This window comes from Acinetobacter pittii ATCC 19004 = CIP 70.29 (assembly GCF_000369045.1).
GTDB classification, from domain to species: Bacteria; Pseudomonadota; Gammaproteobacteria; order Pseudomonadales; family Moraxellaceae; genus Acinetobacter; species Acinetobacter pittii.
The window spans coordinates 1-55,391 of sequence record NZ_KB849796.1 but is presented as its reverse complement, the minus strand read 5'-3'; the positions used below and the strand labels follow the sequence as shown (position 1 = coordinate 55,391).

Annotated in this window: 64 protein-coding genes, 5 tRNA genes and 2 pseudogenes (1 of these 71 running past the window's edge); 54 read left to right on the top strand and 17 right to left on the bottom strand. The window is 39.6% G+C overall.

Going from position 1 to position 55,391, the window contains the following annotated elements:
* On the bottom strand, positions 1-914 hold the 5' portion of the coding sequence (gene metC / locus F928_RS16755) for a PLP-dependent transferase (protein ID WP_005078334.1). It extends 277 nt beyond the left edge of the window; only the first 914 of its 1,191 coding nucleotides appear in the window; the start codon lies at positions 912-914; the stop codon falls past the left edge of the window.
* Positions 915-1,082: 168 nt separating this feature from the next.
* Between metC and F928_RS16750 the strand changes: the two genes are divergently transcribed.
* From F928_RS16750 to F928_RS16605, 30 genes and pseudogenes are all read left to right on the top strand, one after another.
* Positions 1,083-1,811 (top strand): type 1 glutamine amidotransferase, encoded by a 729-nt coding sequence (locus F928_RS16750; RefSeq protein ID WP_002116949.1) that lies wholly within the window; start codon positions 1,083-1,085, stop codon positions 1,809-1,811.
* Positions 1,812-2,064: 253 nt separating this feature from the next.
* Positions 2,065-2,376: a 30S ribosomal protein S10 gene (rpsJ, locus tag F928_RS16745; RefSeq protein WP_000070912.1), complete on the top strand. Its 312-nt coding sequence runs from the start codon at positions 2,065-2,067 to the stop codon at positions 2,374-2,376.
* A 58-nt stretch (positions 2,377-2,434) separates the two neighbouring features.
* Positions 2,435-3,073 (top strand): 50S ribosomal protein L3, encoded by a 639-nt coding sequence (gene rplC / locus F928_RS16740; RefSeq protein WP_002117051.1) that lies wholly within the window; start codon positions 2,435-2,437, stop codon positions 3,071-3,073.
* 11 nt (positions 3,074-3,084) lie between these two features.
* Positions 3,085-3,687 carry a 50S ribosomal protein L4 gene (rplD, locus tag F928_RS16735; RefSeq protein ID WP_002049755.1) on the top strand — a complete coding sequence of 201 codons (603 nt, stop codon included), beginning with the start codon at positions 3,085-3,087 and terminating at the stop codon, positions 3,685-3,687.
* The gene (rplW, locus tag F928_RS16730; protein ID WP_002049693.1) at positions 3,684-4,004 is read left to right on the top strand and encodes a 50S ribosomal protein L23; all 321 of its coding nucleotides are present in this window, start codon (positions 3,684-3,686) and stop codon (positions 4,002-4,004) included. The genes rplD and rplW overlap by 4 nt, the downstream gene beginning before the upstream one ends.
* A gap of 11 nt (positions 4,005-4,015) precedes the next feature.
* Positions 4,016-4,840, top strand: coding sequence for a 50S ribosomal protein L2 (gene rplB, locus F928_RS16725; protein ID WP_002049686.1), 825 nt, complete (start codon positions 4,016-4,018; stop codon positions 4,838-4,840).
* A 13-nt stretch (positions 4,841-4,853) separates the two neighbouring features.
* Positions 4,854-5,129, top strand: a complete 276-nt coding sequence (rpsS, locus tag F928_RS16720; RefSeq protein WP_001138119.1) for a 30S ribosomal protein S19 — start codon at positions 4,854-4,856, stop codon at positions 5,127-5,129.
* Positions 5,130-5,140: 11 nt separating this feature from the next.
* A complete protein-coding gene (gene rplV / locus F928_RS16715; RefSeq protein WP_001982638.1) occupies positions 5,141-5,470 on the top strand; it encodes a 50S ribosomal protein L22 in 330 nt (109 codons plus the stop codon).
* Position 5,471: 1 nt separating this feature from the next.
* Positions 5,472-6,288, top strand: a pseudogene (rpsC, locus tag F928_RS16710) (30S ribosomal protein S3).
* Positions 6,228-6,641, top strand: coding sequence for a 50S ribosomal protein L16 (rplP, locus tag F928_RS16705; RefSeq protein ID WP_002049688.1), 414 nt, complete (start codon positions 6,228-6,230; stop codon positions 6,639-6,641). Before rpsC ends, rplP begins: the two are co-directional and overlap by 61 nt.
* The gene (gene rpmC / locus F928_RS16700) at positions 6,641-6,838 is read left to right on the top strand and encodes a 50S ribosomal protein L29 (protein ID WP_000849928.1); all 198 of its coding nucleotides are present in this window, start codon (positions 6,641-6,643) and stop codon (positions 6,836-6,838) included. Before rplP ends, rpmC begins: the two co-directional genes overlap by 1 nt.
* Positions 6,835-7,092: a 30S ribosomal protein S17 gene (rpsQ, locus tag F928_RS16695; protein WP_002116661.1), complete on the top strand. Its 258-nt coding sequence runs from the start codon at positions 6,835-6,837 to the stop codon at positions 7,090-7,092. The genes rpmC and rpsQ overlap by 4 nt, the downstream gene beginning before the upstream one ends.
* A 92-nt stretch (positions 7,093-7,184) precedes the next feature.
* Positions 7,185-7,553 carry a 50S ribosomal protein L14 gene (gene rplN, locus F928_RS16690; RefSeq protein WP_001982634.1) on the top strand — a complete coding sequence of 123 codons (369 nt, stop codon included), beginning with the start codon at positions 7,185-7,187 and terminating at the stop codon, positions 7,551-7,553.
* Positions 7,554-7,562: 9 nt separating this feature from the next.
* A complete protein-coding gene (gene rplX / locus F928_RS16685; protein ID WP_002116820.1) occupies positions 7,563-7,880 on the top strand; it encodes a 50S ribosomal protein L24 in 318 nt (105 codons plus the stop codon).
* A 15-nt stretch (positions 7,881-7,895) separates the two neighbouring features.
* A complete protein-coding gene (rplE, locus tag F928_RS16680; RefSeq protein ID WP_002116961.1) occupies positions 7,896-8,432 on the top strand; it encodes a 50S ribosomal protein L5 in 537 nt (178 codons plus the stop codon).
* A gap of 9 nt (positions 8,433-8,441) precedes the next feature.
* Positions 8,442-8,747 carry a 30S ribosomal protein S14 gene (gene rpsN, locus F928_RS16675; protein ID WP_002049689.1) on the top strand — a complete coding sequence of 102 codons (306 nt, stop codon included), beginning with the start codon at positions 8,442-8,444 and terminating at the stop codon, positions 8,745-8,747.
* A gap of 11 nt (positions 8,748-8,758) precedes the next feature.
* Complete coding sequence (rpsH, locus tag F928_RS16670) at positions 8,759-9,154, top strand: 30S ribosomal protein S8 (RefSeq protein WP_002049732.1); 396 nt, start codon at positions 8,759-8,761, stop codon at positions 9,152-9,154.
* A gap of 13 nt (positions 9,155-9,167) precedes the next feature.
* Positions 9,168-9,701, top strand: a complete 534-nt coding sequence (rplF, locus tag F928_RS16665; RefSeq protein WP_002116801.1) for a 50S ribosomal protein L6 — start codon at positions 9,168-9,170, stop codon at positions 9,699-9,701.
* A 14-nt stretch (positions 9,702-9,715) separates the two neighbouring features.
* Positions 9,716-10,066, top strand: a complete 351-nt coding sequence (gene rplR, locus F928_RS16660) for a 50S ribosomal protein L18 (RefSeq protein WP_002049741.1) — start codon at positions 9,716-9,718, stop codon at positions 10,064-10,066.
* Positions 10,067-10,068: 2 nt separating this feature from the next.
* The gene (gene rpsE, locus F928_RS16655; RefSeq protein ID WP_001141025.1) at positions 10,069-10,566 is read left to right on the top strand and encodes a 30S ribosomal protein S5; all 498 of its coding nucleotides are present in this window, start codon (positions 10,069-10,071) and stop codon (positions 10,564-10,566) included.
* A gap of 6 nt (positions 10,567-10,572) precedes the next feature.
* The gene (gene rpmD, locus F928_RS16650) at positions 10,573-10,749 is read left to right on the top strand and encodes a 50S ribosomal protein L30 (protein ID WP_000849088.1); all 177 of its coding nucleotides are present in this window, start codon (positions 10,573-10,575) and stop codon (positions 10,747-10,749) included.
* Positions 10,750-10,752: 3 nt separating this feature from the next.
* A complete protein-coding gene (gene rplO / locus F928_RS16645; protein ID WP_002116985.1) occupies positions 10,753-11,193 on the top strand; it encodes a 50S ribosomal protein L15 in 441 nt (146 codons plus the stop codon).
* Between the two features lie 45 nt (positions 11,194-11,238).
* Entirely contained in the window at positions 11,239-12,558 is a 1,320-nt protein-coding gene (secY, locus tag F928_RS16640; RefSeq protein WP_014207743.1) for a preprotein translocase subunit SecY, read from the top strand.
* 20 nt (positions 12,559-12,578) lie between these two features.
* Positions 12,579-12,695 carry a 50S ribosomal protein L36 gene (gene rpmJ, locus F928_RS16635; protein WP_000867907.1) on the top strand — a complete coding sequence of 39 codons (117 nt, stop codon included), beginning with the start codon at positions 12,579-12,581 and terminating at the stop codon, positions 12,693-12,695.
* A gap of 106 nt (positions 12,696-12,801) precedes the next feature.
* Positions 12,802-13,158, top strand: a complete 357-nt coding sequence (gene rpsM, locus F928_RS16630) for a 30S ribosomal protein S13 (RefSeq protein ID WP_000090816.1) — start codon at positions 12,802-12,804, stop codon at positions 13,156-13,158.
* 19 nt (positions 13,159-13,177) lie between these two features.
* Positions 13,178-13,564 carry a 30S ribosomal protein S11 gene (gene rpsK / locus F928_RS16625; RefSeq protein ID WP_001040166.1) on the top strand — a complete coding sequence of 129 codons (387 nt, stop codon included), beginning with the start codon at positions 13,178-13,180 and terminating at the stop codon, positions 13,562-13,564.
* A gap of 12 nt (positions 13,565-13,576) precedes the next feature.
* The gene (gene rpsD / locus F928_RS16620; RefSeq protein WP_000135204.1) at positions 13,577-14,203 is read left to right on the top strand and encodes a 30S ribosomal protein S4; all 627 of its coding nucleotides are present in this window, start codon (positions 13,577-13,579) and stop codon (positions 14,201-14,203) included.
* Between the two features lie 17 nt (positions 14,204-14,220).
* The gene (gene rpoA, locus F928_RS16615; protein WP_002116730.1) at positions 14,221-15,228 is read left to right on the top strand and encodes a DNA-directed RNA polymerase subunit alpha; all 1,008 of its coding nucleotides are present in this window, start codon (positions 14,221-14,223) and stop codon (positions 15,226-15,228) included.
* An 18-nt stretch (positions 15,229-15,246) separates the two neighbouring features.
* Positions 15,247-15,624 (top strand): 50S ribosomal protein L17, encoded by a 378-nt coding sequence (rplQ, locus tag F928_RS16610; protein WP_002049717.1) that lies wholly within the window; start codon positions 15,247-15,249, stop codon positions 15,622-15,624.
* A 181-nt stretch (positions 15,625-15,805) separates the two neighbouring features.
* A complete protein-coding gene (locus tag F928_RS16605) occupies positions 15,806-17,296 on the top strand; it encodes a flavin-containing monooxygenase (RefSeq protein WP_002116796.1) in 1,491 nt (496 codons plus the stop codon).
* A gap of 50 nt (positions 17,297-17,346) precedes the next feature.
* Here the strand turns inward: F928_RS16605 and F928_RS16600 are convergent, their stop codons facing one another.
* On the bottom strand, positions 17,347-18,519 hold the full coding sequence (locus F928_RS16600; protein ID WP_002116790.1) for an acyl-CoA dehydrogenase family protein: 1,173 nt from the start codon (positions 18,517-18,519) through the stop codon (positions 17,347-17,349).
* 188 nt (positions 18,520-18,707) lie between these two features.
* Here F928_RS16600 and F928_RS16595 point away from each other — a divergent pair, with 188 nt between their 5' ends.
* The 5 genes from F928_RS16595 to F928_RS16575 all read left to right on the top strand — a co-directional run bounded on the left by F928_RS16595 (position 18,708) and on the right by F928_RS16575 (position 24,270).
* Positions 18,708-18,965, top strand: a complete 258-nt coding sequence (locus F928_RS16595; RefSeq protein WP_002117064.1) for an FAD assembly factor SdhE — start codon at positions 18,708-18,710, stop codon at positions 18,963-18,965.
* A gap of 6 nt (positions 18,966-18,971) precedes the next feature.
* Positions 18,972-19,361, top strand: coding sequence for a hypothetical protein (locus F928_RS16590; protein ID WP_005078321.1), 390 nt, complete (start codon positions 18,972-18,974; stop codon positions 19,359-19,361).
* 770 nt (positions 19,362-20,131) lie between these two features.
* Positions 20,132-21,220 (top strand): hypothetical protein, encoded by a 1,089-nt coding sequence (locus F928_RS16585; RefSeq protein ID WP_002116869.1) that lies wholly within the window; start codon positions 20,132-20,134, stop codon positions 21,218-21,220.
* An 84-nt stretch (positions 21,221-21,304) separates the two neighbouring features.
* Positions 21,305-21,880, top strand: coding sequence for a rhombosortase (rrtA, locus tag F928_RS16580; RefSeq protein WP_005078319.1), 576 nt, complete (start codon positions 21,305-21,307; stop codon positions 21,878-21,880).
* Between the two features lie 179 nt (positions 21,881-22,059).
* A complete protein-coding gene (locus tag F928_RS16575) occupies positions 22,060-24,270 on the top strand; it encodes a TRAP transporter large permease subunit (protein ID WP_002116854.1) in 2,211 nt (736 codons plus the stop codon).
* Between the two features lie 168 nt (positions 24,271-24,438).
* Here the strand turns inward: F928_RS16575 and F928_RS16570 are convergent, their stop codons facing one another.
* The 4 genes from F928_RS16570 to rnr form a co-directional block, all read right to left on the bottom strand.
* A complete protein-coding gene (locus F928_RS16570; RefSeq protein ID WP_002117093.1) occupies positions 24,439-24,870 on the bottom strand; it encodes a hypothetical protein in 432 nt (143 codons plus the stop codon).
* An 11-nt stretch (positions 24,871-24,881) separates the two neighbouring features.
* A complete protein-coding gene (locus F928_RS16565) occupies positions 24,882-25,091 on the bottom strand; it encodes a YheV family putative zinc ribbon protein (RefSeq protein ID WP_002117042.1) in 210 nt (69 codons plus the stop codon).
* A gap of 40 nt (positions 25,092-25,131) precedes the next feature.
* Complete coding sequence (prlC, locus tag F928_RS16560) at positions 25,132-27,186, bottom strand: M3 family metallopeptidase (protein WP_016802635.1); 2,055 nt, start codon at positions 27,184-27,186, stop codon at positions 25,132-25,134.
* A 135-nt stretch (positions 27,187-27,321) separates the two neighbouring features.
* On the bottom strand, positions 27,322-29,739 hold the full coding sequence (gene rnr, locus F928_RS16555; protein WP_005078314.1) for a ribonuclease R: 2,418 nt from the start codon (positions 29,737-29,739) through the stop codon (positions 27,322-27,324).
* Between the two features lie 261 nt (positions 29,740-30,000).
* Here rnr and F928_RS16550 point away from each other — a divergent pair.
* The 5 genes from F928_RS16550 (at position 30,001) to F928_RS16530 (ending at position 31,109) form a co-directional block, all read left to right on the top strand.
* Positions 30,001-30,091, top strand: a tRNA-Ser gene (locus F928_RS16550).
* 10 nt (positions 30,092-30,101) lie between these two features.
* A tRNA-Arg gene (locus F928_RS16545) sits at positions 30,102-30,178 on the top strand.
* A 39-nt stretch (positions 30,179-30,217) separates the two neighbouring features.
* A tRNA-Arg gene (locus F928_RS16540) sits at positions 30,218-30,294 on the top strand.
* 39 nt (positions 30,295-30,333) lie between these two features.
* Positions 30,334-30,410: transfer RNA gene (locus F928_RS16535), tRNA-Arg, on the top strand.
* 105 nt (positions 30,411-30,515) lie between these two features.
* On the top strand, positions 30,516-31,109 hold the full coding sequence (locus F928_RS16530; RefSeq protein ID WP_005078312.1) for an HAD-IB family hydrolase: 594 nt from the start codon (positions 30,516-30,518) through the stop codon (positions 31,107-31,109).
* 64 nt (positions 31,110-31,173) lie between these two features.
* Here F928_RS16530 and F928_RS16525 read toward each other — a convergent pair whose 3' ends face one another.
* Complete coding sequence (locus tag F928_RS16525; RefSeq protein WP_005078309.1) at positions 31,174-33,348, bottom strand: beta strand repeat-containing protein; 2,175 nt, start codon at positions 33,346-33,348, stop codon at positions 31,174-31,176.
* 118 nt (positions 33,349-33,466) lie between these two features.
* On the opposite strand from F928_RS16525, the gene F928_RS16520 reads away from it, so the two are divergent.
* The 3 genes from F928_RS16520 (at position 33,467) to F928_RS16515 (ending at position 35,331) form a co-directional block, all read left to right on the top strand.
* Positions 33,467-34,675 (top strand): IS256-like element ISAba26 family transposase, encoded by a 1,209-nt coding sequence (locus F928_RS16520; RefSeq protein WP_000343018.1) that lies wholly within the window; start codon positions 33,467-33,469, stop codon positions 34,673-34,675.
* A 371-nt stretch (positions 34,676-35,046) separates the two neighbouring features.
* Entirely contained in the window at positions 35,047-35,166 is a 120-nt protein-coding gene (locus F928_RS22170; RefSeq protein ID WP_227504977.1) for a hypothetical protein, read from the top strand.
* Between the two features lie 88 nt (positions 35,167-35,254).
* Positions 35,255-35,331 (top strand) — tRNA-Arg (locus F928_RS16515).
* Between the two features lie 115 nt (positions 35,332-35,446).
* Here the strand turns inward: F928_RS16515 and F928_RS16510 are convergent.
* Positions 35,447-36,139 (bottom strand): nitroreductase family protein, encoded by a 693-nt coding sequence (locus F928_RS16510; RefSeq protein WP_005078306.1) that lies wholly within the window; start codon positions 36,137-36,139, stop codon positions 35,447-35,449.
* A 223-nt stretch (positions 36,140-36,362) separates the two neighbouring features.
* Between F928_RS16510 and F928_RS16505 the strand changes: the two genes are divergently transcribed.
* Both F928_RS16505 and ycgM read left to right on the top strand, forming a co-directional pair.
* On the top strand, positions 36,363-36,860 hold the full coding sequence (locus F928_RS16505; protein WP_005078304.1) for a YcxB family protein: 498 nt from the start codon (positions 36,363-36,365) through the stop codon (positions 36,858-36,860).
* 39 nt (positions 36,861-36,899) lie between these two features.
* Positions 36,900-37,541: a fumarylacetoacetate hydrolase family protein gene (gene ycgM, locus F928_RS16500; protein ID WP_005078301.1), complete on the top strand. Its 642-nt coding sequence runs from the start codon at positions 36,900-36,902 to the stop codon at positions 37,539-37,541.
* Between the two features lie 104 nt (positions 37,542-37,645).
* On the opposite strand, the gene F928_RS16495 is transcribed toward ycgM, so the two are convergent.
* Positions 37,646-38,893 (bottom strand): YihY family inner membrane protein, encoded by a 1,248-nt coding sequence (locus F928_RS16495; RefSeq protein ID WP_002119535.1) that lies wholly within the window; start codon positions 38,891-38,893, stop codon positions 37,646-37,648.
* Between the two features lie 360 nt (positions 38,894-39,253).
* Between F928_RS16495 and wrbA the strand changes: the two genes are divergently transcribed.
* On the top strand, positions 39,254-39,856 hold the full coding sequence (gene wrbA, locus F928_RS16490; protein ID WP_005078299.1) for an NAD(P)H:quinone oxidoreductase: 603 nt from the start codon (positions 39,254-39,256) through the stop codon (positions 39,854-39,856).
* A gap of 51 nt (positions 39,857-39,907) precedes the next feature.
* Here wrbA and xpt read toward each other — a convergent pair whose 3' ends face one another.
* The 3 genes from xpt to F928_RS16475 form a co-directional block, all read right to left on the bottom strand.
* Positions 39,908-40,483, bottom strand: a complete 576-nt coding sequence (gene xpt / locus F928_RS16485) for a xanthine phosphoribosyltransferase (RefSeq protein WP_002119547.1) — start codon at positions 40,481-40,483, stop codon at positions 39,908-39,910.
* Positions 40,484-40,555: 72 nt separating this feature from the next.
* Entirely contained in the window at positions 40,556-41,269 is a 714-nt protein-coding gene (locus F928_RS16480; protein ID WP_002119525.1) for a DUF3108 domain-containing protein, read from the bottom strand.
* Positions 41,270-41,427: 158 nt separating this feature from the next.
* Positions 41,428-42,099: a hypothetical protein gene (locus tag F928_RS16475; RefSeq protein ID WP_002119526.1), complete on the bottom strand. Its 672-nt coding sequence runs from the start codon at positions 42,097-42,099 to the stop codon at positions 41,428-41,430.
* Positions 42,100-42,331: 232 nt separating this feature from the next.
* Between F928_RS16475 and F928_RS16470 the strand changes: the two genes are divergently transcribed.
* The gene (locus F928_RS16470) at positions 42,332-43,216 is read left to right on the top strand and encodes an energy transducer TonB (protein WP_002119545.1); all 885 of its coding nucleotides are present in this window, start codon (positions 42,332-42,334) and stop codon (positions 43,214-43,216) included.
* A 52-nt stretch (positions 43,217-43,268) separates the two neighbouring features.
* Here F928_RS16470 and ybeY read toward each other — a convergent pair whose 3' ends face one another.
* Genes ybeY through miaB form a run of 3 tightly spaced genes read right to left on the bottom strand, consistent with a single transcriptional unit; the run spans position 43,269 to position 46,332 of the window.
* A complete protein-coding gene (gene ybeY, locus F928_RS16465; protein WP_005078295.1) occupies positions 43,269-43,745 on the bottom strand; it encodes an rRNA maturation RNase YbeY in 477 nt (158 codons plus the stop codon).
* Between the two features lie 9 nt (positions 43,746-43,754).
* A complete protein-coding gene (gene phoL / locus F928_RS16460) occupies positions 43,755-44,843 on the bottom strand; it encodes a PhoH family protein (RefSeq protein WP_002119513.1) in 1,089 nt (362 codons plus the stop codon).
* A gap of 37 nt (positions 44,844-44,880) precedes the next feature.
* Complete coding sequence (gene miaB / locus F928_RS16455) at positions 44,881-46,332, bottom strand: tRNA (N6-isopentenyl adenosine(37)-C2)-methylthiotransferase MiaB (protein ID WP_002119558.1); 1,452 nt, start codon at positions 46,330-46,332, stop codon at positions 44,881-44,883.
* A gap of 287 nt (positions 46,333-46,619) precedes the next feature.
* On the opposite strand from miaB, the gene slt reads away from it, so the two are divergent.
* The 4 genes from slt (at position 46,620) to F928_RS16435 (ending at position 50,899) form a co-directional block, all read left to right on the top strand.
* Complete coding sequence (slt, locus tag F928_RS16450) at positions 46,620-48,563, top strand: lytic transglycosylase domain-containing protein (protein ID WP_005067327.1); 1,944 nt, start codon at positions 46,620-46,622, stop codon at positions 48,561-48,563.
* 57 nt (positions 48,564-48,620) lie between these two features.
* A complete protein-coding gene (locus F928_RS16445) occupies positions 48,621-49,283 on the top strand; it encodes a ribonuclease T2 family protein (RefSeq protein ID WP_005804634.1) in 663 nt (220 codons plus the stop codon).
* A gap of 211 nt (positions 49,284-49,494) precedes the next feature.
* Positions 49,495-50,481, top strand: coding sequence for a malate dehydrogenase (gene mdh, locus F928_RS16440; protein WP_002119517.1), 987 nt, complete (start codon positions 49,495-49,497; stop codon positions 50,479-50,481).
* Positions 50,482-50,653: 172 nt separating this feature from the next.
* The gene (locus F928_RS16435; protein WP_002119522.1) at positions 50,654-50,899 is read left to right on the top strand and encodes a DUF2789 family protein; all 246 of its coding nucleotides are present in this window, start codon (positions 50,654-50,656) and stop codon (positions 50,897-50,899) included.
* A gap of 65 nt (positions 50,900-50,964) precedes the next feature.
* Here the strand turns inward: F928_RS16435 and F928_RS16430 are convergent, their stop codons facing one another.
* Both F928_RS16430 and F928_RS16425 read right to left on the bottom strand, forming a co-directional pair.
* Positions 50,965-51,492, bottom strand: a complete 528-nt coding sequence (locus tag F928_RS16430; RefSeq protein ID WP_002119538.1) for a hypothetical protein — start codon at positions 51,490-51,492, stop codon at positions 50,965-50,967.
* A 67-nt stretch (positions 51,493-51,559) separates the two neighbouring features.
* Positions 51,560-52,165 (bottom strand): 2OG-Fe(II) oxygenase, encoded by a 606-nt coding sequence (locus F928_RS16425; RefSeq protein WP_002119561.1) that lies wholly within the window; start codon positions 52,163-52,165, stop codon positions 51,560-51,562.
* Positions 52,166-52,282: 117 nt separating this feature from the next.
* Between F928_RS16425 and F928_RS16420 the strand changes: the two genes are divergently transcribed.
* The 3 genes and pseudogenes from F928_RS16420 (at position 52,283) to F928_RS16410 (ending at position 55,119) form a co-directional block, all read left to right on the top strand.
* Positions 52,283-53,140 (top strand): 23S rRNA (adenine(2030)-N(6))-methyltransferase RlmJ, encoded by an 858-nt coding sequence (locus F928_RS16420; protein WP_002119552.1) that lies wholly within the window; start codon positions 52,283-52,285, stop codon positions 53,138-53,140.
* A 41-nt stretch (positions 53,141-53,181) separates the two neighbouring features.
* A complete protein-coding gene (pssA, locus tag F928_RS16415; RefSeq protein WP_002119541.1) occupies positions 53,182-54,015 on the top strand; it encodes a CDP-diacylglycerol--serine O-phosphatidyltransferase in 834 nt (277 codons plus the stop codon).
* A 17-nt stretch (positions 54,016-54,032) separates the two neighbouring features.
* Positions 54,033-55,119, top strand: a pseudogene (locus tag F928_RS16410) (DUF6670 family protein).
* The last annotated feature ends 272 nt before the right edge of the window (positions 55,120-55,391 follow it).

Here is a 55,391-nt window from a genome sequence, read left to right as displayed (position 1 = left end):
ATTTCTTGCCAATATTGATGGCCTGGTGAGGATTCATCACTTGGGTGTAGAACTTGTGCAAATTGAGGCTGGTTCTTTAGCCATTTAAGTAGAGTGTGAGCATTGGTTGACTGTTGTTCATAGCGTAAAGACATATGAGCAAGGCTGCGTTGAACTTGAGCCGCATCATCTCCAGAGATTGCGATGCCTAAAATGGCGTGTGTGCGGAATAGGCGGTGATGAAGTTTCTCATCACGAGTTACAATGCTGCCCATTAGGATGTCACCACCACCACTTGGATATTTTGTTAATGCGTGAACGGTTAAATCGACTGATAGATGTTCATCAGAAAAATTAAAAGCATTAAACGCAAGCCCAGCTCCCCAAGTGTTATCTAGAGCTGTCAATACACCATGCTTTTTAGCTTTCTTGACTAGATTTTTAAGATCAGGGAATTCTAAAGTAACTGAACCTGCAGCTTCTAACCATAATAGTTTACTTCTTTCGGTAGGTTGAAAACTTGCAGCGTCAATGGGGTTATATACTTTAACAATAATGCCATATTGACTTTGTAGATAAGTTAAATGTTCTAGATTTGGCCCGTAAATATTGTCTGGAACCCATACTTCATCATTAGTGCTTAAAAATGCTGAGTTCACAATATTAATTGCGGATAGGCCACTCGGTGCAAGCAAACAATGCAAACCACCTTCAATTTGCGCAATATTGTCGCCTAAGGTGAATGTAGTAGGGGTGCCATGTGTTCCATAGCTATAGTCATACTTATCAGTCCAGTGACGATCAAAAAGGTGCGAAGTTGATTTGAAAATGATAGTCGATGCGCGAAATAAGGGAGGTTGCACCGTTTCAATGAATTGCGGAGCCTTTCTTGGGGCATGAATGAGACGAGTCTGGAAATCGTTATGCTTTTTCATAGTGCATTATGTTTTAAATGATAAAGTTAGATTAAGAGAAATTTAAATTCTTCGCTAGATTTATAAAGTTTTGTAAGACGTTTCGTTACAGTAGACCTATAAAACAAAAACTTGGCTTTATTTTTGCAAAGACCACTACAACATTCTAACAACAATAGGTTTAAGCGCATGAAGTCGCATTTAAGAGTTCATTATTTTCAACATATCGCGGGTGAGGGTTTTGGGAGTTGTTATTCATTTTTAAAAGCTCACCACGCGACTATTAGTTCTACGGAGTTTTTTGCACTTCCGGTTGATCGGTCACTTGAAATAGAAGCTTTACCACAAATTGATGAGGTTGACTTATTATTAGTCATGGGTGGCACCATGAGTGTAAATGATGAGGCGAATTATCCATGGCTTAAGATAGAGAAAAGATGGTTGCGTCGTTATTTAGCAGCAGGAAAGCCTGCTATAGGTCTCTGTTTGGGTGGGCAGCTAATTGCTAATGCACTAGGCGCTGCAGTCAGTCGAAACCGCTATCAGGAACTTGGCTGGTCGACAGTTCAAAGGGTAGCAAATTTACCTCAAGACAGCTTTCCATTGCCTGAAAAGATAAAGGTGATGCAGTGGCATAGCGAGACATTTGAAATACCCAAAGGTGCTATACACTTAGCCGAGAATATAGCTTGTCGTAATCAGATGTATCAAATTGGAAAAAATGTGCTTGGTTTTCAATTTCATCCAGAAATGACGCCAGCAACGTTAGAACTCTTGCTTGAAAATGAAGAAGAGCTATCTATTTTTAATGGGGAATATGTTCAGCCTGTGAGTGAACTGCAATATTCAGAAGCACAAAAATTTGAACAAGGTAATCAACTCTTAAATAAAGCGATTGAATTTGTCATAAATGCCTAGAGTGAGTTGAGAATACTAGGTTAAAGTGCGTTTTGAACAAAAAATAGAAAAAGAGAATTGCATAAGACTTAAACAATCGTTATAATGGGCGACCCTCAAAAGGAGGGGCATTTACTGCGAAGAAAGTAGTAAATGTGCATTACAGTCGTGGCATCGATCATGACCTTAGTGATTTTCACTGCCTTTGACACTTACCAATAGGTGAGATGCGTCAAGGGTGATTCTTTATATGTTTGGCTTGGAGTTTACTGGTATGTCTAACCAGAGAATTCGTATCCGTTTGAAGTCTTTTGATCATCGTCTGATTGATCAATCTGCTCAAGAGATCGTAGAAACCGCTAAGCGTACTGGCGCACAAGTTTGTGGTCCAATTCCGATGCCTACTCGCATCGAACGCTTCAACGTTCTTACTTCACCGCACGTTAACAAAGATGCGCGTGACCAGTACGAAATCCGCACCTACAAACGTTTGATCGATATCGTTCAACCTACAGATAAAACTGTTGATGCATTGATGAAATTAGATCTTGCGGCTGGTGTTGATGTTCAGATCGCTTTGGGTTAAGGCTTTCGGTTGATTAACTTCTAAGTTAATTAGGCCGCTTTTTTAGAGGTTTATGCACATGGCTATTGGTTTAGTCGGTCGCAAATGTGGTATGACTCGCATCTTTACAGATGCAGGTGTTTCTGTACCTGTTACAGTCATCGAAGTCGATCCAAACCGCATTACGCAAATCAAAACACTTGAAACTGATGGTTATCAAGCTGTTCAAGTAACTACTGGTGAACGTCGCGAATCTCGCGTAACTAACGCTCAGAAAGGTCACTTCGCGAAAGCTGGTGTTGCTGCTGGTCGTTTAGTTAAAGAGTTCCGTGTTACTGAAGCTGAGCTTGAAGGCCGTGAAGTTGGCGGTACTATTGGCGTTGATTTGTTCACAGTTGGTCAAGTAGTTGACGTAACTGGTCAATCAAAAGGTAAAGGTTTCCAAGGTGGTGTTAAACGTTGGAACTTCCGTACCCAAGACGCTACTCACGGTAACTCAGTTTCTCACCGTGTATTAGGTTCTACAGGTCAAAACCAGACTCCTGGGCGCGTGTTCAAAGGCAAGAAAATGGCTGGTCACTTAGGTGATGAACGCGTAACAGTACAAGGTCTTGAAATCGTATCTATTGACGCTGAACGTTCTGTTTTAGTTGTTAAAGGTGCAATTCCTGGTGCAACTGGCGGTGACGTGATTGTACGTCCTACCATCAAGGCCTGAGGGGAAATACCGTGAATTTGAAAACTGTTTCCGGCTCTGCTGTTGAATTGTCTGAAGTTGCTTTCGGACGTGAATTTAACGAAGCTCTTGTACACCAAGTTGTTACTGCTTACTTAGCAGGTGGTCGTCAAGGTACTCGTGCTCAAAAATCACGTGCAGACGTTTCTGGCGGTGGTAAAAAGCCATTCCGTCAAAAAGGTACTGGTCGTGCTCGTGCGGGTTCTATTCGTAGCCCTATCTGGGTTGGCGGGGGTAAAACTTTTGCTGCTCGTCCACAAGATTGGTCTCAAAAAGTAAACCGTAAGATGTACCGCGGTGCAATGCAATGTATCTTAGCTGAACTTGTTCGCCAAGATCGTCTTGTATTAGTTGAAGAGTTTGCAGTTGCAGCTCCAAAAACTAAAGAATTGCTTGCAAAGCTTAACGACTTAAATGCTGCTCGTGCATTAATCGTTACTGACGCTGTAGATGAGAACTTATATCTTGCAGCACGCAACCTTCCGCATGTAGATGTGGTAGATGCAACTGCAATCGATCCTGTAAGCTTGATCGCGTTTGATAAAGTTGTGATGTCTGTAGCTGCTGCTAAGAAAATTGAGGTAGAACTCGGATGAACAACGAACGTATCTATCAAGTCCTAAAAGGACCAGTCTTCTCAGAAAAGGCACAAGTATTAGGTGATACTGTTGGTGTTCAAGTATTTAAAGTAGACATCAATGCTACTAAACTTGAAATCAAAAAAGCAGTTGAAAAACTTTTTGGTGTAGAAGTTGTTAAAGTTAACACAACTATTACTAAAGGTAAGACTAAGCGCTTTGGTCGTACATTGGGACGCCGTTCTGATGTTAAAAAAGCATACGTCACCCTGAAAGCTGGCCAAGATGTTGAAATGGCTGACTTGGGCGATACCGCTGAAAGCGCAGCGGAATAAGGACGAAAATTATGCCGATTCAAAAATGTAAGCCAACGTCTCCAGGACGTCGCTTTGTAGAGAAAGTGGTTCATGACCATCTTCACAAAGGCGCTCCTTACGCACCGTTGGTTGAAGCTAAAAAACGTACTGGTGGTCGTAATAACAACGGTCACATTACTACTCGTCACGTTGGTGGTGGTCATAAACAACACTACCGTATCGTTGACTTCAAACGTAACAAAGACAGCATCCCAGCTGTTGTAGAGCGTATTGAATACGATCCAAACCGTACAGCACATATTGCTTTGTTGAAATATGCTGATGGTGAGCGTCGTTATATCATCGCACCTAAAGGCTTACGTGCTGGCGATAAAGTACAATCTGGTAACGATGCTCCAATTCGTCCAGGTAACTGCTTGCCACTTCGTAATATGCCGATCGGTTCTACACTTCATAACGTTGAACTTAAAATTGGTAAGGGTGCGCAATTAGCGCGTTCAGCTGGTGCTTCTGTTCAGTTGTTGGGTCGTGATGGTTCTTACGCAATTATTCGTCTTCGTTCAGGCGAAATGCGTAAAGTACATGTTGAATGCCGTGCTGTAATTGGTGAAGTTTCTAACCAAGAAAACAACCTTCGTTCATTGGGTAAAGCTGGTGCTTCGCGCTGGCGTGGTGTTCGTCCTACCGTACGTGGTATGGCGATGAACCCGATTGATCACCCGCACGGTGGTGGTGAAGGGCGTAACAAAGGTATTCAACCTGTAAGCCCATGGGGTCAAAAAGCTAAAGGGTACAAGACACGTACCAATAAGCGTACGACTAAGATGATTATTCGCGACCGTCGCGTCAAGTAAAGGAATCTGACTAATGCCTCGTTCTCTGAAAAAAGGCCCATTCGTCGATGCGCACTTGTTCGCTAAGGTTGAAGCGGCTGTTGCTAGTAACTCTCGCAAGCCGATTAAAACTTGGTCTCGTCGTTCGATGATCCTTCCAGATTTTGTTGGTTTAACAATTTCTGTTCATAATGGTCGTAACCACGTTCCAGTAATTGTTACTGAGCATATGGTTGGTCATAAACTCGGTGAATTCGCGCCAACTCGTACCTATCGTGGTCACGGTGTTGACAAGAAATCTAAACGTTAATAGGTGTCATGATGGAAGTAACTGCTAAATTACGCGGTGCCGCTATCTCGGCACAGAAAGCACGTTTGGTTGCAGATCTTATTCGCGGCAAATCTGTTGCGCATGCTTTAAATATCTTAAACTTCAGCAATAAAAAAGCTGCTGTTTTAGTAAAAAAAGCATTGGAATCTGCGATTGCAAACGCTGAACACAATAACAGTTTAGATGTTGACGATCTTAAAGTATCTACGATTTACGTTGACGAAGGCATGAGCCTTAAACGTATTATGCCACGTGCTAAAGGCCGTGCAGATCGTATTACTAAGCGTACTTGTCACATCACCGTTAAGGTAGGGGTTTGATATGGGTCAGAAGGTTCATCCAATCGGTATCCGCCTAGGTGTTGTGAAACGTCATAACGCTAACTGGTATGCGAATCCGAAACAATACGCTGAATACTTGCTTAAAGATCTTCAAGTTCGTGAGTTTTTAACTAAAAAACTTAAGAATGCGATGGTAAGCAACATTCTTATCGAACGTCCATCAGGCGCTGCTAAAGTAACTATTAGCACAGCTCGTCCTGGTATCGTAATCGGTAAAAAAGGCGAAGATATTGAGAAATTACAGCGCGAACTTACCAGCATTATGGGTGTTCCAGCGCAAGTAAGTATCAACGAAATTGATCGCCCAGACTTAGATGCGCGTTTAGTTGCTGAAGCAATCGCTTCTCAATTAGAAAAGCGTGTAATGTTCCGTCGTGCTATGAAGCGTGCGGTTCAAAACACTATGCGTGCTGGTGCTAAAGGTATCAAAGTTGAAGTGTCTGGCCGTTTAGGTGGTGCAGAGATTGCTCGTACAGAATGGTATCGTGAAGGTCGTGTACCTTTACATACGCTACGTGCAGACATTGACTATGCAACTATGCGTGCAGAAACAACTTACGGTACGATTGGTGTTAAAGTTTGGATTTTCCGTGGCGAGATTTTAGGTGGCATGAAACAAGTCATGAACCCTGCTCCTGCTGAAGATCGTCCAGCTAAACGTGGTCGTGGTCGTGGTGAAGGTCAAGAGCGTCGTGGTCGTCGCGGTGACCGTGCTGCTGACAAGGGAGAATAATCCATGTTGCAACCTAAACGTACCAAATTCCGTAAGGTGCACAAAGGCCGTAATACTGGTCTAGCGCATCGTGGTAGTACAGTATCATTTGGTTCGATTGCAATCAAAGCAACTGAACGTGGTCGTATGACTGCTCGTCAGATTGAAGCTGCACGTCGTACTATTAGCCGCCGTATTAAGCGTGGTGGTAAAATCTTTATTCGCGTATTCCCGGATAAACCAATTACTCAAAAGCCTCTTGAAGTGCGTATGGGTAAAGGTAAGGGTAGCGTGGAGTACTGGGTTTGCCAGATCCAACCAGGTAAGATCCTGTACGAAATTGAAGGTGTGAACGAAGAATTAGCGCGTGAAGCATTTGCTTTAGCTGCTGCTAAACTTCCGTTTAAAACCACTATCGTGACTCGGACGGTAATGTAATGAAAACTAAAGATCTACGTGAAAAATCGGTAGAAGAGTTGAAAGCTTTGCTTGATGAGCAACAGCTTAATCAATTCCGTCTTCGTATGGCGAAAGCAACTGGTCAGTTGGGTAAATCGCATGAAGTGCAAGTTGCTCGTAAGACAATTGCTCGTATTAAGACACTCCTTACCGAAAAACAGGGGAACGGACAATGAGTGAAAAAACAGTCCGCACGTTAACCGGCAAAGTAGTAAGCGACAAAATGGACAAGTCTATTGTTGTTCTTATCGAACGCCGCGTTCAACACCCGTTGTATGGCAAATCAATTCGCCGTTCAACTAAGTTACACGCTCATGATGAGAACAATGTTGCTAAACTTGGCGATGTTGTGACCATTAAAGAAAGCCGCCCAATTTCTAAAACTAAAGCTTGGACTTTAGTGGAAGTAGTTGAAGCAGCTGCTGAGTAATTCGACGTTCTTGTTGCATCATCGGTCAATTTCGAGTACTCTTTGAGCCTTTCGAAATTGTGACCGGTGATGCTCGGTTTTGGAGTAGGGCAATGATTCAAACCGAAACTATGCTCGACGTAGCAGACAACAGTGGTGCTCGCCGCGTACAATGTATTAAAGTACTTGGTGGTTCACATCGTCGTTATGCTTCTGTTGGCGACATTATTAAAGTTACTGTAAAAGAAGCAATCCCACGCGCACGTGTTAAAAAAGGTGACGTGATGAATGCGGTTGTAGTTCGTACTAAATTCGGCATTCGTCGTCCAGATGGTTCTGTGATCCGTTTTGATGATAATGCTGCAGTTATCCTGAACAACAACAAAGCTCCGATTGCTACTCGTATCTTCGGACCAGTGACTCGTGAACTTCGTACTGAACAGTTCATGAAAATCATTTCATTGGCTCCTGAAGTTCTATAAGAGGCAATCATGGCTAAGATTAAAAAAGGCGATCAAGTTATCGTGATCGCAGGTAAAGAAAAAGGCAAACAGGGTACTGTATTGTCTGTTTCTGAAGACCGCGTTAAGGTTGAAGGCCTTAACTTAGTGAAGAAGCATCAAAAGCCGAATCGTGTAACTGGCGCTGAAGGCGGTATCGTTACTCAAGAAGCTTCGCTTCATATTTCAAACGTGGCAATTTTAAATGCTACAACCCAGAAGGCTGACCGTGTTGGTTACCAAGTGATTGATGGCGTGAAAACTCGCGTTTATAAATCAAATGGTGAATCAGTGGCGGTAGCGAAGTAATAGGTTGAAAAGGCAATGGCCAGACTTAAAGCACGTTACAACGAAGAACTTAAAGCGAAGTTACAAGAAGAACTTAGCATTAAGAACGTGATGGAAATTCCACGCATCACAAAAATTACCCTAAACATGGGTGTAGGCGCAGCTGCAACTGATAAGAAATTATTAGATGGCGCTGTAGTCGACATGCAATTAATTGCTGGTCAAAAACCAGTAATTACACTTGCTCGTAAATCTATCGCTGGTTTCAAAATCCGTGATGGTTGGCCGATTGGTTGTAAAGTTACTTTACGTGGCGACCAAATGTACGAATTCTTGGACCGTTTGATCTCAATCGCAATCCCTCGTATCCGTGACTTCCGTGGTTTCTCTTCGAAATCATTTGATGGTCGTGGTAACTACTCAATGGGTTTGAAAGAGCAAATCGTTTTCCCTGAAATCGATTTCGATAAGATTGATCGTATTCGTGGTATGGATATTACTATTACTACGACTGCTCGCACCGATGACGAAGGCCGTGCGCTTATGCGTGCATTCGGCTTCCCGTTCAAATAAGAGGTCGATATGGCTAAGAAAGGTATGATTAATCGCGAATTGAAACGCGAAAAAACAGTTGCTAAATACGCTGCAAAACGTGCTGAATTAAAAGCTACGATTGCAAACGTAAATGCAAGTGAAGAAGAGCGTTTCGAAGCGATGTTAAAGTTACAAGCATTGCCACGTAATGCATCTCCGGTACGTCTTCGTAACCGTTGTGGTTTAACTGGTCGTCCTCATGGTTACTTCCGTAAGTTCGGTTTAAGCCGTAACAAATTACGTGACACAGTAATGCAGGGTGATGTACCAGGCGTTGTTAAGGCAAGCTGGTAAGGAGCGACTAAATGAGTATGCAAGATACCGTTGCCGACATGCTAACACGTGTTCGTAACGCACAAATGGCTAAGAAACAAACTGTTTCTATGCCTTCTTCTAAGTTGAAAGTTGCAATTGCAAACGTACTTCAACAAGAAGGTTATATTTCAAATGTAGAAGTTGCTCAAGAAGAGACAAAATCTACTTTGACAATTACTTTAAAATATTTCGAAGGCAAACCAGTTATCGAAATGGTTAAACGCGTAAGCCGTCCAGGTCTTCGCCAATACCGTGGTAAAGATAAACTTCCAAGCGTTAAGCAAGGTTTAGGTATTGCAATTGTTTCTACAAGCAAAGGCATCATGACTGATCGCGCTGCACGTGCTGCGGGCGTTGGTGGTGAAGTTATTGCTTTTGTTTCTTAATAGGTGATTCCTCATGTCTCGTGTGGCTAAAGCCCCAGTAACTGTACCTAATGGTGTAGCAGTTACTCAGAACGGCCGGCAGGTCGAAGTGAAAGGCAGCAAAGGTACATTGTCTTTCAACCTGCATGCGCTGGTCGAGCTAAAACAGGAAGAAGGTAAACTTCAACTTGCTCCAGTTAAAGAATCGAAAGATGCTTGGATGCAAGCTGGTACTGCTCGCGCTGTATTGAATAACCTTGTAAAAGGGGTTAGTGAAGGCTTCGAACGTAAGTTGCAGCTAGTTGGTGTTGGTTATAAAGCTGCGGTTAAAGGTACTGTTGTAAACCTTAACCTTGGTTTTTCACACCCAATTGACTACGCTTTACCTGAAGGTGTAACAGCGGAAACTCCAACTGCTACTGAAATCATTTTGAAATCAGCAAACAAGCAGTTGTTAGGTCAAGTAGCGGCAGAAATCCGTGCATATCGTTCTCCTGAACCATATAAAGGTAAAGGTGTTCGTTATTCGGATGAAGTCATTCTTCGTAAAGAAGCTAAGAAGAAATAAGGCGCGAGGTTCTTATGAACGAAAAGAAACAATCCCGTTTGCGTCGTGCGAAAAGCACACGCTTGCACATTCGTGCATTGGGTGCGACTCGTTTGTGTGTAAACCGCACTCCGCGTCACATCTATGCTCAAGTTATTTCAGCAGATGGTGGCAAAGTTTTAGCACAAGCTTCAACTTTGGATGCATCTTTACGTAGCGGTACTACAGGTAATGTAGACGCGGCTACTAAAGTAGGCGCTTTAATCGCAGAGCGTGCGAAAGCAGCTGGTGTAACTAAAGTTGCATTTGACCGTTCTGGTTTTAAATATCATGGTCGTATCAAAGCCTTGGCTGATGCTGCTCGTGAAAACGGCTTGGAGTTCTAATCATGGCTAAAGTTGAACAAAACGAAGGTCTTGTTGAAAAGCTGGTTGCCGTTGATCGTGTAGCCAAAGTTGTTAAGGGTGGTCGTATCTTCTCTTTCACAGCATTAACTGTGGTGGGTGATGGTAATGGTCGTGTTGGTTTTGGTCGTGGTAAAGCTCGTGAAGTTCCAGCTGCTATTTCTAAAGCACTTGAAGCTGCACGTCGCAACATGATTACTGTAGACCTTGCAGGTACTACTTTACAACACCCTGTGAATGCTCGTCATGGTGCAAGCCGTGTATATATGCAACCTGCTTCTGAAGGTACTGGCGTAATCGCTGGTGGCGCTATGCGTGCCGTTCTAGAAGCTGCAGGTGTACATAACGTACTTGCTAAATGTTATGGTTCTACTAATGCTGCAAACGTAGTAAACGCAACTTTCAAAGGTTTGCGTGATATGACTTCTCCTGAGAAAGTCGCTGCGAAACGTGGTAAATCAGTAGAAGAAATTCAAGGGTAATCAATCATGAAAACGATTAAAGTTACCCAGACTAAATCTTCTTCACATCGCTTGAAAAATCACAAGCTTTGCTTACAAGGTTTAGGTCTGCGTCGTATTGGTCATACTGTAGAAGTGCAAGATACGCCTTCTAACCGCGGTATGATCAACAAAGTCTACTATATGGTTAGTGTAGAGGAATAAGCCATGACTCTGCGTTTAAATGAACTTGCGCCTGCAGAAGGTGCAAAACGTGAACACCGTCGTTTAGGCCGTGGTATCGGTTCTGGCGTTGGTAAGACTGGTGGCCGTGGTGTCAAAGGTCAAAAATCACGTAAAAGTGGTGGCGTTCGTCCAGGCTTTGAAGGCGGTCAAACTGCGATTTATCGTCGTTTACCTAAATTCGGTTTCACTAGCCAAATCGCTTTAAAAACTGCTGAAGTACGTTTATCTGAGTTAAGCAAAGTTGAAGGCGACATCGTTAGCCTAGAAACTTTGAAAGCTGCGAATGTTGTTCGTCGTGACCAAATTCGTGCTCGTATCGTACTTTCTGGTGAAATCACTCGTGCATTCACTGTTCAAGGTGTTGCATTGACTAAAGGCGCTAAAGCTGCGATTGAAGCAGCTGGCGGTAAAGTCGAGGAGTAATCTCGAGTGTCTATGTCTCCTAGTTCTTCAGGTCATGTCAACATGATGAAAGGTCAGCCATTTCATGTGAAATACCGTGAAATTATTCGCCGGATGAGTTTTCTAATCGGTGCATTGCTGGTCTTTCGACTAGGAGCGCATATTCCAGTACCAGGCATTAATAATGCTGCGTTAGAAAATTTATTTCATGCGAACCAAGGAACTATTCTTGGGCTATTCAATATGTTTTCTGGCGGTGCTTTAGAGCGAATGTCTATTCTTGCTTTAGGGATTATGCCGTACATTTCTGCGTCAATTATTGTGCAGTTAATGTCTACTGTAATTCCATCACTTGAAGCCTTGAAAAAGGAAGGTGAGCAAGGTAAGCGTAAAATTAATCAGTATACACGTCAGGGCACATTGTTGCTTGCAGTGGTTCAAGCAGTTGGTATGTGCGCAGGTTTGATTGGTCAGGGTATTACTCTGTCAGTTGGTCTTGCGTTTTACATCCCAGCAGTAACTTCACTTGTCGCTGGAACTATGTTCTTAATGTGGCTAGGTGAGCAAATCACTGAAAGAGGTATTGGTAACGGTATCTCAATGATTATTTTTGCAGGTATTGTCGCTGGTTTGCCTAAACTAATTATGCAATCAGTTTCTTCTGTAGATAATGGTCAGACAAGTTTAATTGGTCTTGTAATCTTTGGTCTTTTGTCTTTAGGTGTATTGGCAGCTATTGTGTTTATTGAAAAAGCACAACGTCGCATTCCAGTAAACTATGCGCAAAAGCAACAAGGGCGTCGTATATTTACAGCACAGCAGACGCATTTGCCATTAAAAATTAATATGGCGGGTGTTATTCCTGCGATTTTTGCAAGTTCTTTACTCTTGTTCCCGGCAAGTCTTGGTCAATGGGTGGGAAGTGCAGATCCAAATGCTGGTTTTATTAAAAGCAGCTTACAAGATTTAGCTTTAGTATTGTCGCCTGGACAGCCTTTGTATTTGGTGCTCTTTGGTGCGTTAATTATCTTTTTCTGTTACTTTTATACGGCTTTAGTATTTAGCCCTAAGGAAGTATCAGAAAATCTAAAACGCAGCGGAGCTTATGTGCCTGGTATTCGCCCAGGTGAGCAAACTGCTCGTTACTTAGATCATATTCTTAATCGTTTGACGTTTATTGGTGCGATTTATATTACGGTCATTTGTTTAATGCCAATGATTCTACAAAGCTCTTTTGGGATTCCATTCTATTTGGGTGGTACCTCATTATTGATCGTAGTTGTCGTGGTTATGGACTTTATGGCTCAGCTACAAGCGCATTTAACATCTCATCAATATGACAATCAAACATTAATGAGAAAAACGACTGCTCATCCTAAGGGATAAGCGCACTTAGAGGTTTCATCATGAAAGTACAAGCTTCTGTAAAGAAAATTTGTGGTAGCTGTAAAGTTATCCGTCGTAATGGGGTTATTCGCGTAATTTGTAGCGCAGAACCTCGTCATAAGCAGCGTCAAGGTTAATCTAATCAAGACCTGTTGATTTCAGTAGGCGAATTGGGTTAATATCCGCCCCTCAAGATTTTTGTGGGGCGGTTGATTATCTCTACTGCCTTTTTGGAGAAAGTGAATGGCTCGTATTGCCGGTGTAAACATTCCGGATAACAAGCATGCTGTTATCTCCCTCACTTACATCTTTGGTATCGGTCGCCACACTGCTAAGAATATCTTAGCTACAGTTGGTATTACTGAAACTACTAAGATCCGTGAGTTGGACGATGCTCAGCTTGATGCGATTCGTGCAGAAGTTGCTAAGGTTCCTACCGAAGGTGACTTACGTCGCGAAATTTCCATGAACATTAAACGTTTAATGGATTTGGGTTGCTACCGCGGCCTTCGCCATCGTCGCAGCTTGCCTGTCCGTGGTCAACGCACCAAAACTAACGCACGTACCCGTAAAGGTCCGCGCAAACCGATTAAAAAGTAAGATTTCTGGAAGCTAAAAGATGGCTAAAGATACTCGCACACGCAAGAAGGTCACTCGTACCGTCTCTGAAGGTGTTGCACACATTCACGCGTCTTTTAATAACACCATTGTTACGATTACTGATCGTCAAGGTAATGCATTGGCTTGGGCCACCTCAGGTGGACAAGGCTTCCGTGGTTCACGTAAATCAACTCCGTTTGCTGCTCAGGTAGCTGCTGAAGTTGCTGGTAAAGCAGCTTTAGATTACGGTTTGAAAAATCTGGACGTCCTTGTAAAAGGTCCTGGTCCAGGTCGTGAGTCTGCGGTTCGTGCATTAGGCGCAGTGGGTTATAAGATTAACAGCATTACCGATGTGACTCCAATTCCTCACAACGGTTGCCGTCCACCTAAAAAACGTCGCGTGTAAGGAGAAACATTCATGGCTCGTTATATTGGTCCAAAATGCAAACTCTCTCGCCGCGAAGGGACAGACCTGCAACTTAAATCTGGCGTTAAACCATTTGACGTCAAAACTAAAAAAGCTAACAAAGCACCTGGTCAACATGGTCAGGCACGCGGTGGTAAGCAATCTGAGTATTCACTACAATTACGTGAAAAACAAAAAGTCCGTCGTATTTACGGTGTGTTAGAACGTCAATTTAGTAACTACTATAAAGAAGCAGCTCGTGTTAAAGGCGCAACAGGTGAGAACTTGTTGAAATTGCTTGAAAGCCGTCTTGATAACGTTGTTTATCGCATGGGTTTTGGTTCTACACGTGCAGAAGCTCGTCAGTTAGTAAGTCACCGTAGCATTACTTTGAATGGTCGTCGTGTAAACATCGCATCTATTCAAGTTAAAGCTGGTGATGTAATTGCGGTTCACGAAGGTGCTAAACAACAATTGCGTATTAAAAACGCGATTGAGTTAGCTGCACAACGTGGTATTCCAGCTTGGATCGAAGTTGATCATTCTAAGCTTGAAGGTACGTTTAAAGCTGCACCAGATCGTTCTGATTTACCTGCTGAAATCAACGAAAGCTTGATTGTAGAATTGTATTCTAAATAATCCTTGAGGTAGCAATAATGACGCGTACTGCAAACGAGTTTCTAACTCCGCAAGCGATCAAGGTCGAAGCGGTAAGCGGGACCTCGGCAAAAGTGATTCTAGAACCTTTAGAGCGTGGTTTTGGCCACACTCTAGGTAATGCTTTACGTCGCATTCTATTGTCTTCTTTACCTGGCGCTGCTGTGGTTGAAGTAGAAATAGAAGGTGTCGAGCACGAGTACAGTACTTTAGAAGGCTTGCAGCAGGACATCGTCGAGCTCTTGCTGAACCTAAAAGGATTGTCTATTAAGCTGTTCGATCAAAATGAAGCATATTTAACATTAGAAAAACAAGGTCCTGGCGATATTACTGCTGCTGACCTTCGTTTACCTCATAATGTTGAAGTGGTTAACCCAGAACATTTAATCGGTACTTTAAGTGCTTCAGGCTCATTAAAAATGCGCTTGAAAGTTGCTCAAGGTCGTGGTTATGAAACATCTGATTCTCGTTTCCCTGAAGGTGAAACACGTCCTGTTGGTCGTTTGCAATTAGATGCTTCTTATAGCCCGATTAAGCGTGTTTCTTACACCGTTGAAAATGCGCGTGTAGAACAACGTACCGATTTAGATAAACTGGTAATCGACCTTGAAACAAATGGAACGGTTGATCCTGAAGAAGCTATCCGCAAAGCGGCAACAATCTTGCAACAACAAATTGCAATTTTTGTTGATCTTCAGAAAGACCAAACTCCAGTTGCTCAAGAGCCTCGTGAAGAAGTTGACCCAATCTTGCTTCGCCCAGTAGATGATCTAGAGCTTACTGTTCGTTCTGCTAACTGTTTGAAAGCAGAAAATATTTACTACATTGGTGATCTTGTTCAACGTACTGAAGTTGAGTTATTAAAAACTCCTAACCTTGGTAAAAAATCGTTAACAGAGATCAAAGATGTTTTGGCATCGAAAGGCTTACAACTCGGTATGCGTCTTGAAAACTGGCCACCAGCTAGTCTTCGTATGGACGACCGTTTTGCCTATCGTAGCCGTTAATTAAGTAGGACTATCACCATGCGTCATCGTAATAGTGGTGTGAAATTAGGCCGTACAAGCAGCCATCGTAAAGCGATGTTCCAAAACTTGGCTAATTCTTTATTTGAACACGAGTTGATCAAAACAACTGTGCCTAAAGCTAAAGAATTACGTCGTGTTGCTGAGCCTTTAATCACTCTAGCAAAAAACGATACTGTAGCAAATCGTCGTTTAGCATTTGCTCGTACTCGTAATGCTGCAACTGTTGGTAAATTATTTACCGTACTCGGCCCTCGTTACAAAGAACGTAACGGCGGTTATCTACGTGTTCTTAAAGCGGGCTTCCGTGCTGGTGATGCAGCACCGATGGCTTACGTTGAGCTTGTAGATCGTGAAGTAAACACTTCAGCTGAATAATTGATTTTATTCAAAAAAGACCGGTTTTATACCGGTCTTTTTTATTTCTATTCACAAAATAAATTATAAAAATGTCCTCAAGTGACATAAAAAAGCAGATAAACGGTCAAACTTGACATTGTGTATTGTCAAAATTGTGTTTTAATAAACTTATATTCTCAACAATGGGTATAAAAATAAAATGGAAAAGCAAGTTGATATTTTAATCATTGGCGCAGGTATTTCAGGAATCGGAATTGCTGCCCATTTGTCAAAAAATTCACCACAACGACAATTCGAGATTTTAGAACGTCGTGAGTCTTTTGGTGGAACATGGGATCTTTTCCGTTATCCTGGTATCCGTTCAGATTCAGATATGTCTACCTTTGGTTTTAACTTTAAACCATGGTGTAAAGCGAATGTATTAGCTGATGGTGCTTCTATTAAAGGATATTTAGGTGAAGTAATTAATGAATTTAAATTAAAAGAAAAAATTCATTTTGGTCATCGCGTACTTTCTGCTAATTATGATTCGGCTTCAAAAAAATGGCAGGTTGTAGTCGAAGATAGCAATAAAAAACAGCAGACTTGGATTGCTAACTTTGTGGTCGGTTGTACAGGTTACTATAATTATGATCAGGGTTATGCGCCTTCTTTCCCAAATCAAGAAGCATTTAAAGGGCAACTCATTCACCCACAGCATTGGCCTGAAAACTTAGATTACACAGGTAAAAAGGTGGTTATTATTGGTAGTGGTGCAACAGCGATTACTTTAGTACCAGCAATGGCTAAAGGTGGGGCAGGTCATGTGACCATGTTGCAGCGTTCACCAACATATATTGCTAGCGTTCCTTCTATCGATTTTATCTATGAAAAAACGCGTAAATTTATGTCTGAAGAGGCAGCTTATAAATTTACTCGAGCTCGCAACATTGGTATGCAGCGCGCTATTTATGCGCTGTCTCAGAAACATCCTAAAACTGTACGTCGTTTACTTTTAAAAGCAATTGAAGTGCAGCTTAAAGGTAAGGTTGATATGAAGCATTTTACACCTTCATACAATCCTTGGGATCAGCGTTTATGTGTAGTGCCAGATGGGGACTTGTTTAAGATTTTACGTGAAGGCAAAGCGAGCGTAGAAACTGATCAAATCGAGAAATTTACTGAAAAAGGTATTTTACTTAAATCTGGCAAACATCTTGATGCTGATATCGTTGTTTCTGCAACAGGATTACAAGTTCAGATTATGGGCGGAGTTCAGGCGACTCTTGATGGGAAACCAATCAACTCATCTGAACATATGCTTTATAACGGCATAATGCTAAGTGATGTACCGAATATGGCTATGATTATTGGCTATGTAAATGCTTCATGGACACTCAAAGTAGATATCGCTGCCGAATATATTTGTCGCTTATTAAACTATATGGACAAAAATAGTTATGATGAAGTGATTCCATCAGGTGATAAGACTGTGATGGAAGAAGATACTGTAATGGGTAAACTATCTTCAGGTTATATTAATCGTGCAGCACATGAACTTCCTAAACAAGGTAAGCGTGCTCCATGGCAGGTGACTAATAACTATTTAGAAGATAGAAAGTCTTTGAAAAATGCAAAATTTGAAGATGGCATTCTTCATTTTCATAAGCGTTCTGAAGCGAATGAGCGTAAACCAAAATTAGTATCTTAAGTCCTGTTAAATAAAAAAAGGGGCGTAATGCCCCTTTTTTTGTGAAGGTATTAAAGTGTTCTTGAAATTAATTCTTTCATGATTTCATTTGTACCTGCATAAATTCGATTTGCTCGATGATCAATGTATGCACGTGCAATTGGATATTCAAGCATATAGCCATAACCACCATGTAACTGAAGACATTCATCTACAATCTTTGAGAACATATCAGAAATTTTATATTTAGCAGCAGCTGCAGCTTCGACACTCAATTTTTCTTCAAGTTGTAATTCCATACAACGATCTAAATAAGTACGACAGAAATCGATTTCTGTTCTAAGTTCCGCAAGTTTGAAGCGCGTATTTTGAAATGCGCCAATAGGTTTACCAAATGCCTTGCGATCTTTTGTATATTGGACGGTATGTGCAAATGCTGCTTCAGCACCTGCCTGACAAATAATAGCAACTAACATTCGTTCCCATGCTAATTCTTTCATGAGCATGATAAAGCCCATACCTTCCATGCCTAAAAGGTTTTCTTTAGGAACGCGAACGTTATCAAAGAATAATTCGCAGGTATCTTGGCCTTTCATACCAATTTTGTTTAGTGGTTTACCTTTACTAAAACCAGCTCTGTCTGCTTCTACAATAATTAAGGATAAGTTCGCCGAACCTTTCTCACTATTACCAGTCTTACAAACAACTACGGCCATGTCGCATAAGTAGCCATTTGTAATAAAAATTTTAGAACCATTAATGACATATTCATCACCCTCAAGTACGGCGGTGGTTCTTACCGCTTGTAAATCTGAGCCAGTGCCTGGTTCCGTCATTGCAATAGCAGTAACAACTTCTCCAGTTGCCATTTTGGGTAACCATTTTTGTTTTTGCTCTTCATTACCAAAATTATTAACGTAATTAGCAACAATATCGGAATGTAGAGAAAAACCTGTACTTGAGTCCATCGCATACGCTTGTTCTTCAATAAGAATCATACTGTATAGGCGATCTACCCCAGAGCCACCATATTCCTCTGGCATTGTGGTGCAAAGAAGACCTAGTTCTCCAGCTTTATTCCAAAGATCTCGGTCAACATGTTGCTGTTTTTCATATTTCTCTATATTGGGAACGACTTCCTTTTCATAGAATTTACGCACTGTCTCACGGAAGGCTTCGTGTTCTTCATTGAATAATTGTCTTGGTAACATATTTGGAATAGGACGGATGGCACCAGATTGCATTTGTATTTCTTCCTTGGTTCAGGTGTGATGTTATGCCCTAAACATACGTAAGCATTTCATGCCTAACAATGTGATGAATGCTCAATTATGCGGATAAGATGATAAATTTGGTCAATTTGATATTTTTAGCGATCTTTAGGATGTGATCAGGTAAACTAGGCGCACTATCAACACAGATGGGGACGTAAATGTCTGACGAAATGACCTTGGAAGAACGTAAAGTAATTTATCGAGCACGCCGCGGCTTAAAAGAAATTGACGTCTATTTTGACCCGTATGTAAAAAACTATTATTTAAAAGCTGATCCAGCAGAAAAAGCATTATTTGCAGAGTTAGTCGATCAAGAAGATCCGGATTTATTAGATTGGTTCATGGAAGTTTCTGAACCTCCACGTACTGAGTTACGTGAATTTATTTATAAACTAAAACAGTATGTGCATGGCTAAACTGTTTTGATAAAAGAATTAAATTTTGAGCTGAAATATAGCCTTGTCTCGGTAATATTTCAGCTTTTTGTTGGTTTGGGTTTAGCAATCCTGCTTTATCAATTATTAACACCGATATGGTGGCTATGTGCTGTCATTCTTCTATTTATTGGTTTTATTTTCTTTCTAAAGCAAGCCCAAATATCTCAAATTGAATATTTAGATCAAAAATTATGGTCGGTTGCATATTTTTCGAAAAAAGAAATTTACCGCGCGGAAATTACTAAAATAATTGATTATCAGTTATTTGTAGTTATTTATCTTGAAGAAACTCCTACGAACATAGCTATTGTTTGGTTCGATCAGCTTCCTATTCAGCAGTGGAAAAGATTAAAAGTTTTAGAAAAGCTCTATTAATTGTTAGACAATTCTACAATTGTATATTTATTTAAAAATTATAAAAAACAAAAACTTAATAATTTTTTTATTCATTAAACGTCGGATTGTCTAATTAAAATATAGAAAAAAGCCAAGGAAATATGATTGTCTGACAATTTTGCCTATAGGTAGCTATTTGATCGGTTAAAGTACAAACACCAACGTAAAGTGTGTCGGAGGTCTCAAAATGGAGATGCCAACATGGTCGTTCTTGGTCATTGCCATCATTCTGGCAGTGGTGATAGGAAGAGCAGGAACTTTACTCAGGGAACATCTTAACAAAGTTAGTTTTAACAAGGTTAAGAGACAGAGGATGCAAGGTCGTCGATCAGTCAATTATTAAAATTGGTTAATCGATTAATTTCATCAAGTGTCCAGTTTATAACTGGGTGCGATTGTAGTAAGGAGGTCTCTCATGGAGATTTCAATGTGGATGTTTCTGTTAATTGCAGTTGTTATGGCTGTAGTAGTAGGAAGAGCAGGAACTTTACTTAAGGATTATATAGAACAAAAATAATATAAGCCGTTAAAAGCTTATCCCAGTTAATAAGTAGCATGTGCTGAACCGTCGCAATGCTACTTTTTTTTGCCTAAAATTTCTGTTTCCTCAAAAAACTGTCAATTTTATCTGCTGTGAAGTGTGTCAAAGTATAAGCGCTACAATTAGAGTAATTACTCTTTTATTCAAGATATGCATCTGCTAATGTACATCTGAAAAGGAAAAAACAAATTACATAGAGGACAGGAAGATGTCTAAAGTCCAAAAAATAAGCCAAGGTTTGGCGGTGAGTTTTCTTGCAGCTTCAGTTTTATCAGGTTGTTCATACGTCGTGAAAACCGGAGCAAATGTTGCTCTAGGTTTTACGGAAAAGCACGTCGTTCCACCTATTTTGGCAATGCAAGATGCTGAAATGGTATGTAATACCGGTAGTGCGTTAACACCTGCAATCATGTCTACTAAAGGGATGGGTGCAGATCCGACACGTGTTGCAGTATTAATGTATGCAGCATCAGGTGTATGTGCGGAAAATCAAGCTTTAGAACAAGAACTGCGTTATTTACGTGCTTCAAAAGCAGGTCAAGTGACAGAAGCCCAAGATGCACGTATTGCACAGAAGCGTTGGGCAGCAATTGCAGCTGAACGTCAGTATACAGGCTATAAGTTATTTGCTGATCGTTGGGAATCTAAATATAAATATCACTTAGGTGACTCTTGCCCAACGATGCGTAATGATACTGATCAAACCGTTTATTTACTTGGCATGATCAGTGGTCTTCAGGCTGTGACCAACGATATTAACTCAGGCGGCGCAGTCAATGTTCCTAAAGATATTGCTGCTATTGTAGAGCGTGGCATGGTTTGTCTTGATAATGAAAAATTCTGGGGCGCACCTAATGCAACGCGTGCTGTTATCTGGACTTTATTGCCAGGTGCTGATGAAGGGAAACCTGATCCATACCAAACTTTAAAACATTCAATTCAGATTGGTGAGAAAAAAGGTGTTCGCTTATCTCATGCCTTATATGCCGTAGCTGCCCAAGCAAGTGGTGATGATGCAAAAATCCGTGATGCATTAAGATCTTATGCGGCGTCTCAAGCTGATGACAAACCTGTCAATCCTAACTTTAAGTTAATTGATAGTATGGCTGGCCTTATTGTACGTGGTATCTCTGACCGTTACTGGACTGAACATACTGGTGTACGTACCGGAGATGATGGTATGTCTCATTTCTGGGATGATAAGAATGAAGGTGCAGCAGAGCTAGATGAGTTGTTTGATGGGGGAGCCGCTTCTGAAGTTCCTGCTGATTCATCTGCTCCACCAGCAGCGCAGTAAAGAATATTTGAAAGACTAACTTCTTGCGACTCTATTGTTAAGTTCTACAATAATCGTAAGGAGTTTAATTTCAAGGAGTGTGCCATGAAGGATCATGTACTGAATAGTAAAGTGCTTTTGGTCGCAGTGTGCATTTCCATATCTGCTTGTCTACAGGTGTTTCCTGATACTTTTATTTATTGGCGCGAAAGTTTACTTGGCGAATTCTGGCGTTTATGGACTGCACATTGGGTACACGTTGGATGGGTTCATTTCCTTTTAAATATGATGGCATTCGCCTGTTTACCCTTTATCTTTCCACATACAAAAGCATGGCATCTTCTAAGTCTACTTTTGCTATTGCCACCTTTTATTAGTTTGGTGTTCTACTTTTATTTACCTTATATCGAAGCTTATGCAGGCCTGTCTGGTGTCTTACATGGGCTATATACAGCGGTTGCTTTAGTCTATCTGCAATATCGTAAAGAACGAAATTTTGCTTTGCTGGTTTTAGGGTTAATTATTGCCAAACTTATATGGGAAAACACTTTTGGGCAAACAGGGACCGCTCAGTTAATAGGGAGTCCAGTTTTAACTGAAGCTCATCTATATGGAGCAATTGGTGGAGCAATCTTTGGAGGATGCTATTGGCTTTTCCAGAGATTAAAAAAGAAACATTGACAATACAAACTGTTAAAAAAGAGATTTTAGTCATTCTTTATTAACAAAGTTTGATGCAAATTTGATCGTTGAATAAAGGGATTGGTAGAAGGGGGATGGATTTAACCCCTGACCAAGAAAAATTGCATGACTCAATTCTTTAATTTTTAGGGACTTGAGAGAACAAAATTGGAATATTTATGCAAGAACATCAAGAAAAAAGATCTGGATTAGGTCTGCTGGGTTATATCTGGAACGAATGGATCTCAACATTCGTCATCCTCATTCTGCTATTAATGACGCTAATTATTGGTACCGGGGAAATGATCCACGGACAATTATTACGTATCGGGGAACGTCTTTATGGCGACCCTGCTACAGGTATGCAATATTCTTTTTTGCGTGCTGAGCCTGAAAAGCCAACTTGTGATCGACATCCAAATATCGAGGCTCAAGTAAAAGAACAAATGAAAGCGAATGCGTCTGATGATTTCGCGAGTTTCTTTGGTGCAGCATCGGAAAGTGATGTCCGTGCATCACTACTCGCAGCGCAGCAACAATGTGATGAAAAATATCAGTTCTATGATAAAGCAATCGCTTATATGGATGCACATCCAAGTATCCGTACGTATCGAACAATAGAAACCTCTTTTTTTGGTCTCTTTAAATTTGGTACTGAAAATAGGGCAATGCTTTTAGTTGTGATGGTTGTTTTGGCCGCGATAACTGCGACATTGAAGACACATCATATCGGTTTACGTAGCCCAGCAACGAAAATTGATTTTCGTGTATATTCAATTGCGATGTTATTTGCTAATGGTCTTTTAACATCATCAACGATTAGTCAATATCGTTCGGTAACGGGTTCGGGGGTGCCTGTAGCAATTGAAATGCAAGTGATTTACTGGTTATGGATTACGTTATTTGCGATTTTGACATTAATCAGTTTATTTCAGTTGATTAAATCTCCAACCCCGACGAAAGAGGGGGGGAATCTTGGGCTTGCTTTCTTAAGTGTGCCACTTTATGCCTATATGGCAATTATTACTGGTATTGCATTTACTTTCTTTATGGATTATCCAATGGGACAAGGTATTTACCTTGGACAGTTGGTTGAATTCTCAAGTATCTTTTTAAATCTTGCTCTATTTATATGGGCAGGTATGTTACTTAAACAAACACGTATAGTTGATTTATTTCTTAATATACTACGGCCTTGGAATCTAGCACCTGAAACTTTAACCTGGTTAATTCTAATTGCAGCAGCTTTACCTACAGCTTATACAGGGGCTTCGGGTATCTTCGTTATTGCAGCTGGTGCAATTATTTATAAAGAAGTCTGGAATGCAGGTGGTCGCCGTCAATTCGCTTTGGCAGCAACAGCTATGTCTGGTTCATTAGGTGTTGTGTTACGACCATGTTTGCTGATTGTTGTTGTTGCGTCTTTGAATAAAGAAGTCACAACAGATTTGTTATATCACTATGGGATATATACATTTCTGCTGTCTTCAACTTTATTTTTAATAGTTTCTTTATTTTTTGCTGAGCAAAAATTTCGTATTGCACCAGTAAAAATAGCATTTCCTAAATCCTTACGCGCTTTTGTTCCTGTATCGCCATATATTGTTATTTTTATCCTAATCTGGTTGTTTTACAAGCATGCCTTGGCAACAGATTTGAATGAGTTCACAGCACCAGTCATGATGCCTGTAATCTTATTACTAATGGTGCTATTTGATAAGTTACGTAGGGAGCCTGCTCCGTTAGCACCAGTCGGTCATTGGGATAGTACCCTTAATGTTTATACTGCTCCAGCCGATGGTTCTCAGCCTGTACCTCAAGTCAAGTCTACAGATGATCCACGTAATCCTGAGCGTAGAGTTTCTTTCCGATCAGCTTTACACACAGCTACAAGTGAAACTGTTGGACATATTGGTGCATTAGTTATTCTAATGGCATTGTCTGTAAGTGTCGGTGGATTCTTGGAACGAATCGAAATTATGGAGGCTTTCCCAACAGATATTAATAGTCTATTTGTTGTGATCTCTTTGATTGTGATTCTCATGGTATTTGTTGGGATGATCATGGATCCATTCGGTGCTGTTATTTTAATTTCAGCAACCGTAGCACCCGTAGCATATAAATACGGAATTGATCCTGTGCATTTCTGGATGATCGCTTTAATTGGTTTTGAGCTTGGCTATATTACTCCTCCAGTTGCTTTAAACCACTTATTGGCGAGACAAGCAATTGGCGACGATGAGGTATCTGAAGCAGATGCAGAAGTTCGTCATAAATCATTCTTCTACCGCTTCGAGCGATGGGTACTTCCACTAATTGTAATGGTGCCTGCAATGCTTATTATTGCTTATGCACCTTACTTCTTTAAATTATTCGGTTGGTATCACTAATCTAATAATTTGAAGTAAATATCTTGATTAAAAAACACCCTCTTAAAGAGGGTGTTTTTTTGGATGATACAATATGAGTATTTTGCATTCGATAACAATCTAATTTTCTTCTTAAAATTAGAAAGCTAAAGATAGATAACTTTAGCTTTTTTAGATTTGATTGAAAAACTATTGCTGTTTAAGCTGAGCTTCCAGCAATTTAACTTGTTCTTCTTTGAGTTTAGTTAATTGATCCGCATCTGCATGCTGAGCTTTTAAGGTTGCTTCCTGATCTTTTAGCTGCCGATGAACATCTTCAAGTTTAGATACTTCTTCTTTTGCTAAAGACTCTTGGGCAGGGACAGGCTCTTTAAGCACATTTTCACTAACAAGTTGCTGAGAGCTTGCATTTTCAGCTAAGGGTTCAGAACTTGGTAATGGGTCAGCTGGTTTCGGTTTAGCAGGAGCAGGAGTCGAGGCAGGTTGTGGATCAACCAGTGGTGCTGACGACTCGGTTTTTTTAAAAAACCATTGCGCTGCAAAAAAAAGCACTACGACAATGCTTAAGCCCCCAATTAAAATCCATAATAATTTTGAGTTTTGTTTTCTTTGTAGTGGCATGTTTAAGACCTTTAGTCGGGACGACGTGGCTTGAACTGTATTACCCCAATTTCATCCGGTTCAGCAGGTGTTTCAGGCTCATCAACATGAGTCGGACGATTTTCGCTATAACCGCATTCGATACATTCAATCCATTCGTCTTCTGCGGTGGTTAGCATGATAATCCGATCCATGGCTTCACATTTTGGACATTTTGCCCCAGCAATGAAACGTTTTTTCATCTTTATCACCCTAACCACACGATCAATTTAGGCCCATAGTTTAAGCGGTTTTGTTGTCATTCGTCCAACCTTGATGACGTAACAATGCGTCAATTTTAGGCTCGCGTCCACGGAAATTAACAAATGCCTCAAGCGCAGTGTCTTTTCCACCCACAGCTAGAATTGCCTGACGGAATTCTTTACCGGTTTGAGTATTAAAAATACCTTCATTTTCAAAACGATCAAATGCATCGCTCGCTAAGACTTCTGCCCATTTGTAAGAGTAATAACCTGCGGCATAACCGCCAGCAAAAATATGACTAAAACTATGTTGGAAACGGTTGTAGTCGACAGTAGGAACGACCGCATATTGCTTACGAATATCGTTTAAGGTTTGCTGAATTTGCTCACTGTTCAGGGCAGGTGTTTTTGTGTGAATGGTCAAGTCAAATAATGCAAATTCAAGCTGACGTAAAGTTTGCATACCAGATTGAAAGAATCGGGCATTTAATAATGCATCTAGTAATTCTTGTGGCAAAGTCTGTTTACTATCGATGTGTTCACTTAATACATCTAGACTTTCTTTATCCCATGACCAGAATTCCATAAACTGGCTTGGTAGTTCTACTGCATCCCAAGCAACACCATGCGTTCCTGCAACCGAGATATTATCTACTTCGGTCAACATATGATGTAAACCATGTCCGAACTCATGGAACAAAGTAATCACTTCGTCATGAGTCAATAAAGCAGGTTGATCACCTACAGGAGGAGTGAAATTACACACCATATAGCAAATTGGTTTTTGTAAACCATGAAGTGTTTGCATGCGCGAGCGGAAGCCATTCATCCATGCGCCACCACGTTTGCCTGTACGTGCATAGATGTCAAAGAAGAAGCCACCAATCACTTGACCTTGGTCTTCTAATTCAAAATAACGTGCATCTGGATGCCAGACAGGTGCTTGTCTTTCAATAATGTTAATGCCGTATAGACGCTGCACAATCTGGAATAATCCCTGAATAACTTTAGGTGCAGGGAAATAAGGTTTTAATGCTTCTTGAGATAAGTTGAATTGTTGCTGTTTAAGTTTTTCAGAATAGTAAGTTGTATCCCAAGGTTTAAGCTCATCCACACCATCTTGTTTAGCAATTTTTTGAAGTTCGGCAACTTCTTGAAGCGCAGGAGCACGCGCATGCTCTGCTAGGTCAACCAAAAACTCATGTACTGTTTTTACGTCTGGTGCCATTTTACTTGCCAGAGAATATTCAGCATAGTTATTGAAACCAAGTAGTTTCGCCATTTCCTGACGAAGACTCAAAATTTCTTCCATAATTTTGCTGTTATCAAACTCAGTTTGTTCAGACTGATCAGATGCACGAGTCACATAAGCTCTATAAAGCTCTTCACGTAATGCACGGTCATCTGCATAAGTCATGATTGCAAAATATGCTGGGAAATCTAGGGTTGCTACAGCTTGGTCAAGTTCACGTTGTTTGCCGTACAGTTTTAATAACTCAATATTACTTTCTGGAAGACCTTTTAGCTGATCTTCGGTAAGTGGTTTAAAGTAAGCTTGTGTTGCATCAAGTACGTGGTTTGAAAAATCAGAAGAAAGCTGTGAAAGACGCGCAGAAATCTCTGCATAACGTTTTTTCTCTTCACCCTCTAAGGCTACACCTGAAAGTTTAAAGTCACGTAAAGCTAGATGGATAGCACTTTGCTGTGCAGGGCTAAGAGAGGTATAACTTTGACCATCATGGATGTGTTGATAGGTTTGATAAAGCGCCGTGTGTTGACCAAGCTGAGTGTAATATTCACTTAATGCTGGTAATAAAGATTGATAGACTTCTCTCGTTTCTGCATTGCTCATTACCGCGTTTAAATGCGATAAAACGCCCCATGATTCACTTAGATTATTTTCAAGTGTATCGACTTGCTCAAGTACGGCAAGTTGCTGAGTTACATCTGTAGGTGCAGCCGTAAGAGTATTTAAAAATTCCTGACCTGCTTGGATCGCTTGTTGAATGTCTTGTTTTAAATTTTCTAATTCAATTTGGTCAAAACGCGGAGTTGGTAAAGTCGCTTGCTGTAAAGTCATTGCTAATAGCCACATTATTTTTTAAACATGGTATTAGATGTAGGTCCTCTCAGGCTGGAAATCAAGCTTAATGTGTAAAATAACCCTTTTTAAAAAGAAATAAGTCTCCTATTGGAGACTTATTTCTGAAGTGTGATAATTATTTACTCACTATTCAGCCTTTGATTTTGCATTCGACTTTTTCTTTTTAGGCTTAGATTTTTTCTTCACCTTTTCTGATTTAGTCTCGGCTTTTGCTGAGGTTTTCTTACCAGATTTTTTGGTGTAAGAACTTGGCTTACTTTTTTCTTTCTTTTTGTGAACAGGTCGCTCACCATCACTACTGACAGTTGGTTTACTGAAAACTTCTTCAGTCGCCTGCGTAGTAGTTTTAGTCGTACGCGGCGCACGGCTACGAACTACTCGGCCTGCATGGGTAACTTGCTTAATGAGCTGAAAGTCAATTTTACGTTCTTCCAGATTGACACCAGCAACCTGAATTTTAACTTCATCGCCCAAACCAAAGACTTGACCACGATTTTGACCTACTAGATTTTGACTCGCTTGGTCATAAATAAAGAAGTCATCGCCGAGTTGGCTAATATGAATCATGCCATCGACATATAAATCTTTCAGTGTCACGAATAAACCGAATTCGGTCACCGCACTTACAATACCAATAAATTCATCACCTAGATGCTGCTGCATGTAGTGACATTTCAACCACGTCGTTACGCTACGAGAAGCTTCATCAGCACGGCGCTCTGTTTGAGAGAAATGTTCACCTGCATCATCTAGTGCAGCACCAGAGAGTGGATAAGGCTTTTGTTTCAAGTGAGCTTTAATGGCCCGGTGTAATAATAGGTCTGGGTAACGACGAATTGGCGAAGTGAAATGCGTATAAGCTTCATAAGCCAAACCATAGTGCCCTGCATTTTTTGCGCCATAATAAGCTTGCATCATTGAACGTAATAAGACGGCATGAATACTTGGTGCATCAATACGATCTTTAGTTGCTTCAATTACTCTTTGATAGTCTGCTTGAGTTGGTTGGTCAGGGAAGGGTAGCCCCAGTAATTTAACAAAGTCTTTTACTTTCTGAATACGTGAGAACTCTGGAGCTTCGTGCACGCGATACAACATTGGAACATCATGTTCTAATGCATATTCAGCCGCAGCAACGTTAGCAAGTAACATGCACTCTTCAATAAGTTTATGTGCTTCATTACGTGTACGTGGCAAAATTTCTTTAATCCCGCCTAGCTCATCAAAAGTCATGTAGGTTTCAATGGTTTCAAATTCCATTGCATGACGATCAGCACGTAAATTTTTCAAAATCTGATAAAGCTGGAAAAGCGTATTTAAAGATTTATGAACATCACGATCTTTTGGAATCGCATCTGTTGCGCCGTCAAAATATTGTGCTACCTGTGTATAGGTCAAACGTGCTTTTGAATGCATCACTGATGGATAAAAATCGTAACCAGTTACACGGCCTGTACGAGAGAGTTTCAAGTCACAGACCATACATAAACGGTCTACATGAGGGTTTAGAGAGCATAAGCCATTTGACAATGCCTCTGGTAGCATCGGTAATACGAAATGCGGGAAGTATACCGAAGTACCACGTTCCTCAGCTTCTTCATTGAGGGCTGAGTCTAAGCGTACATAATGGCTAACATCAGCAATTGCGACCACTACACGATAACCGCCACCTGGACGTTTTTCAGCATAAACCGCATCATCAAAATCTCGAGCATCTTCACCATCGATCGTAACTAATGCTAAATCTCGTAAATCAATGCGGCCTTCACGGTCTTGAGCAGATGGTTCTTTAAAGCTTTCAGCTTCTTTTATAACTTCATCTGGAAATTCGTAAGGTAAGCCAAACTCAAGAATAGTCTGCGGAATAATAATTTCTGTATCAGCTTTGTCGGCCATAGATTGAATAATATGCGCCGTCGCAAATTCTTCACGAGTCGGATAGCTGTCTATTGCGACACGTAGCATATCGCCAACATTTGCTTCAGCATGTGTTACCAGTTCTTTTTCTAAAGGAATAGGCTGGTGCTGATTTGGATTGTTGGGCTGAATAAAATATTCGCCATCGTGAACCGACAATTTACCAATTAATTGTTTAACACGATGTTGTAAAACTTCTGTGATAAATCCCCAAGGTTTGCCTTTACGATCAACTGAAGTCTGTCGCACTCTAACTCGGTCACCGTTAAAGACTAAACGTAATTCACGTTCAGGAAGTAAAAGGTCACTTTGACCATCGATATGCGCTGTGCCTAAACCTTTACTATTGATATAAACAGTTGCTTCATAGGTCGGTTGATCTGCCACCAACTGAAATTTAAACCCGTCTTTCATGATTTGACCATCACGAACCATAGCACTTAAGCGATGACTGAGTGCTTCAATACTTTTTTGGTCATGAATATTAAAATGATCGACAAGTTCTGCATGAGATTGCGGTGTCTGCAATTGTTCCAATGTATCTAAAATAAGAGTACGGCTTGGAATAGGATTGTCATAACGTTCAGCTTCAGCTTTCGCTTCGGGGTCAGCCCAGTTTTTTGTCATGTCGTTTGGTTTCACGCTTGGCAGATAAGTTTAGCATAAGTCATGCAGACCCGAACTGCACGTTTAGGTTTGCAATAATGTGTTATGCACTACAGTATTTTGATGAAGAAATAATATCTATCTTAACAAGCGTTTGATCGAAAAAGACGAAAATAATGAGAAAATTGCTTAAAAAATAATTCATTGAACTAAAAAACAAGAAAATTTCACTATGATGACTTGAACAATAGGGTTTTAGTTTGTATTATGGCGGCTCGTTCCGGTGAGGTGGATGAGTGGCTGAAATCACTTCCCTGCTAAGGAAGCATACCTATTACTGGTATCGAGGGTTCGAATCCCTCTCTCACCGCCATTTACTTAATGCGCTCATAGCTCAGCTGGATAGAGCACTTGGCTACGAACTAAGGGGTCGGGAGTTCGAATCTCTCTGAGCGCACCAAGTAAAATAGAACGAATCGCTGAAAGGCACACAAGTTACGCGCTCATAGCTCAGCTGGATAGAGCACTTGGCTACGAACTAAGGGGTCGGGAGTTCGAATCTCTCTGAGCGCACCAAGTAAAATAGAACGAATCGCTGAAAGGCACACAAGTTACGCGCTCATAGCTCAGCTGGATAGAGCACTTGGCTACGAACTAAGGGGTCGGGAGTTCGAATCTCTCTGAGCGCACCAACTTGAAGAATTAACCGCTTTTATAGCGGTTTTTTTGTGCCTGTTTTTTAGTACTTTAAAAAATCTAAATTTATAACTTTTTAATTATATTAGAGATAATCATAAATGAACTTAGCTTTATTTGACTTTGATGGCACGATCACTCATAACGATACATTCAGTCTATTCCTTAAATTTTCTTTAAATAAAAAAACTCAAATACTAGGTGGTATTCGACTTGCACCTTATATAGCGGGTTATAAGCTTGGATGGGTAACCGATAAAACTATCCGAACTAAACTCTGTCAGGTGGGATACGTGGGCTATGATGCAGATTCCCTAAAATATATGGGACAAGAGTTTGCTAAAAATGTCCTTCCTACCTGTGTGCGTCAAAATGCTTTGGAGCGTATTCTTTGGCATAAACAACAAGGTGATCAGGTTGTGGTTGTATCTGCATCATTAGGTGTTTATTTAGAAAGCTGGTGCCAATCTTTAGATTTAGAGGTTATATGTAATCAACTTGAAATACGTGATGGTATTTTAACAGGTGATTTTATTAATGGTGATTGCGGTTATTTAGAAAAAGTAAATAGAATAAAAAACAATTATGATTTAACTCAGTATTCTACAATTTATGCTTATGGTGATACACCTAATGATTATGCAATGTTAGAGCTGGCTCATAAGAAATATTATAGATGGGAAGAAGTAAATTAATATTTAAAAATATATTAATAAATAAAGCCACTTGTAATAAGTGGCTTTATTTTAACGACTTATATTAAACAGTATTGAAAGAGTTTTCTAAGAAGTTATCGGTAAGTAATGATGTAGGTACGATAGTATGCGTTGTATTAGTTACGCTTGATACTGTCGACGTTACACCACCGAGTAAGCTACCACCAGTTAATCCGCCTAGTAAATTAGAAATAACATCTAATCCGCCTTCACCAGTCACACCGCCCGTTAAGCTACCCACGATATCTGTTACGATGCCGATAGGGTTGTCTGTACCGCCAGTAACGCCACCAGTTAAGCCGCCTAGAAGGTCGGTCACTAAGCCAAGAGGGTTATCACCATCTACGCTACCAGTTAAACCGCCAAGTAAATCAGTGACTAAGCCTAGTGAGCTATCTCCACCAGTAACCCCACCAATAGTTCCTGTCAATCCACCAATGATTTCTGTTACTAAGCCAGTAGCAGTTGTGCCATTTGTAATCAGCGTATCGAGAATACCGGTAGCAGATTCAGTAGCACCTTGAATATCACCACCAACTAAATCAGAAACAACTTCAAGTGCACCGTTTACTGTGTCACGAGAAGTTTCGAAAGTTAATGTGCCGAGGTCTGCAAGTTCAGAAACAGGATGTTCTGCTTGTGGAAGAATGCTGATAATTGTATCTGCAACTGTATCAATGCCAGTGTTGATAATTTCAGTTTTTAAGCTTTCTACGCCCTGAAGAATATCAATACCGCCTTGAACAACATCAATCACTGGAGAGATTGGGGAAGTTCCACCACCGATACCACCTGTTACACCGCCAATAATGTCAGTAATTACTTCAAGTGGATTACCATCAACACCACCAGTTACGCCACCGATAATGTCAGTAATTACTTCAAGTGGATTACCGTCAACACCACCAGTTACACCGCCGATGATGTCAGTAATTACTTCAAGCGGGTTACCGTCAACACCGCCAGTTACACCACCAATAATGTCGGTTACCACGCCAAGTGGGCTATCACCACTTGTTGCGCCGCCGATAATGTTATTAATAATTCCAGTAGCAGTTGTGCCATTTGTAATCAGCGTATCGAGAATACCGGTAGCAGATTCAGTAGCACCTTGGATATCACCACCAACTAAATCAGAAACAACTTCAAGTGCACCGTTTACTGTGTCACGAGAAGTTTCGAAAGTTAAAGTGCCAAGATCTGCTAGGTCTGAAACAGGATATTCAGTTTGTGGAAGAATACCAATAATAGTATCAGCAACAGTGTCGATACCAGTATTGATGATCTCAGTTTTTAGACTCTCTACACCTTGTAGAATATCAATACCGCCTTGAACGACATCAATCACTGGAGCGATTGGAGATGTGCCATCACCGATACCGCCAGTTACGCCGCCGATAATATCAGTAATTACTTCAAGCGGATTACCGTCAACACCACCAGTTACACCACCGATAATGTCAGTAATTACTTCAAGCGGGTTACCGTCAACGCCACCAGTTACGCCACCGATGATGTCAGTAATTACTTCAAGCGGGTTGCCATCAACGCCACCAGTTACACCACCAACGACATCTGTAATGCTTCCGACAACGTCAGTAACAATACCTGTCGCAGTTGTACCATTAGTGATTAATGTTTCAACGACACCAGTAGCAGACTCAGTTGCGCCTTGAATGTCTCCACCCACTAGATCGGAAATGACTTCAAGCGTGCCATTTACTGTGTCACGAGAAGTTTCGAAAGTTAGAGTGCCAAGATCAGCAATTTCAGAAACAGGGTGTTCAGTTTGAGGAAGAACACCAATGATAGTATCAGCAACAGTGTCGATACCTGTGTTGATGATTTCAGTTTTTAGGCTTTCAACACCCTGAAGAATGTCGATACCACCTTGAACAACGTCAATAACTGGAGCAATTGGAGAAGTTCCAAGATCAATACCGCCAGTTACTCCGCCAATAATATTAGTTACTGTGTCTACAGGACTTGTAGAACCGATACTGCCAGTAACAGTACCAACGGCATCAGAAACAAGGCCTGTTGTGGTTGTTGTAAGAGTATTTGTTACTGTAGATAGAGTATCTGAAAGTAAACCAGAAGTTGATATCTGGCCTTCAATAGAAGAACTACCAGTTACAGTAGTGTTCACCGATACAATATTACCCAAATCTTGAGTAATTTTTGATATCGAAGATACGAGGTTTGTTAGTAAGAACATGTTGGTCTATTTCCTATATAATTTTGTATTTTTAAGTAAGTATGGGACTGTTCTAAATTTTGTGTAAGTACTTAATTTTCATTTATCCTTCAGAGGATAATTACAAAAGGTACTTCACATGGATGAAGCAACAATCAAAAGTATGGCTGCCGAATTGGCTAAAGGTCTAAAAACACCAGAAGACTTAAACCAAATGACAGCAGTCTTTAAAAAATTCATGATTGAAACTGCACTCAATACTGAACTTTCAGACCATCTCGGTTATGAAAAGCATCAGCCCAAGAAAGGCTCAAATAGCCGTAATGGGTTTAGTTCTAAAACCATTACAACTCAAGATGGACAACTGGCTTTAGATATTCCCCGTGATCGAGAAGGTTCATTTGAGCCACAAATTATCAAAAAGCACCAAACACGCATCACCAGTATGGATGACCAAATCCTCTCACTGTATGCAAAAGGAATGACTAATAGGGAAATTGTAGCCTTCTTCAAAGAAATGTACGATGCCGATGTGTCAGCATCTCTCATCAGCAAAGTTACCGATGCTGTGATTGAGCAAGTGACTGAGTGGCAAAATAGAGCCTTAGATAGCCTTTATCCTGTTGTCTATCTTGACTGTATTGTTGTCAAAGTCCGTCAGCACTCCAATGTGATTAACAAGTCCGTATACCTTGCTTTAGGCATCAATATGGATGGGCAAAAAGAATTACTGGGTATGTGGATTGCTCAGACAGAAGGTGCCAAATTCTGGCTGTCAGTCATGACAGAGCTAAAAAATCGAGGAGTACAGGACATTCTTGTTGCCTGTGTAGATGGATTAAAAGGCTTCCCTGACGCGATAGCCTCTGTTTACCCTCATACTGATATTCAACTGTGTATCGTGCATGTTGTACGCAATAGCCTGAGATTTGTAAGCTGGAAAGACTACAAAGCTGTTACGTCGGGTCTGAAAGCGATTTATCAGGCAAGTACAGAGGAAAATGCTTTAAAATCCCTAGACATCTTCTGTGATCAATGGAATCACCAGTATCCCAAAATTGGAGAATCCTGGCGGGCCAATTGGGAAAATATCCGAACGATCTTTAGCTATCCAGCCGAAATACGTCATGCAATTTATACAACAAATGCGATTGAGTCGTTGAATAGCGTAATACGCCATTCAACGAAGAAAAGGAAAATCTTTTCATCTGATGACTCAGTAAAGAAGGTCATTTACTTAGCAACATCAAATGCTGCGAAGAAATGGACGATGCCAATTCAAAATTGGCGTTTAGCAATGAATTGGTTTACGATTCAGTTCGATGATCGATTAAAAGATCATTTATAAAAAATGGAACTTACACAAAATAATTTACAGGCTCGTAAGTATTATTTATTGCGCTTTATAATTAATGAGATGTGTATCTCAATAATTGCGATTTAGTATTGGTTAGATCTCAAAAGCTGTCAATGTGTATTTTTAGTCACATTTTTTGTTATTAAATAATATTTAAAGAAATAATAATTTATTTAATTTAGACATAAAAATAATAATAATTTTTATATTATATAATTTTAACTAATTATTTTTTTAATCATATTTTCACTTATTTGAGGCATTATCTTAGTCAAATTTCAAACAGTCTTATAATGGTTAGGTTCAACCAGAAATATATTATTTATATAATGTTGACTAAAACAGTAGCCTTTATCTTCTAGATAGATGGCAAAAAGCTTCAAAAATTCTATAAAACTTATTTGAAAAAAAATATTTCAGATACATCTTTGGTGAGCAAAGTTTCAATAACTTTAGCTACAAAGCTATGTAAACTTGAGTGATGGCTAAGAACTAGACGTTTGATGACAGAAAGATGAAAAAAGGCTTCCTAAGCCTTAAAAAATGCGTATAATGCGCAACATCAAGTACGCGCTCATAGCTCAGCTGGATAGAGCACTTGGCTACGAACTAAGGGGTCGGGAGTTCGAATCTCTCTGAGCGCACCACTTGAAGAATTAACCGCTATTTATAGCGGTTTTTTTGTGCCTGTTTTTTATTATTTTAATTTAAAAGCTAGTGCTCATGGCAACCAGCTCTTAAATGATTTGAAGTTGAAAAAAATTAGCCAAATGTTTTAAAACGGCTTTCGTCTTCAATAAAAGCTTTTTCACCTGCTTCGCCTTCAATTGAACCAAATACTAATTGGGCTCTTAGTTTCCATTGCGCAGGAATATCAAAAGCAGCATTAATTTTCTCATCGATAATTGGATTGTAATGTTGTAAAGAAGCACCAATACCTTGTTCAGCTAATACATTCCACACTGCAAATTGTGCAATTGCTGTTGAGTGTTCAGACCAGACTGGGAAATTATCAGCATACAATTCAAATTGCTCTTGTAAACCTTTAATCACATCTTGGTCTTCAAAAAATAAAACTGTACCAGCACCCGCTTCAAAACTTTGAATTTTTTTTTCAGTTCCCGCTAGTGCTTCGGCAGGAACAATCGTTTTTAATACATCTAAAACAATATTCCAGAAATTTTGATGAGACTCATTAAATAAAATTACAACGCGAGATGACTGAGAGTTAAATGCTGAGGGGCTATGTTTGACCGCTTCTTGAATTAACCCTTCAATCTCCGAAGGAGTATGTTGTAAGTTTTTCCCGATCGAATAAATAGAACGACGTTTTTTAATTAATTCTAAAAAGCTTGGCTGATTAAAAAGAGAGGACTCTTGAGTGGCTTGAGTAACCACATCTTTTGAGACTGTTGCTTTTTGATTTAAGCCAAATAATTTTGCAAAGAAAGACATGAGACATTCCACTAAGAAGGTAATGCTCTTATTGTAGAAATTTTAAAAACTGAAATAAGCTCAAAAAATATGAATCTACGTTCTATATATGCAACGTAGTTGATCTTCGAATCTCATAATAAGCTCTACTTTTAAACAAAATAAAAAATAGCCTTTGATTCATTTTAAAGCTGAAATGAATATGCTCTAATAGTTTCGATTTATTGAGTATTGATGCAGTGCAATGACTGAGCAAAAAACAGCTTTATCTTTACGTTACTATTTGAATTTAGAAGAGTCACAAGATGGATTTTCATTAGTGACATTTGGGAAAAAGCAATTTACCCGTTTTCTTACACCTGCAATTAGTATCGCAATTATTATTTGGGGATTTTATTTAGGTCTCTCTGGTGTTGGACGATATTATGTCGGGTTAGGCGTGTTTTTTCTGGTGATGCAAGGTCTGATGCGTTACTGGCTTTTACCTATGTTATTTAAGCGTCAATTTGTTCGTTACCAGTTTGGAAAGAGTCAGCAGGGAATCGACTTATATCAAGATTACTTTGAGCTTTATGCCAATGGTCGTAAGCAGGTGATGCAATATACGGATGTGCAAACTTTTGCTAAAGGTAAATTGACCTATATGCTTGAGCTAAAGAATAAAACTGTAATTATTGTACCAAAGCGTGCATTTGCACAGGTTTCAGATCAAACCATATTTGAAAATACATTTAAGAAATAAATTATTGGAATTATTAGCCGCAACAACAAAGGAAGCCTCATGAATACACGTCCTTCAAAAATCGTTTGCGTGGGCAGAAGTTACGCCGATCATGTCAAAGAATTAAATAATGCTATGCCTGACAGCCCTATATTATTTATTAAACCACCGAGTAGCTTGATTGGTTTAAATGACGGTATTTCTTGGAATCCAGCGTGGGGCAGTTGCCATTTTGAGTGTGAGTTGGTGTTACGTATTGATCAACCTTTGAAAGGTGAAACTGACCCTGAAAAAGCTTTAAAAGCGATTGGGGCAGTAACTTTAGGTCTTGATTTAACAATGCGTGACTTACAGAATGATCTGAAAAGTAAAGGCCACCCATGGGAGCGCGCTAAAGCTTTTGATGGTGCTTGTGTTTTGGCAGATTGGGTTGATACAAAAGAAATTACAAATTGGCAAGAGACCAAATTCACTTTCCATATTAATGATGAATTGCGTCAAGATGGTAATACTGCACTGTTAATGTTTACTATTGGTGAACTTTTAACTGATATTAATCAGGTTTTTTCATTAGAGCCAGGTGATGTGATTATGACAGGTTCACCTGCTGGGGTTGGACCATTACATGCAGGTGATCAGTTGAAAATGACATTAAAAGGTGCAACGCAAGATTTTGCATGGGAAACTTTTGTAAAAGCATAACCCACTCCTAAAATTGCCAATTTTTAACCCTATTATTTTTTTAATAATAGGGTTTTTTTATTGGGTAGGAAAGAGTGTCTATACTATTGAAGAGTTCTACTTTCTTATTTCTCTTCAAAAATTGTTGAGAGCGGAATAGAAAGTTTTGCTGCTAAATAATCATTAGATTCGACCAAGGCGGGTCCTATTTTTTCCATCCATTCATCGTCATCGTGTACATTTAGAACATCTTCACGTAATGGCAGAGGGTATGGAAGAGCAGTGAAAAAGCTCCAGAAGTCAACTTGGGATAAATTGCGCGCGAGAACATATTCATCTTTATCGGTACGTTTAACCAAATTTTGCTCTTCAAGCAAAAGTACATAAGCTGGCCAACGGCCAATCTCTCCACGACCTAAAATTTCTAAAGCTTCTTTGTCACTTACACTTTCACCGAGTTTCTGTTTTTTATAAAACAGCTCGAGAATATCTAATAGCATTAAAACAGGATGACGTTTCTGCTCTTTACCCGAGTGAAAAGCAGTTAGAGCAAAACTTACTTCTACACCAAGTAAAATAATGTTCCATGACAGGAAGATCCATAGAAGGAAAATTGGAACTGCTGCAAATGCACCATAAATAATTTCATAACTAGTGAAATTTGACATCACAAAGCTAAAGAAATTTTTGAGTATTTCGAACAGTACCGCACTTAAACAAGCCGCTATTCCTGCTGCATAAACTGGGACTGTACGATTGGGAATGGTCCAATATAAAATGAAGAAACCCAAAATAGTGAGTACAAAAGAAATTAGCCAGAGTAGAAATGCGCCATCAAGTTGATAACCTGTGAAGTTATTGCTTAATAAGTTCATCGATGCAACTGTTGATGAAATAACAAATGCACTGCCTAAAATAATCGGACCTAAAGAGATGATTGTCCAATAGCGCATAAAGCCCATAATGCCACTACGAGTTTCTTTTACACGCCAAATACGGTTAAAGACGGTTTCAATTGAGGTCAGCATTAAGACAGTAGTAACGAATAAAAACAGCACACCAATAACGGTTAAGTTGCTAGATTTTTCTGTAAAAGCATTTAGCGCTTTATCAAATGCAATCGTACTTTTCGGTAAAAAATTACTATAAATTAAATGTTGCAGCTGTTGTCTTGCGGGTTCTAACGCTTTGATTGAAGAAATAATTACTAAAAAAACCGTTAACATCGGCACAACTGCGAATAGCGTTGTATAGGTGAGAGAGCCAGCTTGTTCACGGCACCGATCAGCTTCAAAACGCTTAAATACATATAAAACGAACTGAAACCAGGTTTTATTATAAAAAGGAAGTTTACTTAAAAAACGTTGTAACATGCGTCGTCTATCCCGATTTTTTTAATCATCATGTTGGGCGATTGATAGCTTATGAAAGTATGAGCTTAAGTACTCAAATCGTAGATTAAAGCAAAATAATAACTTATAGAATTAAAGTCGTTCTGTAAGTTTACTATGTGCTATAGAAAGAATTGTAGCCATAAACTTTTTTCAACAAAGTAGGCTTTCTGTTGTCTAAGCAAGGGTTTACCAAAAGTAGATAAACTTTTTACTCGATGAGTCCGAGAAATTTGCTCGCATTATCTTTTGTACTACCTCATCAATCACCTCTAGAATTTCATAAAATTGGTTGCGCCAAAAAAATAAAAAATCCCGTATAGTGTCTTTTTAACAAAATTTATGAAACCGATGCAACCTTACATTCTTGTACTCTATTACAGCAAATATGGTTCTACTAAAGAAATGGCTCATTTAATTGCCAACGGTGTTGAGTCTGCGGGTATGTCAGTGAAAATTCGGACAGTACCAAATATTGCTCCAGCTGTCACAATAGCCGAGCCAAGTATTCCGGAAGAAGGTGATATCTATTGTACGTTAGATGATCTAGCGAATTGTTCAGGTTTAGCGTTAGGTTCTCCAACCCGTTTTGGCAATATGGCAAGTGAAATGAAATATTTTTGGGATCAAACAACCAGTCTTTGGCTCAATGGGGCATTACATAATAAACCCGCTTGTGTTTTCACTTCTTCTGGTTCAATGCATGGTGGGCAAGAAAGTACTTTACTCACTATGCTACCGCCGTTATTTCATCATGGCATGATGATTTTGGGATTACCTAATGCAATTCCAGCGTTATCTAATACTAAAACAGGGGGAACACCTTATGGCGCAAGCCATGTAAGTGGACCGCGTCATGACCAAAACTTAAGTCAGGATGAAAAGATTTTGTGTGAAGCTCAAGGCAAACGTTTAGGAGAGGTTGCCAAAAAGCTTTTAGTTTAGTTTTGAGCAAATAAAAAAGAGCGGATATCCGCTCTTTTTTAGGTGTACATCTTATTCTTTTACAAAAGTAACTTTGCCATCTGTAAGAGAGTGTACACGTGCTAATGATTCAACGCGGTAGCCTTTTTCAAGCAATAAATCACGACCTGGTTGGAATGATTTCTCAATCACAATACCCACACCTACAACTTCTGCATTTGCTTGGTGAATTAAATCAATCAGGCCTAATGCTGCTTGACCATTTGCCAAGAAGTCATCAATAACTAATGCTTTATCAGTTGAATGAAGATGTTTATTTGAAATCGCAATCGTGCTTTCAGTTTGTTTAGTAAAACTAAATACTTTAGAGCGATATAAGTCATCTTTTAAGGTCAATGACTGATATTTGCGAGCAAAAATTACAGGTACACCAAGTTCTAAACCTGCCATGATTGCAGGTGCAATACCTGATGCTTCAATGGTAATAATCTTGGTAATCCCTGCATCTTTAAAGCGAGCGGCAAATTCTTTACCAATCTGCTGCATTAATACAGGATCAATTTGGTGGTTTAAGAAAGCGTCGACTTTCAAGACTTGATCAGATAGAACGATACCTTCTGTTAAGATTTTCTGTTCTAGTGCGTGCACGGGAGAATCCTCTAGACGGATGCTTTTTAAAGCAAATGCGTATTTTAAAAAGCATCCAAAAAAATGCAAGCTTTAATTCGTCTTACCTGTATAACTTGTTAATAACAATCCATAAGAAGTTTTACCATCAATATGACTTACTTTAACTGGTAAATAATCTAATTTCGGCGCTAACCAAAAGATTGTACTGCGTTCAGGTTTGTTGTGTTGTAAAACCACTTTAATGGTATCGAATGTTCCATAAGAGGTTTTAATTTTCTCATTACCTTGTTTTACAAATCGACGGTTTTCCACTTCTTTTGCATCTGCAAGTGGATAAGAGGACTTCAGTGAACCATTTTTTAAGTCTTCACGCAGTTGTAACTCTGCGTTTAACTCATCAAGAACGCCTGCCTGCCAAGCAAATGAACGAGCTTTATCATCTTTCTTGGTAGAGATAGTTTTGCTATTTGGATTAAAGTTAATACTCATGGTGTTGTTATGAATCAAAATTTTGCTGGTACGGCTAAAACTTTGAGACCCAATTTTACCATTGGTGAAACTAAATTTACTTGTTTCACTTGCGGACGCAATTCCGCCTGCTTTTGCAGTGAATTTATAAGTCCAGTTATTACCTTGCTGGCTTAAGGCACGTGTAGCCGACCCCATGCCTTTATTATTGTAAGTAAACTGATAATTCGCCTGAAATGGGCTCATGGCAAGTGCATGGCTTGAGAAGCCTGCAAAAAGCAAAGTTGTTGAAATACCTGTTGCGATGCCAAACGATTTCAGAAATTTTGTTGCCATAAGTAAATATCCTTGTACAGACTAAAAAGTCAGTGCTGATGCATCTGTAACTTAAACATATTATGCCTGTTGATCATGGAGAAAAAATCAGGATTTATGCTAAATGTGTAATCTATTTGTGTTTTTTGGCAGTTAATTCATCTTCATTTATAAACCGTTTATTCATCTTTTTGCTGAATTGGCGTTATTTCAGAATCCGCGAATTCTTCTTCAAAATCGTCGTCCTGATCACGAGAAAGTAAGGCTGCTAAATTCACATTTCCAAATACAACTAACTCAGCTTCACGAACTCGTGCGTAATTTATATGTACTTTGCCTAATGTCTCGATGATGCTGGCTTTTTTGCCAAACCAACGGTTGAGATCAAGAAAAATGAGTTCATCGCGTTCTTCTGCTACATTAAAACGTTCAAGAATCATCCCCAAAGGGTCTTTTTTCAAAATTTTATGGTAATAAAAAACTGCGGCTTTTACAGCGATCTTTTGCCAAAAGTTTTTATATTTCGCTTCAATAATTTGTGTATTACTAATTTGTTCAAAAACTAAAAGTTGTTGTTCTTTATTAAATTCCATCTGGATCAGTTTTAAATCAACCGATAGTGTGGTTTCTAAACCTTTCACATGCATGGTTGCATATAACCTTAACCAGTCATGATAAAGATCTGCATGTAGGTCATCTAAAAACTCAACATTATTGGTCACATAACGTTGCAAAGTGGCATTCAGAAAGGTTTGCGATAATGTAAAATCTCTTTCTTCCTCAATGAATGCTTCTGCTTTTTTATAGACTTTTTGAAGGCGTCTGACTAATGAGGAAAATAGCGTTTGCATAAAAGAACTTCCAGAAGATAATTTACTAAAGAGCCCACACAATCTTTATTATGATAAAAAACGGGTTTTGATATTGCAGTGTAACAAATTTACTTGATACATTTTGACAAAATGAAAATGGATAAAACCCTATATTTGAAGTGAATCACACTTTTATCCATATTTGAATATTAGTTTGTATTTTATTCGGTATTAAACCGTGGGGAAAAGGCATTTATATGCTTTTAAGATTATGTTGAACAAAAGAAGTTTATCCATAGAGCCTTTTCATCATTGGTGGCAAGACCGAGTCTTTATTGCTGCAACAATATTGGCAATCTTACTGCATATTTTTGTATTGCTCATTCACTTTGCTATGCCTAGCCCATCAGAGCAATCTACTAAAGAAATTGCAATTTCAATTCGGCCAAGCAATGAGCCAGTTCATCAGGCAGATTTTTTAGCGCAAGCAGATCAGCAAGGTGCGGGAGCATTTCGTGAAGCTCATCGGACTTCTAGTGATACTCCAAATCCGATGCTCAATGATGCTTCAACTGGAGATACTGAGTTAGAAAGTTTGCAAAAGATTCAGCAACAAAGAGAGCTTAAATTTGAAGAAAAAGTTTTAATGACGGTTTTGAGTTGGCAGAAACAAGCGGATGCAAGCCAAAGAAAAAAAGAACTAGAACAACTACAAAGTCAATTTCAAGCAAAAGCTGCCATGGTTGCAAGCCTTGAAGCACAATATTTGCAACGCCAACAAGATTTCAGCCGTCAGCAAAAAATCAAAACAGTAGATGGTATTCAAGCAAAGAAAGATGCTTCAGCTATTTATTTAGATAAATTTCGTGAAAAAGTAGAGCTTTACGGTAATCGCTATTACCCTGAAGAAGCCAAACAGCAACAGTTAAAAGGTGAAGTTCGCCTTATGGTAATTTTGAATGCTCAAGGGGGAATTCGTGCAATTCGCTTGCTTGAAAGCTCAGGGCATTCAATACTAGATGAAGCAGCGAAGTCTTCAGTACGCCGCGGCGCACCATTTGGGCATTTTGATGCCAATATGAAAGATATTTCGGAGTTGCGTATAGTACGTACTTGGCGTTTTGACCCAGCTGAAGCTGAATTTGAGGTTCACTAATTAAAAAAATGTGGATAACTTTTAGGATATCCACATTTTACTAATGATCACATTATTCCTGATAAGGGTTAGCAATATTGAGTTTTGCTAAAATTTCAATTTCTAAGCCTTCCATCTCTTCTGCATCTTCATCACTAGTTTCATGGTCATAGCCAAGTAAATGTAAAACACCATGTACTAACAGATGTGCAAAATGATTTTGTGCAGTTTTCTTTTGTTCCAAAGCCTCTTGTAATACCACTGGAATGCAAATAACTAAATCACCTAATGGTAAGGCATCTAGCATTGGTAGAACTTCTTCTGGAATATCACTTGGGAAAGATAAAACATTAGTTGGTTTATCTTTTTCTCGGTATTGTAAATTGAGTTGCTGGCTTTCATCCAGATCAACGCAAGCAACTCCAATTTCACAATCTTCTTTATAACCAACGTGGCGTAAAGTGGTCTCAATAATTTTTTTGAGTTGAGCTCGTTTGAACTCTAACTCAGGTGATTGAAAGTCTTGTTGTAAACTTAAACTGATTTTCAAAATGAATCCTTAAGCATCCTGATGTTGCAAGTCTGCTGCTGTATCGTTTTCAGCAACTAATGCTTCTTGACGTGCTTTACGTTCAGCACGTGCTTCAGCATTAAGACGCTGTTGTTCACCATCCCAACCTTCATACGCTTCAACAATTTTTTGAACAAGTTGATGACGTACAACGTCACGGGAATGGAAACGGGTAATATGAATTTCTTTAATGTTCTCGAGTACACGTAGTGCATGTGCCAAACCAGATTGTTGGCCTCGAGGTAAATCTACTTGGGTAATATCACCTGTAATCACTGCACGAGAACCAAAACCTAAACGGGTCAAGAACATTTTCATTTGTTCAGGCGTTGTGTTTTGAGCTTCATCCAAAATTACAAATGAATGGTTAAGTGTGCGACCACGCATATATGCAAGAGGTGCAACTTCAATCACTTGACGCTCGATTAACTTGGCAACTTTTTCAAAGCCAAGCATTTCGTAAAGAGCATCGTAAAGAGGGCGTAGGTATGGGTCGATTTTCTGAGTTAAATCACCCGGTAAGAAACCTAGCTTTTCTCCAGCTTCTACAGCAGGACGTACAAGTAAAATCCGTTGGATTTCATTACGTTCGAGCATATCTACTGCGGCGGCAACTGCTAAATAGGTTTTACCTGTACCCGCAGGGCCAACACCAAAAGAAATATCGCTTTGCAAAATACGCTGTACGTAGCGTTTTTGATTGGCGCCACGTGGGTTAATACGACCTTTTCTAGTCTGGAAATAGACATCCATTGGTGCATCATGTTCATCCATTTCTTCTCCAACTAACTCGAAATTACGTTCAGTTTGAGAAGATTGAATTAACAGATGCAACAGATCTGCACTGATTTGCTGGGATACCTCAGACTCTTCGTAGAGTCGTTGCAATAATGCTTCGGCTCTCCCAACAGCATCTATCTCACCATCGATATGAAAAACATCTCCACGATGAGTAATTTTGACATCTAAACGCTGTTCAATTTGCTTAAGGTGCCCATTATAGGCACCCAAGATGCTCTTTAAACGTTCCATTGAAATTTCAGGAAATGTTACGGTACGTCGAATCGCTGCAGTCAAGAGAAAACCTTTCAGTAGACTTTAGAATACCTCTACATTACGCCACGTCAGGCTCAAGATTCAAGAGTTCACCGTAAACTAAATTTAAAGTTTTAATTTCAGTAATCTCAATCTCTGCAAAACGACCTACCCAAGAAGCATCACCTACAAAAGTGACTAGACGTGTATTATCGGCTGTACCTAGTAAAATATTAGGGTCTTGGTCCGAAACTTTTTCAATAAGAACACGTTCAATTTTGCCAAGCATTGCATCAGTTTTTTCAATGCTAGACTGTTTAATCACTTTCTGAACTTGAGCTAAACGCTCTTTCTTAACGTGCTCAGGCGTAGTATCAGGCAAGTCTGATGCAGGTGTACCCGGACGTTTTGAATAAACAAAGCTATATGAGTGATCAAAATCTAAGTCTTTGATAAATTGAAGTGTTTCGGCGAAGTTTTCATCAGTTTCACCAGGGAAACCAATAATAAAGTCACTCGATAAGTGCATATCTGGACGAATTTTTCTTAACTTGGCAATCTTGTCGATATAAACATCAATCGTATGATTTCGCTTCATTGCCTGTAAAACATCGTTAGATCCACTTTGAACAGGCAAGTGTAAATGTGACACCATTTGAGGTAAATCTTCATAACACTGAATTAGCTCGTCAGAGAACTCAAGTGGGTGCGATGTTGTATAACGTAAACGGCCGATACCCGGAATTTCTGCAACGAGTCGTAACAATTCAGGGAAGGTACAGATGCCACCTTCAAAGGTTTCTCCGCGATATCCATTTACATTCTGGCCCAGAAGTGAAATTTCACGGACACCTTTTTCCGCAAGACCTGCAATTTCTGCAAGTACATCATCTAATGGACGAGAAACTTCTTCACCTCGTGTGTAAGGAACTACACAGAAAGAACAGTATTTAGAGCAGCCTTCCATAATAGAAACGAATGCTTTAAAGCCTTCTACACGTGGTTCGGGTAAAAAGTCGAATTTTTCAATATCTGGGAAAGAAATATCAACCAGTTTGATTTTATCTTTTTTAGGTTTTTCAACTTGAGCATTATGTTGATCAAGCATCTGCGGTAAACGGTGTAATGTTTGTGGACCAAAAATCATGTCTACATAAGGCGCACGTTTTTGAATATTGTCACCTTCTTGAGACGCAACACATCCACCCACACCAATCACAAGATCAGGGTTTTTGTCTTTGAGTTTACGCCAGCGGCCTAATTCACTAAATACTTTTTCCTGCGCTTTTTCACGAATAGAACACGTATTCATGAGCAGAATGTCTGCTTCATTAGGGTTGGTCGTTAAAACGTAGCCATGAGAATCCCCTAAAAGGTCTGCCATACGGTGACTGTCATACTCATTCATCTGACACCCTTGAGTTTCAATATAAAGTTTTTTTATTGAAACATCAGTGGTGTGCGTTGGCTGGGTAACAGTGTTTTCTGAGGCAGCTTTGGCACCATTGGGAATGAAGGTTTGAACCGTCATGCAGGCTCCTAACAGATCGATCTAAAAAAGAATAAATTGGCCCAAAATGGGTCAAACCATCTATTATACCAGTATTTGAGCTGAACCGATAACAGTAAACTTTCAGAACATGACACAGTTTTTGCGAAGTAAATTAGGTGAATTTTAATGATGTTGAATCATAGAGTTACATAACACAACAAAAGAAAGCACGAAGAATAATTAAACTATGCGTTGAAGGTGAATAGTCAGGGTTTAGCACATATATGAGACCAAGTAGAAAGAGCTCATCAATCCATAGTCGTGTAATGAAAAATAAATATATGCATCGTAGCTGGTTAGGAGCTATGTGTTTACTTGGTTGTTCATTTACCTATGCTGCCGAAGAGCAGTTTAATGATGCACTAAATGCTGCAAATAGTGGTAATACCGCGTTATTAGACCAATATCAGCTTGCTATGCAAAATGATGTGTTGGGATACTATCCAGAATATTGGAAACTTAATACAAACCTTGGCTTTCAACCTACTGCCTCTATCGTAAGCTTTGCTCAACGCTATCCACAATCAGCAATGGCTGAAAAATTAGCAGCCGATTATGTTGAAGAAAAAGTTAAACAAGCTGACTTTGCATCTGCACAACCCGTCTTATCTTATGTCACCAACCCTGACCAAGCCGAAAATTGTGCTTTGGCACAGGTGCGGGCGAGAAGTGGTGATGCATTAGTTTTTGCTGAATATAAAGATGTTTGGTTAGCAACTGAGTCACAACCAGAATCCTGCTTAGGTTTAGGGCGCATGATGTTATCCAGCCCTTTAATGAGCGCACAAGATAAACAACAGCGTCTATGGGTACAATTGCGTGCAGGTTTGTCGGGACAGGCGCTCGCGACAGCACAGACTCTGGGTTTGAATCTTTCTTTGGCCCAGCTTAACCAAATTCAGGCCAACCCGCTTAATTATTTATGGAGTGCACCTAAGACAAATGATGCAGATTATGCGTATTTGATTTTTGCGTTAGGGCGTTTAGCTAATAATGACTTAAGTAATGCTTTTTCAAATGTGCAGCGTGTTGCCCAAGGTACGCCACAAAATGTACAAAAATATTTATATCGTACGGTAGCCTATATTGGTGGCACCACGGTAATGAAAAATAATTTTAATCGTGAAGTTCTTCAATACTTTGATGCAAGTTATGGTTATCCATTAAGTCCGGAAGAAGCTGAAATTTATGCGCGTCAGGCGATTCGTTTTGGGGCTTGGGAAAGTTTAATTCGCGCTATTGATAGTATGACGGTAACCCAAAAACAAGAAGACCGTTGGCAATATTGGCTTGCTCGTGCGTCAGAGCAGCGTGGTGATAGTGCTTCTAAAGCAACAGCACAACAAATTTATAGAAAACTGGCTCAGGCTGGTGATGACTATCATAACCTTTTAGCAAAAGATCGCTTAGGTGAACGTTATAACCATCAACCTTATGATGATCAGCCAACGGCAAGTGATTTAAGACGTTTAGATCAGAATATTCACTTTAATCGTGCTTTTACTTTAAGACGTATTAATGCAAATCCAACTTACACGAATCGAGAGTGGAATTGGGCAGTTCGTCAAGCGTATCTTCAGCACGATGATGGTTTACTTTTAGCTGCGGCAAAGCGTGCTCATGACATGGGCTGGTATGATCGTGCAATTTATGCAGCAGATCGTACAACAAATAAGCATAATGATACTTATCGCTATGTGACTCCTCATAAGACTAATGTCGTAAGCCATAGTTACAATGCAGGAATTGACCCCGCATGGGCTTATGGTTTAATGCGTCAAGAAAGTCGGTTTGTTACTTCTGCGCGTTCTCACGTTGGGGCGGGCGGTCTTATGCAAATTATGCCTGATACAGCGAAGTTGATTGCACGTCAAATGGGTGAAACTTATAATCCGGCTGCATTAAATGAAATGAATACCAATATTCGATATGGAACATTTTATTTGTCGATGATTCAGGGACAATTAAGCAATAACCCTGTTTTGGCGACAGCAGGTTATAATGCGGGGCCTAATCGGGCTAGACGTTGGCAGCCGGACTATCAATCAATTTCGGCTGACCAATATACTGAGACAATTCCATTGTTAGAAACCAGAGACTATGTCAAGCACGTTATGACGAATGCAACACATTACGGCGTAATATTGGGTCAAGGGGCCCAGTCGTTATCGCAGCGTATGAAAGTCATTCCAATGCGTACGTCGCCTTAACTTTAAGGTGGTTGATGATGGATCTTCTTTTAATTGGCATATTCAAGTTTTAATTAAATGAAATATAGATATTTGGAACTTCGTTCAATTTTGCAACTTGCATGGTGGCTCATCTGTGCGGGAGTAGGGTTGATGAGTTCCGTTTTACATGCCGAACCTGTTAATTTACAGGGGTATGTTATGCATGTGCAAATGACACCTGCCGCATGTGCATTAGATCCCTCTAAACAAAAACAACGTAAATGTCTTGAAGGATATTCACTGACAATTACAGGCCTCATGCCAGAAACAAACCAAAGTAATTGCTCAACAGACAGTTCTGCAACCTTGTCTCCATTGCAAGCCAAAGTCGTAGCTCGGGTTATGCCTGATAATAATGCTCGTGTACAGCTATGGAAAAGTGTAGGCGGATGCGTTCCTATGAATGCAAGCCAATATTTCCGTACGGTTATTAATTTTGCTGAACGTTTAAAAATTCCGGCTAGTCTCACAAGTTCAACAAATGTTGAAATGCAGCAATCCGCGTTAAGACAGCAGTTTGTACGCCTTAATCCGAGCTTACCTCAAAATGGTATCCGTTTTAGTTGTCAATTATCACGTTCGGATGTGGTCTTAACGGAAGTGAAAGTTTGTTACACGGTAAAGGGCCAATATAAACAGTGTGCAAATCATGTGGTATCGAATTGCCCTGGTGAAATCATGATTAAAGGTAGTTATTAAAGATTACGAACATTTCGTAAAGAAATGCTCACCATACATCGAATCTATTTGTAAAGATTAATTTGTATTTTCTATCAGACTTTTGGTGAAAACGAGTGGCTTTTACATGCATCTGCCAAATCTTTAGAGTACAATCTTTGCCGTTTATGATGATTTGGTTAGATGGAATTCCTATTTAGCCCGATTAAGGACACTCATTGGAGACAATTACATGAAGCAACCCGTTCGTGTTGCCGTGACTGGCGCTGCAGGTCAAATTGGTTACAGCTTATTATTCCGTATCGCAAGCGGTGAAATGTTAGGTAAAGATCAACCTGTTATTTTACAATTGCTTGAAGTTCCAGTTGAAAAAGCACAACAAGCGCTTAAAGGCGTAATGATGGAACTTGATGACTGTGCTTTCCCTTTATTGGCTGGCATGATCGGGACTGATGATCCGAAAGTTGCATTCAAAGATGCTGACTACGCATTATTGGTAGGTTCTCGTCCACGTGGTCCTGGTATGGAACGTGCTGACTTGTTAAAAGTTAACGGTGAAATTTTCATCGGCCAAGGTCAAGCATTAAACGAAGTTGCTAGCCGTAACGTTAAAGTATTAGTTGTAGGTAACCCTGCAAACACTAACGCTTACATCGCAATGAAATCTGCTCCAGATCTTCCAGCGAAAAACTTCACAGCTATGTTGCGTCTTGACCACAACCGTGCGTTGACTCAAGTTGCTCAAAAAGCTGGTGTTGCAGTTGCTGACATCGAAAACTTAACAGTTTGGGGCAACCACTCTCCAACAATGTATGCTGACTACCGTTTTGCAACTGCAAATGGCGAAAGCTTAAAAGACAAAATCAACGATCCAGCTTGGAACAAAGACGTATTCCTTCCAACTGTTGGTAAACGTGGTGCTGCGATCATCGAAGCGCGTGGTTTGTCTTCTGCTGCTTCTGCTGCTAACGCTGCAATTGACCATATGCGTGACTGGGCGCTTGGTACAAACGGCAAATGGGTAACTATGGGTATTCCATCTGATGGTTCTTATGGTATTCCTGAAGGCGTTATGTTCGGTTTCCCTGTTACAACTGAAAACGGTGAATACAAAATCGTTCAAGGTTTAGAAATCGATGAATTCAGCCGTGAGCGTATCAACTTCACTCTAAACGAGCTTGAAGAAGAACGTGCAGCAATTGCTGACATGGTAAAATAATTCATCAGCTTGATGAGTTAAAAAAAGCACTCTTTAGAGTGCTTTTTTATTGAATCCTGAAAAAGCAAACACAAAAAGCAACAAGAAAATATAGACACTATCATGCAAGTAAAAACGTTTTATTGTTAGATTAGTTAATAGATGATTTAAAAGAAGTTATAGGAGAACAACAATGTTTGAACAGCAACCAACTTTAGAGCTTTTATTTGATCAGTTGGGTTTAGATTCTGATGAAGCAAGTATTGAAAACTTTATCAAAACACATCAATTGCCAGCCGAGCAAAAATTACATGAAGCGTCTTTTTGGTCAAAAGGCCAAAGCGATTTTTTGAAAAGTCATTGGGAAAAAGATGATGAGTGGATTGTGGTTATTGATGAGCTTAATGAACAACTGCATGAAGACAGTGTGAAAAAATAATTTCAAAAAAAAATAAAGCCTGTTTTACAAGTAATATGTAAAACAGGCTTTATTACATTAAGAGTTTAATGTGTCTTTACTTTTAATTTATCTTTATACCATGGCTCATGACGTACAAGGTCAAATACAGGTTGGCCATGAAGCAATTCAAGATCACATGTAGACGTTGATAAATATTTAGTTAACCAATGTCTTGTTAATGCTGACTCTTGTCGTGCTGCTGACGCATATGCCAAGAAGAAATAGATATCAGCATGTTCATGATGTGCTAATGGCTTCAAAATTTGTTGAGTAATCAGCGCAAAACGTTTTTCTTTATTGAGTTCAAAATAAAGCATATAGGCTTTGGCTAAGTGTAGAGACAAATTAAGGTATAAGCTCAATGGCATTTCTTCATATTCCATACGAGCTTGTTCAAGCAAGACAATAGCTTCTTGTAGAAAATGAAGTTGTTCTTGGCGAACACGACTTAATACTACAAGTTGCATGCGTAACTCAGCACGCTCTAAAGCAAGCTCAGGCGTATTTTCAGTCAAATAAAGTTGGTCTGTTTCACCAATTCGGTTCACAATTGTTTTACTTTCAATAGACATACGCCATCACCTTTTTTAATCAATAGCTCTTATATCGGGTTCATTTACCAAATTTAAAGAGTAACCTTTAGACCCAAATGGAATTTCCACTACGAAGCCAAGCTGTAATAGAGAGTCTTTGTTGTTTTGAAATTAATACTTCATGTAATAAATCACTTTGAAATATTACCAGTCGATTGGGTTCAGGATTAACAATATGCCATTTCTCGTTTTTATCTTGTAGTCGCAATTGCCCACCCCAATCCTCTTGCCATTCTGGATGTAGATAATAGACAGTTGAGATAATACGATCATTTTTTTGTTGAGGATTGTCTCGGTGTAAAGCATAAAATTCACCCAAATTATAACGGGCAAAATGAGCTTCAACCTCTTTAATCCCTAAATAGAATGCTTGATTTAGACTTTGTGAAAATAAAGTTAAGGTTTCAATATGTTGCTGAGCAATAGGGAGCCGGTCATTAATCCAGAGAATATGGTCGCTACGAATATTGCTTACAACGCCGTTTTGAATGCCTGCTTCTCTAAATTCATCCATATGATGGCTACATTCTTGAGAAACCTGTGCGCGATATTGATCTGGATATGCTTGATTTATAATGGCAAAGCCATGCGCATTTAAATCATCTAAAATTTGATCCAAATTCCATGAATCAGGAAGTGAGTGAGAACGCATATAACCTCGAGTAGATCGTAAAAATATCAAGCAGCTCTATTTTAGATGATCACAACCTTACGAAAGAATATTTTTTTCATGTTAAACTATTTGTTGAATTGAGGAATTAAAGTCAACATGAATTACCGTCACCATTTCCATGCGGGCAACTTTGCAGATGTTATGAAGCATGTGCTTTTGCTACAGCTGCTCAACCGTTTAAATGCTAAAGATAAACCTTATCGTTATATCGATACGCATGGAGGGGCCGGCAAATATGATTTATCTCTGGCACCTGCACAAAAGTCTGGAGAATTTCTCACAGGCATTCATCGTCTAGTTCAACTATCTGAAATGGAAAAGCGTCAGGCACCTGAAGCAATCCAACAATATTTGAAGTTAGTCGAACAATTGCGTTCTGAAGAAGGTAAGGGGAGTTATCCAGGTTCTCCTTGGTTTGCTTTGCAAGGCATGCGTGAAATTGATAAGGCAACAATTTTTGAAATGCAGCGCGATGTATTTCAGCAATTACGTCATAACATTCGTGATAAACGTGCAGGTTTACATGAGCGTGATGCATATGAAGGCTTGCTCGGCGTAATTCCGCCAAAAGAAAAGCGCGGTCTTGTTATGATCGACCCTCCTTACGAATTAGAACGTAAAGACTTTCCGCAATTAGTTGAACTTTTACAACAAGCTTATAAAAAATGGCCAACAGGCGTTTTTGCAGTTTGGTATCCAATCAAAGACCGAGCGATGATTGAACGTTTTGAGAAGAAAATGTTTAAAACGGGTATTCGCCGTCAGTTAGTTTGTGAAATTTGTGTGTGGCCAGATGACACACCTGTGGGTCTAAATGGTTGTGGTCTATTAGTGATTAACCCACCTTGGCAGTTCTCTGAACAAGCAGACCAAGCACTACAGTGGTTATTCCCGCATCTTCGCATGCAAGAAACTGGTGGTCATGCTGCTGTTCGCTGGTTGGTAGGTGAGTAACAGTTAACTTAAATCAATGCACATGTTTGGAATAGAAAATAATGACAAATGCGCCTAAACCAGAGCAAGATTTAACTCATAATGAACATTCATTTGATGGGATTACATTTGAAGTGGTTGAAGAAGAAGATAATCCGGAAGGACAAAAAGTGAAGCGCCGAGGTATTTATCTTTGGCCTAACTTAATTACAACCGCTGCTCTGTTGTCCGGTTTCTATTCCATCATTGCAAGTATGAATGGGGATTTTAACCAAGCGATCTATGCCATTTTTATTGCAGCGCTATTAGATGGCTTAGATGGTCGAGTTGCTCGAGCAATTGGCGCACAAAGTGCTTTTGGCGAACAATATGATTCTCTCTCAGACTTGTTAGCTTTTGGTGTGGCTCCAGCAATGCTGATGTATAGCTGGAGTTTGCATGATTTAGGCCGTATTGGTTTAGCTTGTTGTTTTGTTTATACAGCCTGCGCAGCCTTCCGACTAGCGCGTTTTAATGTGCAAATAGGCGTTGTTGATAAGCGTTATTTTATCGGCATTGCAAGTCCACTCGCTGCTATTATCATTATTTCACTCGTCTGGGTTGCTCGCGATTATCCTTTCATTTTTGATTTACGTGATATTGCGATTCAAACTATTAATGCTGTTCTTATGGTAATTGTGGGATTACTCATGATTTCCAATATTAAATATTATTCTTTCAAGCAGATGGATCGTAAACGCGTTCCTTTTGTAGTTATGTTGCCAGTAGTACTGATTTTTGCGGCAATCACTTATAATATTCCAATGGGCATTTTGACAGTTTCAATTATCTATGCTCTATCTGGTTTTGTTACGACTTTATTTGCACGCAAGAGTAATGAAACACTAAAAACATAAAATAGAAGAGGTTCAGTATGCCTAAGTTGATAAGTGAAATTAATCAATTACAGCAGCTGGGCCCTAATGTTAAAGAGGGGGTTGTTTATCAACCTTCTCGTGGCTTTTTTAAAATTGTTTATCAAGGCTTGATCCTTCCTAATTTACCAACCCCACTTCGTTATTTTAATTATATTAGTTTAGTGGGACAGCCACGTATTCCTCTGTGTTATAACGCCCATAGCATTACAACTTCAGCTATCGACACTGCAACAGTGCTTGTAAGTAATAGCCAACATAGTGTGGGACATTTAAAAACATATTCTATTCGACGCCAATGCCAGTTTGATTCGGCGCTATATCAATTTGATAAAACCGACCTGATTCAATGGCAAATTCCCGTGATTCGCCTTCAACGATTAGACCCAGAAATGGGGTGTGATCTTACGATTCAGATTCCAGAAAATATATCTAATGCCTCTGCTTTGCAGTGGGGTGTTTCTGACTATTGGTCAACACTATGTGTATGTGAAGGGGAAATTTTTTATAAAGGACAGAAATATCAAATTGAAGGGTTGGGGCGATTTAAACACGCGCGAGCTTTGCACTTGCCGTTCTTATCTTTATGTTTCTATACGTGCCAAATTATTAACTTAAATGAAACGACGCAGCTTACATTCTTACAAATAAGAAATCAGTGGAATATCATCCTATGTTCAAGATTAGATATTCAAGAATTTGGAAAGCCTGTTGAAAGTTTTACAGAAGACGTAAATTTACATATCCACCGAGTTTATCCAAAGGTTAAAACACCAAATGGTAAAGAGATGTACTTGCCTAGGGAGTTTTCTTGGCAATGTGAGAAAAATGGAAAAATAATTTTTGAACTTTATGCACAAAGTCGTGGTGATTATAAGTTTGGGTTGGCGGCCGGATATGTGGGAAGCTTTCAATATCAATTAAGTTGGAATGAACAGTGTCTGCAAGGAGAGGGGGGATACTGTGAATATATTGATTGTCGCCCACTTAGATGGCAAGAAAAGAATCAAGACGAGAAAATTTTAGATAAATTGATGCTTTTACAACCATGTTTATATAAAAAATGACTATTTTTATCGTTTTTGATTAAAAAGCGAACTGTTGTTGCACTAATATTAAAAAAGGTATTGCAAAGGGTTATTAATGGTCTATAATGCACATCCATCGGCGGTGATGCAGATAGAAACTTGTTGAAAAACAGTTACTTGTGATTAAGTTGATTGCTTTAAGTGATGAATTTGATGTTAAGTTGGTTTGAGAGTGAGTTTTAAAAATATCGAAATTACCTGTTGACTTTTAAGAGATTAAGAGTAATATAGCCGACCTAGCTTGCTGGTGACGAACCAGGAAGAAGATCA

Coding starts and splice junctions, on each gene's coding strand:
- F928_RS16750 (WP_002116949.1), top strand. CDS start 1,083: ATGAAGTCGCATTTAAGAGTTCATTATTTTCAACATATCGCGGGTGAG.
- rpsJ (WP_000070912.1), top strand. CDS start 2,065: ATGTCTAACCAGAGAATTCGTATCCGTTTGAAGTCTTTTGATCATCGT.
- rplC (WP_002117051.1), top strand. CDS start 2,435: ATGGCTATTGGTTTAGTCGGTCGCAAATGTGGTATGACTCGCATCTTT.
- rplW (WP_002049693.1), top strand. CDS start 3,684: ATGAACAACGAACGTATCTATCAAGTCCTAAAAGGACCAGTCTTCTCA.
- rplB (WP_002049686.1), top strand. CDS start 4,016: ATGCCGATTCAAAAATGTAAGCCAACGTCTCCAGGACGTCGCTTTGTA.
- rpsS (WP_001138119.1), top strand. CDS start 4,854: ATGCCTCGTTCTCTGAAAAAAGGCCCATTCGTCGATGCGCACTTGTTC.
- rplV (WP_001982638.1), top strand. CDS start 5,141: ATGGAAGTAACTGCTAAATTACGCGGTGCCGCTATCTCGGCACAGAAA.
- rplP (WP_002049688.1), top strand. CDS start 6,228: ATGTTGCAACCTAAACGTACCAAATTCCGTAAGGTGCACAAAGGCCGT.
- rpmC (WP_000849928.1), top strand. CDS start 6,641: ATGAAAACTAAAGATCTACGTGAAAAATCGGTAGAAGAGTTGAAAGCT.
- rpsQ (WP_002116661.1), top strand. CDS start 6,835: ATGAGTGAAAAAACAGTCCGCACGTTAACCGGCAAAGTAGTAAGCGAC.
- rplN (WP_001982634.1), top strand. CDS start 7,185: ATGATTCAAACCGAAACTATGCTCGACGTAGCAGACAACAGTGGTGCT.
- rplX (WP_002116820.1), top strand. CDS start 7,563: ATGGCTAAGATTAAAAAAGGCGATCAAGTTATCGTGATCGCAGGTAAA.
- rplE (WP_002116961.1), top strand. CDS start 7,896: ATGGCCAGACTTAAAGCACGTTACAACGAAGAACTTAAAGCGAAGTTA.
- rpsN (WP_002049689.1), top strand. CDS start 8,442: ATGGCTAAGAAAGGTATGATTAATCGCGAATTGAAACGCGAAAAAACA.
- rpsH (WP_002049732.1), top strand. CDS start 8,759: ATGAGTATGCAAGATACCGTTGCCGACATGCTAACACGTGTTCGTAAC.
- rplF (WP_002116801.1), top strand. CDS start 9,168: ATGTCTCGTGTGGCTAAAGCCCCAGTAACTGTACCTAATGGTGTAGCA.
- rplR (WP_002049741.1), top strand. CDS start 9,716: ATGAACGAAAAGAAACAATCCCGTTTGCGTCGTGCGAAAAGCACACGC.
- rpsE (WP_001141025.1), top strand. CDS start 10,069: ATGGCTAAAGTTGAACAAAACGAAGGTCTTGTTGAAAAGCTGGTTGCC.
- rpmD (WP_000849088.1), top strand. CDS start 10,573: ATGAAAACGATTAAAGTTACCCAGACTAAATCTTCTTCACATCGCTTG.
- rplO (WP_002116985.1), top strand. CDS start 10,753: ATGACTCTGCGTTTAAATGAACTTGCGCCTGCAGAAGGTGCAAAACGT.
- secY (WP_014207743.1), top strand. CDS start 11,239: ATGAAAGGTCAGCCATTTCATGTGAAATACCGTGAAATTATTCGCCGG.
- rpmJ (WP_000867907.1), top strand. CDS start 12,579: ATGAAAGTACAAGCTTCTGTAAAGAAAATTTGTGGTAGCTGTAAAGTT.
- rpsM (WP_000090816.1), top strand. CDS start 12,802: ATGGCTCGTATTGCCGGTGTAAACATTCCGGATAACAAGCATGCTGTT.
- rpsK (WP_001040166.1), top strand. CDS start 13,178: ATGGCTAAAGATACTCGCACACGCAAGAAGGTCACTCGTACCGTCTCT.
- rpsD (WP_000135204.1), top strand. CDS start 13,577: ATGGCTCGTTATATTGGTCCAAAATGCAAACTCTCTCGCCGCGAAGGG.
- rpoA (WP_002116730.1), top strand. CDS start 14,221: ATGACGCGTACTGCAAACGAGTTTCTAACTCCGCAAGCGATCAAGGTC.
- rplQ (WP_002049717.1), top strand. CDS start 15,247: ATGCGTCATCGTAATAGTGGTGTGAAATTAGGCCGTACAAGCAGCCAT.
- F928_RS16605 (WP_002116796.1), top strand. CDS start 15,806: ATGGAAAAGCAAGTTGATATTTTAATCATTGGCGCAGGTATTTCAGGA.
- F928_RS16600 (WP_002116790.1), bottom strand. CDS start 18,519: ATGCAATCTGGTGCCATCCGTCCTATTCCAAATATGTTACCAAGACAA.
- F928_RS16595 (WP_002117064.1), top strand. CDS start 18,708: ATGTCTGACGAAATGACCTTGGAAGAACGTAAAGTAATTTATCGAGCA.
- F928_RS16585 (WP_002116869.1), top strand. CDS start 20,132: ATGTCTAAAGTCCAAAAAATAAGCCAAGGTTTGGCGGTGAGTTTTCTT.
- rrtA (WP_005078319.1), top strand. CDS start 21,305: ATGAAGGATCATGTACTGAATAGTAAAGTGCTTTTGGTCGCAGTGTGC.
- F928_RS16575 (WP_002116854.1), top strand. CDS start 22,060: ATGCAAGAACATCAAGAAAAAAGATCTGGATTAGGTCTGCTGGGTTAT.
- F928_RS16570 (WP_002117093.1), bottom strand. CDS start 24,870: ATGCCACTACAAAGAAAACAAAACTCAAAATTATTATGGATTTTAATT.
- F928_RS16565 (WP_002117042.1), bottom strand. CDS start 25,091: ATGAAAAAACGTTTCATTGCTGGGGCAAAATGTCCAAAATGTGAAGCC.
- prlC (WP_016802635.1), bottom strand. CDS start 27,186: ATGTGGCTATTAGCAATGACTTTACAGCAAGCGACTTTACCAACTCCG.
- rnr (WP_005078314.1), bottom strand. CDS start 29,739: ATGACAAAAAACTGGGCTGACCCCGAAGCGAAAGCTGAAGCTGAACGT.
- F928_RS16530 (WP_005078312.1), top strand. CDS start 30,516: ATGAACTTAGCTTTATTTGACTTTGATGGCACGATCACTCATAACGAT.
- F928_RS16525 (WP_005078309.1), bottom strand. CDS start 33,348: ATGTTCTTACTAACAAACCTCGTATCTTCGATATCAAAAATTACTCAA.
- F928_RS16520 (WP_000343018.1), top strand. CDS start 33,467: ATGGATGAAGCAACAATCAAAAGTATGGCTGCCGAATTGGCTAAAGGT.
- F928_RS16510 (WP_005078306.1), bottom strand. CDS start 36,139: ATGTCTTTCTTTGCAAAATTATTTGGCTTAAATCAAAAAGCAACAGTC.
- F928_RS16505 (WP_005078304.1), top strand. CDS start 36,363: ATGACTGAGCAAAAAACAGCTTTATCTTTACGTTACTATTTGAATTTA.
- ycgM (WP_005078301.1), top strand. CDS start 36,900: ATGAATACACGTCCTTCAAAAATCGTTTGCGTGGGCAGAAGTTACGCC.
- F928_RS16495 (WP_002119535.1), bottom strand. CDS start 38,893: ATGTTACAACGTTTTTTAAGTAAACTTCCTTTTTATAATAAAACCTGG.
- wrbA (WP_005078299.1), top strand. CDS start 39,254: ATGAAACCGATGCAACCTTACATTCTTGTACTCTATTACAGCAAATAT.
- F928_RS16480 (WP_002119525.1), bottom strand. CDS start 41,269: ATGGCAACAAAATTTCTGAAATCGTTTGGCATCGCAACAGGTATTTCA.
- F928_RS16475 (WP_002119526.1), bottom strand. CDS start 42,099: ATGCAAACGCTATTTTCCTCATTAGTCAGACGCCTTCAAAAAGTCTAT.
- F928_RS16470 (WP_002119545.1), top strand. CDS start 42,332: ATGTTGAACAAAAGAAGTTTATCCATAGAGCCTTTTCATCATTGGTGG.
- miaB (WP_002119558.1), bottom strand. CDS start 46,332: ATGACGGTTCAAACCTTCATTCCCAATGGTGCCAAAGCTGCCTCAGAA.
- slt (WP_005067327.1), top strand. CDS start 46,620: ATGAAAAATAAATATATGCATCGTAGCTGGTTAGGAGCTATGTGTTTA.
- F928_RS16445 (WP_005804634.1), top strand. CDS start 48,621: ATGAAATATAGATATTTGGAACTTCGTTCAATTTTGCAACTTGCATGG.
- mdh (WP_002119517.1), top strand. CDS start 49,495: ATGAAGCAACCCGTTCGTGTTGCCGTGACTGGCGCTGCAGGTCAAATT.
- F928_RS16435 (WP_002119522.1), top strand. CDS start 50,654: ATGTTTGAACAGCAACCAACTTTAGAGCTTTTATTTGATCAGTTGGGT.
- F928_RS16430 (WP_002119538.1), bottom strand. CDS start 51,492: ATGTCTATTGAAAGTAAAACAATTGTGAACCGAATTGGTGAAACAGAC.
- F928_RS16425 (WP_002119561.1), bottom strand. CDS start 52,165: ATGCGTTCTCACTCACTTCCTGATTCATGGAATTTGGATCAAATTTTA.
- F928_RS16420 (WP_002119552.1), top strand. CDS start 52,283: ATGAATTACCGTCACCATTTCCATGCGGGCAACTTTGCAGATGTTATG.
- pssA (WP_002119541.1), top strand. CDS start 53,182: ATGACAAATGCGCCTAAACCAGAGCAAGATTTAACTCATAATGAACAT.